Below are 57,671 nucleotides of genomic sequence, written 5' to 3'. Positions count from 1 at the left end.
TGCTGTTGTGGACCGCCTCCGCCCCGGGCAGGGCGTAGCTGGCGACCTCGTAGTGGGTCAGCCCTGCCGCGCGCGCGTGGGCCTCGGCGACCAGCAGCAGCTCCGCCTGCAGATCGTCGTCCGGGAGGATCCGCAGCCCGCGGCGAACCAGCTTCGGCCACGGCGTGTCGGGCTCGACGGTCAGCGCGTAGATCGACAGGTGCTCCGCGCCGGCTGCGAGCAGCTCGTCGATCTCCCGGCGCAGGATGTCTGCGCTGTGTCCCCGCCAGCCGAGGATCAGATCGGCGCTGACCCGCAGCCCCGCCGCCCGCGCGGCCGCGACACAGGAACGCCCGCTCCCGCCGCCGTGGCCGCGACCGAGCTCGCGCAGGCCGCCCTCGTCGAGGGTCTGGACGCCCAGGGAGACCCGGCCGACGCCGCGCGCCACCAGGCCGTCGAGCATCGCCGCGTCGACGTGCTCGGGGTTGAGCTCGACGGTGACCTCGGCCATGGCCGCGAGCGCGAGGCCCAGCGAGCCCTCGACCCAGTCGAAGAGCCGCGCGAGGCCCCCGAGCCCGATGGCGCTGGGCGTGCCGCCGCCGAAGTAGAGCGTGTCGAAGGGCCTGGCGAGCGCCGCCGACTCGCGCTGGCGCTCGGCCTCGAGGCCGAGAAACCAGCGCTCGACGCCGTCGACGATCACCCGCGGCGAGCCAATCTCGAAGTCGAAGTCGCAGTAGGGGCAGGCGCGCTCGCAAAAGGGCACGTGCACATAGAGGCCCGCCACCTCCGCCAGCGACGCCGCCGGCACCTAGAACATCTCGTCGATGGCCGGGAGCTCGGACCAGAGCTCGACCTCGCCGGCGGACACGTTGCCGAGCTTGGCCGCGACGCCGCGCCACCACCAGCTCGGCAGCTGGTCCATGTCGACGCCGTGGTGCTCGAGCAAGCTGGTCTGCTCCTCGATGCTCTCGATCATCGACTCGTGGAAGGGCTCGCCGCGGCCGCGCAGCTGGGCCCCCAGGCGCCGGGCCGAGCGCAGCGGCGTGCTCTGCTCGAGGCCGTCGACGCTCGCGCGCAGGGCCTTGCGGACGACGCCGAGGTCGGGGAACTCGTAGACGCGGCCGACCACGGGCACGGCCTCACCGCTGATCAGGGCCATGCGCGAAGACCAGGCCGAGATCAGGCGATCGTGGACCTCGAGCGATTGCCCGACGTCCTGCACGACCTCGCTGCGGATCAGCACGATGGCCTCGTTGGCGTTGGCGTACACGAAGGACACGTTGCCGGTGGTGATCAACCCCAGGCCAGCGCGCACCACCATGCGCGCGAGCTCGGGATCGAGGACCTCTTGTTCGGCAGCTCGCGCCGCGAGCAGACGCTCCATCGTTCGGGTGTCGGCGATCAGACGGACGACCAGCGAGAAGCCGTCCATCGGCACGTGATCACCAAACACCTGAAATGCCGAAAATGCGTTCCAGGACGTCTGCACCGCCATGCCCCTGGACAATACCGTCCGCCTCACTTGGCGGTCAAAATCGTGTAGCCGAAATAAACGATGGCCAAGAACAGGACGGTCAGCCCGATCCAGACCACCGGGTTTCCGCGCCTGGTCTGCTCCGAGACCACGCCCTGGCCAAAGGAGCCCGTGTTGACACCCTCGACGGCACCCGTCGACAGCGTCTGCCGTGAGCTCCCGACCGCGCGACTTCGCGCGCTGGTGCGGGATCCGGCCCGGAGGTTGTGCGTGTTTCGCGTGATCGGACGCGAGGAGCCCGACTTGCTCGTACGCTTTTGACCGCCGGTGCTCGGCCGGCTCTCGTGGCGACCCGAGTCCTCGCGCCGACCCACGCCCGACTCCTCGGGGCGGATGTCGGCGACGAGCTCCTCGAGGTTCCCGATGGTCATCGAGCGCCTGCGGACCTTGGCCTCGCCGCGGGAGCCGAGGTTGCGCGCCCAGTCGGGGGCCTCCTCTTCCTCCTCCTCGGGGGCCTCGCCGATGGTGTCGAAGGCGTCGAAGTCGAGGGCGTCGTCGACGAGGTCGTCGTAGAGGTCGTCGTAGTCGACCTCCGCCGGGGCGCCCTCGCCGAACATCTCGTTCATGAAGGCGCTGATCCGCCGGGCGTTGGCCGACCAGCCGACCTCTTGCATGAACGCGTCGAGCTCGCGGTACATGTGATCGCAGTTTTGATAGCGATCACCGGCGTCGACCTCGAGGGCGCGCATGATCACGGCCTCGAGGGCCGGGGGGAACTCGGGATCGACGAAGGTCGGCGCCGGCACGTCGCCGGACAAGATGCGCTCGCGGACGTCTTCGGGGCGGCCACGGAACAGGCGCCGGCCCAGGCACATCTCGTAGAGCACCACGCCGAGCGCGAAGATGTCGGCGCGGCGATCGAGCTCCTGGCCGTAGATCTGCTCCGGGGCCATGTACGAGAGCTTGCCAGCGAACTGGCTGGGGCCCTTGGACACGGCCGTGGCCCGGGTGGCCGCGATGCCGAAGTCGACGATCTTGGCCACGCCGTCGTAGCCGACGTGGATGTTTGTCGGGTTGATGTCGCGGTGGACGAGCCCGAGCAGCTCACCGGTGTCGTCGCGGCGATCGTGCGCGTAGTTCAGACCCTCGAGGGCCTGCATGATGATCCCGATGCTCAGGTCCATCGGGATCATGTTGCCGGTGCCCACGGCGCGGCGGAGCACGGCGACCAGCTCCTCGCCGATCAGCAGCTCCATGGCGATGAAGTACTCGCCATAGATCTCGCCGAGGTCGTAGGTGTGGACGACGTTGTTGTGGGTGAGCGTCGCCGCGACCCGAGCCTCGTCCAGGAACATCTGCACGATCTCCGGGCGCTCGACGAACTCCTCGCGGAGACGCTTGACGACCAGCTCTTTGGCGAAGCCTTCGATGCCCGTGTATTGGGCGCGGTAGACCTCGGCCATGCCGCCGGTCGCAATGTGCTCGACGAGCAAATACTTGTCGCCGAAGGGCGTTGGCTCGATGTTGCTCAAGACGCCGGAAGCTTAGACGATCCCGTCGACGGCCTACAAGGCCGACGTCGGCCCGCAGGCCTGGGCCCCGCGCGAGGATCCGCGAGCGGGGCAACCGCGCGAGGACCTGCACCCCACCCGCCGCCCACCAGCCGAGGCGTGCCCGCGGACGAGGTGAGCGGTCGCGCTTTGTCTGCCAGGAAACGCCGCGATGAAGGCCAGATTACAAATGCCCCGCCATAGCAATGGCCGCCTCGCGGAGACCTCGCCAAAGCGCCTCGCGCTGGCCGCGAGGCGCCGGCCGCTGGGCTGCACGGACACACAGGCCACAGGCCACGCCGCCATTGACGCCGACGCCGGAAAACCAAGCGATACCGGAAAACCAAGCGATATCGGCAGCAAAGCAGGTGAAGACGAGGACCCCTGACGAAGGTGATGAAGGGGATCGAAACGATGAAGCGGGCGAGGCTGGTGCTCGGCGTGGGCACGACTCACGCGAGCGCGCTGCGTCGACGCCGACAAGTGCGTCTTGGTGATCGCCCGCCGACGCCCGCCGACAACCGTGGCTCGATGACGAGGCCCTCGCTCTCTCGCCGCTCCCTCGCCGCGCCCTCACTCCTGGCCCGACGCCGAGGCGCCGACGCGAGAGCCTGGGCAACGACCGCGACGCCTGTTACATCACCTGGAGCCGCGGGCTGGATTGGGCATCGCGGCCGCGCCAAACCCCACATCGCATCCGAGCAGTGCACGCCCTACTACGACGAAGGCACCGCCTTGCCGAGGGACGAGAGCGTCGGAGTGTGCGCAATCCCGGATGGATCGGTGCGCCTCGTTCGCGCGCTGTGTTGTGCATTGCCTGGGCCCTCACCGCGCCCACAGCCTGCGAGGAACCCGCAAACCCGTTCGAGGACCAGCCTCGCGCTACTGACGCGCCCACGGAGCCCACGCCTTCGACGAGCGCCTCGGACCCTGGCGATCCCTTCACCGGCCCCCTGGCCGCGTGGCAGCCTGCGCCGTGGTCGACCTGGCCGCTCGAGGCGGTCGACATCGACCAGGTCTCGGGCTGGCGGATCAGCCCGATCAGCGGGCAGTACGAGCAGGTCAGCGGGCTGCACCTGCGCGTCGACGCGGACGCCTATGTGCTGGCGATCGCCGACGGCCGGGTGAGCGGGCAGACCGTCTCCGAGGACGGCGGGGTTTTCGTGACCGTCGACCACGACCAGGGCGTACGCAGCGAGCTCGGCCCGCTGCGCGAGGCCTCCGTCCACGCGCAGCTCCCGGTGACTCGCGGCGCGGTCTTGGGGCTCGCGGCTGGGCCCTCGCTGACCTTGCGCACCTTCGTCGACGGCGTGCAGGTCGATCCCCTCACGCTCCTGCGCCAGCCCCTGCGCCGCTGGCCTGCGATGCTCGAGCGCCTCCCGCCGCCCCCTGCCGAGCCCGACCCCAGCAGCTCCCCTGCTCTCCCCCAGGATCCCTAGAAGCTCGGCTAGTGTACACACACTAGTGTGCGCGGCAGAGGACTTGAAGGGCCCCAGGCTTGGAGCACCGGCCGCTGACTTCGTTGCTCGTCAGTCATTTGTGCCCGACCTCCTCCCTCCTCCCTCCTCCCTCCTCGCGCCTCGTCAGCAACCGGCGGTCCGGCGCCTGGGACCCTTCAAGTCCTCTGCCGCGCACACTAGCGCCAGCGGAGCATGCGGCTGATCGGCGTGCGCCCGCCGGCCCGACTGTAGCGAAGGCGAGCGCGGCGAAGATCCTGGAGCGCCGGCCAGGAGTTCGCTTCGAAGCGGCGCACGAAGGCGTCCTCGAGGGTCGGGCGCAGATCGATGGGGTAGTCGAGAGGCGGCCGCGCCATGCGTACGCCCCCCCCGGCGAGGTCGGGGATCAGCCGCATCTCCCACAGCGCCGCCGGCTCGTCCGGGTCGCGCCGCGGCCACGGGCCCACGCTGTCGAGCAGGCGCAAGACCACGCCCGAGAGCCGGTCGCGGATCCAGCTGGGCTCGCCGGGGTAGACCTCGAAGAGCCCGACCACCGAGGCCATCGCCGCCGCGAAGCGCGGGCGCTGATCGGGGTCGAGGGCCAAGCCGGGGATCTCCCCGCGCAGCGCCCTGCGACCCCAGGAGTCGCCCTCGAAGCGCGCGTCCGGGGCCTGGGCCTCGCACAGCGCCCAGTCCGTGCGCGCGACCCAGAGCAGTTCGAAGTCCGCGTCGTCGGGAGCCAGCGCGCCGACCTCGGCGGTGAAGCGCTCGAGCAGAGGATCGAGGCGCGCCTGCCCGCGCTCGCCGTCGAAGATCGCCGCGGCCAGGAGATCGAGGCCCTCGCCCGCAGGCAGCGTGAGCTCCGGGCCGAGGCGCGCGGGCACCCTCGCGGCCCGCCGTGGCCCCGGCCAGTCGAGCTCGTCGGGGGCCTCCTCGACGAAGCCCAAGCGCAGCGGCGGCCGGCCCTCGCCCCGGCTCACCGCTCGACCGTACGCTCGCCTGCTGCGCGCTCGCGGACCATGGCCACGAAGCGATCGAAGAGCGCGTCGGAGTCCTGCGGCCCAGGGCTGGCCTCGGGGTGATACTGGACCCCGAAGATCGGGCGGTCGCGCAGGCCGACGCCGGCGACGGTGCGATCGAAGAGGTTGAGGTGCGTGAGCTCGGCGCCGTCTCCGAGGCTCTCGACGTCGACCGCGAAGCCGTGGTTTTGGGCGGTGATCGCAATCGATCCGTCGCCCTCGTCGCGGACCGGGTGGTTGCCGCCGTGGTGGCCGAACTCGAGCTTGTAGGTCCGGCCGCCGAGGGCCAGGCAGAGCAGCTGGTGGCCCAGGCAGATGCCAAAGAGGGGCAGCTCGCTGCTGCGCGCGTCCCCAAGCAGCTCGCGCAGCTGCTCGATCACCGCCGAGACCGCCGCTGGATCCCCGGGGCCGTTGGACAAGAACACCCCGTGGGGCGCCTCGGCGAGGACCTCGGACACGGGGGTGGAGGCCGGCACGACCTTGGCCCGCACGCCGCGGTCACGGAGCTTGCGCAAGATGTTGCGCTTGATCCCGAAGTCGTAGGCGATCACCCGCAGCTCGGGGTCGACCGCCTCCGGGCCGGCGGCCGCGGCCGCGCGAGGGGCTCGCCAGCTCGGCTCGTCCCACTCGTAGGCCGCGTCGGCGGTCACCGTGTCGACGAGGTTGCGCCCGACCATCGATGGGGCCGAGACCGCGAGCTGACGCAGCGCCTCGATGTCTTCGGTCTCGCTGGAGATCGCCGCCATCTGGGCACCGTGGTCGCGCAGGTGCCGAGTGATCGCTCGGGTGTCGACCTCGGCCAGGCCGACCACGCCGCGGCGGGCCAGCCAGTCGCCGAGCGGCTCCTTGGCGCGGTAGTTGGAGACCACCGGCGACAGCGAGCGGACCACCAGGCCGACGGCCGCGGGCTGCTCGGACTCCTCGTCCTCGGGGTTGGCCCCGACGTTGCCGATCTCCACGGCCGTCAGGCAGACGATCTGCCCGCAGTACGAGGGATCGCTGACAATCTCCTGGTAGCCATAGAGCGAGGTGTTGAACACCAGCTCGCCCACGCAGGTCCCTCGAGCCCCAAAGCCCTGCCCGCGGAACACTCGCCCGTCAGCGAGCACCATCACTCCCGGCCCATGGTAGCGGTCGTCGCCCATCGGTGGCGGATGGTATATGAGCGCGCCGCCTCCCGATACCGGGGGCCGGCCACGCGGTGAGGGCTGCGCCTGCGCCGAGGCCCCGCGAGATCGCGCCTGCCGCGACTGCGCCCGCCCTGGCACCCCGCCCCTTCGGCGCGCGCATGGGCCGGGCGCCGGCGAGACGGCTCGCACCCGCGACTGTCGTCGCCCGCGCGACTGCTGTGGCGCGCGCCGGCTATACTCTTCGCCCATGGCCGAGGCCAGCGCTCCGCGACCCACCGCCGCCGTCTTGCTGATCGGCAACGAGCTGCTCTCGGGCAAGATCCGCGACGAGAACGGCTGGTATCTCAGCCGCGTCTGCCGCCGTCGCGGCCTGACCCTGCGCGAGATCGCGGTGGTCCCCGACGAGCTCGACACCATCGGCGAGGCGCTGCTGCGCCTGCTCACGAGCGTGCCCCTGGTGTTCACCTCCGGCGGCGTCGGCCCGACGCACGACGACGTGACCATGGCGGCCATCGCTCGCGCCACGGGGCGCCGGCTGATCCGCGACGGGCAGATGGAGGCGATCTTGCGCCAGCACTACAAAGGCGCCGCCGCCGAGGCGGCCCTGCGCATGGCGGAGATCCCCGAGGGCACCACCTTGCGCGCCCTCCCCGGCTGGCCGGTGATGCGCCTCGACCTCGCCGCGGGCGAGATCTTCGGCGCTCGCCCGCCCCAGCCCCACGACGCGCGCATCTACATCCTCCCGGGGATCCCCGCGCTCTTGCGGGCGAAGATCGAGACGCTCGAGGGCATCCCCGGCGAGCTCCCGCCAGCCCGCGACTGGGCCCTGGTCGAGCTCCACACCTCCCTCGACGAGAGCGCCCTCGCGGACCGCCTCGACGAGGTCGTGGCCGACTTCGCGGACGTCGAGATCGGCTCTTACCCCAGCTGGATCCCCGACGAGGGCGGGCGCTTGCGCGTGCGCGTGAAGATCACCTTCGAGGCCAGCGACGCCGCCCGAGCCCAGGCGGCCCGCGATGCCCTCGCTGACCAGCTCGACCCTGCCCGCCTGCTCCCGCCCCCCGCCCCCACGTCCTAGAGCGGCTTCGCCGACGAGAAGGGTGACTTAGCTCGCGGCTCGCGGGGGGCCGTCCGCGGTGATACCGTCGGCCCCATGCGTGCGGCCCCTCCTCTGGTTTTGGCGGCGACCTTGCTCTTGCCGCTGGTTGCTTGTGACAAAAAACCCAGCGACGACTTGCTCGCGCCGCCCGAGGGCTACGACCCCGTCGAGACCGAGGGGCTGACCCTCAACAAGGCGGGCATGAACGCCCTGCTGCCCACCGAGGGCGACGCCCGCGCGGCCCACCTCGAGGGGCTGAAGGCCGAGGGTGCATTCAAGGGCCAAGCCAAGTGCACCGGCGGATCCAGCACCGGCGACATGGAGGATTCGCAATACGGTGAGTACAAGCTCACCTGCGACGCCGGCACCGTGCTCTACGACATCGAGCTCAAGTACTACCTCTACACCACCAAAGCGCTCGGTCGCCCGCTCAAGGGCGGCGCCTACGTCGACTTCTCCGGTACCTTGGTCGACTTCGAGTTCATCGACGAGTCCAAGCCCCGCAAGATGACCGCCACCGTCTCGGTCGGCGAGTCCATCGAGCGGCTGACGAAGTGAGCGAAGGACAAGGCACGCAGCGCTTTTCTTCACGCGTTGCGATGCAGATCGTCTCAGCTGCGCTAGCCTCTGTCCGCCTGGGTCACCGAGCGACTCGCGTCGCGCGAACCTCGCCCAGGCGATTTTTCTCCACGCGACTTCGAGCCCTGCAACCTGTGGTGAACCCCGTCACGATCCCGCGCGAGCCATCGCCGCCCGATCCAGGCCTCACCCGACCGCGCAGGTCCACCTCGACCCCTCCCCCGTCGCTCCCTCCCACCTCGACCCTCTCGAATTCGATCTCGAAGGGCGCGAGCCGAGCCGCATCGGGCTCCTCCATAGGTCGCTGACTTGGGATTCGAAACCGTTGGCTCCCCTTGGCTGTGGGCAGGCTTCTTGGTCGGCGTGCTCTTGATGCTCGCCCTCGACCTCGGCGTCTTCCACCGCGACACCCACCGCGTGACCTCGCGCGAGGCCCTGATGTGGTCGGTGGTCTGGGTCTCGCTCTCGCTGTGTTTTTGCGGCTTCGTGTGGTGGCGCTTCGGCTCCGAGCCGGCGCTCGAGTGGCTCTCGGCCTACGTGATCGAGAAGTCGCTGAGCGTCGACAACATCTTCGTCTTCATCGTCATCTTCCGCTACATGAAGGTGCCGCGCGACCACCTGCATCGGGTGCTCTTCGCGGGCATCCTCGGCGCGCTGATCCTCCGCGCGCTGTTCATCCTCGTCGGCCTCGGGCTGATCGAGATGTTCACGTGGTCGCTCTATCTGTTCGGCGGCTTCCTGATCTACACGGGCATCAAGCTGCTCGTCGCCGGTGACGACGAGCCCGACGAGGAGGCCGGTGACTCTTGGGTCAAGCGCAAGGCCGAGCAGTGGCTGCGGGTCACCCGCGACTTCGAGGGCCCCCGCTTCTTCGTCAAGCAGCCAAAGCAAGGTGGGCAGGGCGGGCGGTGGTTCGTCACCACCTTGTTCGTCACCTTGCTGATGATCGAGACCGCCGACGTGATCTTCGCGCTCGACTCGATCCCGGCGATCTTCGGCATCTCCCGCGACCCCTTCGTGGTCTTCACCAGCAACGTGTGCGCGGTCCTCGGGCTGCGGGCGATGTTCTTCTTGCTCGAGAACGTCATCGACCGCTTCCACTACCTCCCCTACGGCCTGGGCCTGGTGCTGGCCTTCATCGGCGTGAAGATGGTCCTCGCCGAGGGCATCGGCGGCATCGGGCTGTATCGCGCGGGGGTGCCCCACGCAGCCTGGCTCGACCCCGTCGAGGTCCCGATCGGCTGGTCGCTGGGCTTCGTCGCGGCGATCTTGGTGATCTCGGTGCTGCTCAGCCTGCTGCGCCCGCCCAAGCCCGAGTCCCAGGGCTGAGACTCTGAGCGAGCCGCCTGCCCGCAGCGGGCTTTGCGGCCCCAGGGCGCCCGCCTGCCCGCGCCCGCCTGCCCGCGCCCGCCTGCGAAGTAGCCCCGCCGGCGGCGCCCGCGATATCCTCGCCAGCGTGGCAGACCTCGACCACTACCTGCGCTACCTCGCCCGCGCGGATGTCGAAGCCTTGGTGCTCCAGACCGGCAAGGTCGCCGCCTTGCAGCTGAGCAAGGGCAACCTCCACCCGCTGACCAAGGCCCCCCTCGCCGCCGGGCACATCGTCGCGCTCCTCGACAGCGTCGGCCAGCGCGAGCTGCTGCCCGCGGCGGACACCCCCGGCGAGCCCTCGCTGATCTCCGTGGCGGGGCTGAGCTACAGCTGCCGGGTGGCCCGGCGCGGCGATCAACTCCAGGTCCGCATCACCAGCGCGAGCGAGCAGGAGGCCGCCGCCGCCCGCCCACGCGCGAACTCTCGCCCCTCGCCCCAGGCCACGGCGCAGCCCCAGGCGCGGCCGAGCTCGGGGCCGACCCGCGCGCCGGCCACCTCCCCGACCCCAGCGGCCTCCCCCGCCGCGCCCGCGCCCGGCTCCATGCGCGAGCTGGAGCTCGAGACAGGCGGCGCCGCCCTCGAGATCGAGAGCATCGAGGTCGTCTCCTACGGCTCCACGGCATCCCCATCCCCATCCCCTTCTTCCTCCCTCTCGTCCTCCCCCTCGTCCAGCCCCGCGGGGGGTCGCGCCGGCGCCTCCGCTCAGTTCGGCAGCCGCCCGCCACGCTGCACCTGGACCAAGGGCACGCCCTCCTCGCGCATGCTCGCGATGCTCACCGAGGCCCGCGAGTCCGGATGTAGCGACCTCCACGTCGTCGGCGGGCAGCCGGCTCGCCTGCGCCGCCTCGGCCGGCTCGAGCCCGTGGGCAAGGACATCCCCCCCGGCGACATCGAAGCCATGCTCCTGCCCCTGCTCGAGCAGGCCGGCAAGCACACCCGCGAGCAATTCGAGACGCTGGGCTACGCCGACTTCGCCGTCGAGTTTGCGAGCACCGGGCGCATGCGCGTCAACTTCGCCAAGGGCCGCAGCGGGCTCAAGGGCTGCTTTCGCATGATCGTCTCCACGCCCCCGCGCCTCGCCGAGCTCGGCCTGCCGCGGGAGCTGGGCAAGGTCGGCGAATACCACCAGGGCCTGGCCGTGGTCTCGGGGCCCAGCGGCCAGGGCAAGACCACGACCATGGCGGCGCTCGTCGACCTGGTCAACCGCAACAAGCCGGCCCACGTGATCACCGTCGAGGACCCCATCGAGGTCGTCCACCCCATCGCCAAGGCGGTGATCAGCCAGCGCCAGGTCGGCCTGCACACGGCCAGCTTCCACTCGGCGCTCAAGGGCGCCCTGCGCGAGGACCCCGACGTGATCGTGATCGGCGAGCTGCGCGATCGCGAGACCGTCGAGATGGCGCTACAGGCCGCCGAGACCGGCCACCTCGTCATCGCCAGCATGAGCACGCCCTCGGGCGCCAAGACCATCGATCGCCTGATCGACATGTTCCCCCCCGACGACCAGGCCCAGGTCCGCTCGACCCTCGCCGGCGCCCTCAAGGTCGTCGTCTCCCAGCGCCTGGTCCCCGCCAAGGACGGCTCGCGCCTGGTCGCCGCCTCGGAGCTGATCACCGGCAACGTCCCGCTGTGGAGCTTGATCCGCGACAACAAGCTGTTCCAGCTGCCCAGCCTGCTCCAGCGCGGACGCAACTACGGGATGATCCGCGTCGAGGACTCGCTCAACGAGCTGCTCGAGCAGGGCGTGATCACCGAAGAAGACGCCAAGGCGGCGGCCGACGATCCGCGGGCGATCGGCGTCAAGCGGCCGGGCGCCGGCGCCGAAGGTCCAGGCGGTCCAGGCGGTCCAGGCGGACCCGGCGGGCCCGGTGGCGCCCAGCCCCCCGCAGGCGAGCGCGGCAAGGACCTCGGCAAGTCCGCCCTCGGAGCCGTGCGCGGCATGTTCGGCCGCAAGAAAGGAGACAGCTGATGCCCGCCCTCGATCGCTACTTCGAGCTGATGCTCTCGGAGAAGGCCTCGGACCTGCACCTGTCCGTGGGCTACCCGCCCATGCTCCGCCTCAAGGGCGACCTCGTCCCCCACGGCCAGCAGCCCATCGACGAGGCGCGCATGCGCAGCTTGCTCGACGAGCTCCTCGACGAGCCGACACGCGCGCGCTTTCACGAGGAGCGCGACCTCGACTTCGCCTACTCCCTGCCCGACGGCAAGGGCGGCGCCAAGGCGCGCTTTCGCTGCAACTACCTCTACAAGCACACCGGCCCCGGGGCGGTGTTCCGGACGATCCCCTCGAAGATCCTCACCGCCGAAGAGCTCGGGCTCCCGCCCCACGTGCTCGACCTCGCCAAGCGCCGGGCCGGCCTCGTGCTCGTCACCGGGCCGACGGGCAGCGGCAAGAGCACGACCTTGGCGGCGATGATCTCGTGGATCAACCACAACCGCGCCGGGCACATCCTGACCATCGAGGATCCGGTCGAGTTCGTGCACCAGCCGGTCAAGTGCCTGATCACGCACCGCGAGGTCGGCCACGACGTGCCCAGCTTCGCCGACGCGATCCGCTCGGCCGGGCGCGAGAACGCCGACGTGATCCTCGTCGGCGAGCTGCGTGGCCCCGAGACCATGCGCCTGGCTCTCCAGCTCGCCAGCTACGGCGTGCTGATCTTCGCCACGGTCCACACCAACTCGGCGGCGGCGACCATCGACCGCTTCATCAACGTGTTCCCGGCCGGGCAGCAGCCGGCGATCCGCGGCATGCTCGGCGAGTCGCTGGCGGGGATCATCGCCCAGCAGCTGCTCAAGCGCGCCGACGGCAGCGGGCGGGTCGCCGCTCACGAGGTGCTGATCGGCACCAACGCGGTCTCGACCTGCATCCGCGAGAACCGGACCTCGATGATCGACAGCCTGATCCAGGCGGGCAGCCGCGACGGCATGCAGGGCATGGACGCGACCTTGGACAAGCTCGTGCGCGCAGGCACGATCTCCGCGCAGGACGCCCTCGACAAGGCCCTCGACAAGAACAGCTTCGCCAAGCAGCCGCACATCGCCAGCCAGATCGACATGCCAGTCGAGTGAGCCCAACCCGCGTGTGCCCGGCGCGCACACGCGGACCGCGAGGTCCCGCCTTTCACTACCCACGCGACGCAGCTCACCTCGCGGCGGGTGTGCGCCCCACGCTCTCGCACCCCGCGCGCCACCTCGCAACGTCCAGGTCACGGCTCGGTCATCGAAGCTCACGCGCTTGTCTTCGTTGTGTCGAATCCCCGCCGACGCCTGTCTTCCAGGCGCCGGCGATGGTCGACTCGCGCCCGTGAAGGACGAGCGCATCCGCTTCGACACCCGCACCCCCTTCGAGCTCGAGCTGCGTCGCCGCGTCGACGCTCACCTGCGCGCGCGCGGCCTCGGCCGTGACGGCGGGGCCAAGATCCGACGCAAGACCGCTGTGCTCTTCGCATGGTGGGCCGCCGGCATGGCCATGGCGCTGATCGGCGCGACCCCGGCGTGGGTGCTCCTCGGCAGCATCAACGTCGGCCTGGCCGTGGGCGGCATGGGCATGAGCATTCAGCACGACGGCGGGCACCGGGCCTTCGCCAGCACCCGCCGCGGCAACTGGTGGGCGGCCGCGGTGCTCGACTTCCTCGGCGCCAGCTCCTACGTGTGGCGGGTCAAGCACGGCGTCGTCCACCACACCTTCCCCAACGTCGAAGGCGCCGACGACGACATCGAGCTCGGCGCGCTCGCGCGCATGTCCCCGGGACAGCCGCGCTACGCCTTCCACCGCCTGCAGTTCGTCTACCTCCCGCTGCTCTACGGCTTCATCACCTTCAAGTGGTTTTTGTGGGACGACTACCGCGACCTCCTGCGCGGCAAGGTCGGCGCGGCGAACATCGCCATGCCCCGCGGCGCCGAGCTGGCGCTGTTCATCGCCGGCAAGGTCGCGCACCTCGGCTGGGGGCTGGTCCTGCCCGTGATCGTGCTCGGCTGGGCCTGGGGCCTGGCCTTCTACGTGGTCGCCTTCTACCTCGCCGGCTTCGTGCTCGCGCTGGTCTTCCAGCTCGCGCACTGCGTCGAGGAGGCCGAGTTCATCTCGCTCGCGCCGAGCGAGCACATCGAGCGCGGCTTCGCCCAGCACCAGCTCGCGACCACCGTCGACTTCGCCCGCGAGAACCCCTGGCTGACCTGGTACGTCGGCGGCCTCAACTTCCAGGCCGTGCACCACCTCTTCCCGCGGATCTCCCACGTGCACTACCCGGAGCTCGCGGGAATCGTCGAGACCTGCTGCGCCGAGTACGGGGTCCGCTACCACGCCAGCCCCTCGCTGCGCGCCGCCGTGACCTCGCACCTACGCTGGCTGTGGCGCATGGGCCAGCCCGTGGCCGACGCCAGCCCCGGCCGCCTGGACACGCTGACGGCACCCTGAGCCGCCGGTAGCTCGCAGCGATGCCACTCGCCGCAGGCCGCGTAACAGCGCCCACAGCTGCGGCGCGGCCCGGGCCCTGGCCTTGCCTGGCTCCAGTGCCAGGCACAAAATCGCGCCATGCGAGCCACCAGCCTCCCCCTCGCCTGCGCCCTGCTGCTCACGCCCCTTGCCTGCAAGCCCAGCGCAGACGAGTCCGTGGCGCCCGAGACCGCCGAGGCCCCCGCGCCCGAAGCCGCCCCCGTGTCCCCCGAGGGCAATTGGCTCGGCAGCCTGGCCCTGCCCAACAACACCGGCCTCGACTGGATCTTGTCGGTCCAGCCGCCCGAGGACGCCCCCGAGGGTCCCGCGATCGCCCAGCTGTGGATCCCCCAGCAAGCGGTCACCGGCGTCTCTCTGGGCGAACCCGTGCCTGTTCCCGATCAGCCCGGCAGCTACACGGTCAGCTGGCCGCAGGTCAACGCGACCTGGACGCTGGTCCCCGGCGAGGGCCCGAGCTGCACCTTCACCCAAAACGGCCAGGCCCTCGACTGCGAGGTCGCGGCCATGAGCGACGAGGCCTTCACCGAGGCGACCGCCCTGCGCCGCCCGCAAAACCCCGAGGGCACCCCGCCCTACGTGGTCGAGGAGCTGCGCTTCGAAAACCCCGACGCCCCCGGGGTCACCCTCGCGGGGACCTTGACCATCCCCGAGGGCCCCGGCCCGCACCCCGCCGTGGTCCTGCTCTCCGGCTCGGGGCTGCAAGACCGCGACGAGACCATCTTCAGCCACAAGCCGTTTTGGATCCTCGCCGACCACCTGACCCGCAACGGCGTGGCCGTGCTCCGCTACGATGACCGCGGCTTTGGCGAGTCGACCGGAGACCCCAAGCTCGCGTCCATGGAAGACTTCGCCAGCGACGGCTGGGCCGCGGTCTCGACCCTGGCCGCGCGACCCGAGATCGATCCCAAGCGCATCGGCCTGATCGGCCACAGCGAAGGCGGCGTGACCGGGCCGCTGATCGCCGCCACGCACCCCAAGAAGATCGCGTTTTTGGTCCTCCTCGCCGGATCCGGCGTGCGCGGCGACGCGCTGCTCGAGGCGCAGGCCAAGCTGATCTTCGCGTCCCAGGGCATGCCCGCGGCCAAGATCGAGGAGCAAGTCGCCCAGTCCAGGGCCGTCCACGAGGTCATCCTCGCCACCGCCGGTGAGGACCAGGCCACCCTCGAAGCCAAGCTGCGCGAGCTCCTGCGCGAGCAGTTCTCGGCCTTGCCCGAAGGCGAGCGGCCCACCGACATCGACGCGGCCATCGACACGCAGCTCGAGGTCCTCGCCTCGCCCTGGTACGTCCACTTCATCCGCTGGGATCCGACCAAGAGCCTCGAGAAGATCAAGGTGCCCGTGCTCGCGCTCAACGGCGAGCTCGACCTTCAGGTCCCCCCTGATCAGAACATCCCCGCGATCGAGGCCGCGCTCGAGCACAATCGCAAGCTCGAGGTCGTCCGCTTCCCCGGCCTCAACCACCTGTTCCAGCCGGCCGAGACCGGCGCCATCTCCGAGTACGCGCAGATCGAGACGACCATCGCCCCCGAGGTGCTCGAGACCATCACCACCTGGCTGACCAAGGTCGCCAAGCTCGACAAGCCGTCCAAGGGCTAGGAACCCAGCAGACACACCAGCGACTCACCCGCGTGTGCGCCAGGCATGGTCGTTCTCTCGACGAGTTCGACACCGAGGGACACTTCTCGAGCGAGCAGCTCGTGCTGGCGTCTTGCTATGGCGCGTCAGTTGGTGATCGCCAGCTCCTCGGTGATGCTCCAGGCCAGCCCACTCGCAAGCTCGTCCGTCCCGTCCGCCTCCACGGCTCGAAGATGACACGCGCCTCCAGGCCCAGCCGCCTGCGGGGGCAAGCAGCGCTCAGCTGAGGCTCGAGATGGCCCGGCCGCGCTCGTCTTCCTCCTCGACGAGCGACCACCCCGGGACCGAAAAACAGTTCGGGCAGCGATCGAAGGCCGAGGCCCCCTCGACCACGTAGCCGCAGTCGCCGCAGGCGCCGAAGGGGACCTTGGCCATCTCGGCGCGGAGCCGGGCGTCGGCGAAGTCCGCCCTCGCCACGCCGCCTCCGGCCTCTAGAGCGGCGTCGAGGCGGGCCTGGTTGCCGAACAGCGCCCCGAGCCCCAGGCCCAGGCAGCCCAGGCCGAGGACCGAGACGCCGAGCATGATCGGCCACACCGCCCCGGGCCCCGCCGCGTGGGCGAACAGGAAGTAGCCCGTGGGGATGAGGATCAGGCCGAGGACGCAGGCGACCACGGCCCCTGCCTTCCCGCCCTCGCGGATGAGATCGATGAGACCGGAGACCAGCTCGCCCATGCCCGTTCGATCCCCTCCCTCAAACCTCAGCCCTCGCCGAAGGTGATCGTGTGCTCGACCTTGGCGAGCCCCCCCCGCCCCGGCTTGCCGAAGGACCACCCATCGATCGCCTCGACGAGACACGTCACAATCGCCTGATCGGGAAAGCTCTCGCCGCCCTTCGCCCCGACCTCGATCGCCTTGCCCTCGGCGTTGATCGTGAAGGTCAAGGTCAGCGAGGCGTCGAGCTTGCCCCCACGCTTGGTGCACCGGCGGGTGTCCCTGCCGTGCGCGCGCATGATCCGGCGGACGATGCTCGCGTCGACGGGCCCGATCGTCGTTGACTTGGCGCTCAGCTTGGGCCCGGAGCGACCCAGGCTGAGCCCCGCGAGCTGATCCTTGGGGAAGGCCTCGGCGGGCAGCACGATCGGAGCCTCGGGCCCCTTGGTCGCGAGGCGCAGCTCGTTGCCGATCTGCCAGGCCATCCCCACCGAGGTCGCCGAGATCTTGGTCGTGTAGCCGCCGAGGTCGACGGGCTGGATGGTCGCCGCGTCGACCAGCCACGCGCCCTCGCCCTCGACCTGCCAGTAGGCGTGCTCGCCGTCGCCGATGAGGATCGAGGGGCGCTCGGCCGGGGCCTCTTGCAGGGTCGTGCGCGCGCCGTCGCTCGTCTGCCGGACCAGCGTCTGCGTGGGCTTGTCGCCGAGCACGCCGACGTTGACCAGGATCGTGTCCCCGGCCCAGGCGACGTCGAGGATGTGCTCGGTCTTCTCGTCAGCGCCGAACTCGAACACAGCCTCGGCCTGTTTGAACTCGCCGCCGATCCGCACGACCTTGCCCCAGCCAACGACCGTCAGGAGCGCGTCGCCGCGCACGGCCAGCTGGCGGTTCGAACGCAGGTAGCCGCCGAGGGGGATGGCCGTGAACTCCCCGCCCGCGAGCGGTGCGTGGTAGATGACGGTCTGCTGGCCCTCCTTGTCGTAGGCGGTGAGTACCAGGCGATCCCCGACCACCGTGGGGCTGCGCTTCATGTCCAGGTCGAAGCGCTTCGTGGGCTCGCCTCCGCCCTTGGCCAGGACCTGGATGGTCTCGCTGTCCCCGTCCAAGAAGATCTCGTCGCCGCGCATGGCGAAGGGCTTCATCCACCCGCCGAGGGCGAGGGTCTCCGGCTCCCCGCCCGCGCGCGGGACCTTCAGCAACTTCTTGCCGGCGCCGAGCCAGTAGGCGTCGTCGTCGACGAGCAAGGGCAGGCGCCCCTCGGGCCCGGTCAAAAACTCGCGACCCTCGGGCACGATCATGGCCACGTGCGACTCGAAGACCGGCGGCTCGGGCTCGGGAGGCTCGGTGACTTCGGGCTCAGCGGCTTCGCTCGGGGCCTGATCCGCGGTGGGGGTCGCCGGAGCTGCGGCCTCGGGCTCGGCGTCGCAGCCAAGCAAGGCGATAGCGAACAAACAGATGACTCTGATCGGTGTGACGCTCATGGGGTCTTCATACCAGACGCAGCACCGAGCGGTGCACACGGCCCGCCCCCGAACAGCACAAGCTAGCCGCCAGCCGCGGAGCCTCACGCGACCGCGGCGAGCATCGGCTCGATGATCTCCCGCCACGCGTCGCGGCGAGCCACCGCCAGACTCGCGTCGTCGAGTCGACCGAGCCGCTCGACGGCATGAATTCCTTCAAGGCCGCCCTCGAGCGCCAGGTGATCTGCGTGCCCGGGGTGTTCTTCGACATCGACCCCGGCAACCGCCGCGACCACATCGCCTCGCGCCTCGCCGGCTTCGTGCGCCTGAGCTTCGGGCCCGAGCGTTCGCAGATCGAGCGCGGCCTCGAGCGCTTCGCCGAGATGCTCGCCTAGGCGCCAATCAATTTTCCCACAAGATGAGATTGGGCCGCGGAACCTCGTCGAGGAGCTGTGGCCGCCGGCCCAGAAGCTTCGCGTAGTCCCGCATCATCGACGAACTCCAGGCGCGCGGCTCGACGATGGCGATGACCTCGAGGGCGCCGTCGCTGCCAGCTTCATAGATCTGCCATACCTCCTCGCGGTCGCTGAAGGCGTCGAGCTGTGTGTCGACGAAAGTTTCGACCGCGTCGTCGTCGAGGCCGCCGAGGAGACGCAAGGCTCGAGATTTTCCTGTGAAGCGAGTGATCTCGCCCATCGTCATCTCGGTGCTCGGCAGCGCGATCGGCTGGCGGTGCGGCGTGCGCATGCGTGCCGTCGAGGACGCGCTCTTCATCGAAGTCGACATCGAGCGCAGCCCAGCTGGCAAGGCCGAGTCTTCACTGATCTGCCTGGGCCTCGACGGTGAGCCGCGGTGGGTCGAAGGAACACAGACCCAGGGGGGCATCGATCCTGCCCGGGCGGCCTCGGCCTTCCTCAGCCCGCGCGAGCTCGCCGCCAGCTACGCCCTCGATGCCCTGCCCTCGACGCCCTGGGAGCCGCGCTTGCCCGACTCCGAGCTGGTGAGCACGCTGCGTCGACGGCCGGCGGCGCGAATCCGCTGGCAACGCTCGGGGTCGTGGTGGTTGGCCCTCGTCGCGATTGGCCCCGATTCCCAGCCGTGGCAACGTCAGAGCCTGACGCAGATCGACGTCGATGGGCGTCGCGTGCACTACCTCGAGTTCGACGCGCCGATGATCGATGACCGCCCCCTGCTCCTGCGCACGCTCGCCGCGATGTCCGAAGGCCAGCTCTACGGCCTGTGGGAGGACGGGCGCTTCGATCGATTTGGGTCCACACGCGTGGACCTCGGTTACGCTGTGAGCGTGACCCCCGTCGAGTCCTTCGCCTCGGGAGCGCTGCTCGTGCATCGAAGCGCCAAGCGGCGACCCGAGGGCTACCCAGAGCGCCCGGCGGGTGTCGAGCTGTTCTTGCCTGTCGACGGGTGATCGGGTCTTCATCATCACGGCACGTCCACCCGCGGTCGAAGGCTCAGCAAGCTCACCTGAGAGCGACGACCACTGAAGAAGGCGAGCTGCCCCGCACCGGGTCGCTCGCCTTCGTCAATTGCGCTCGCTCGTCTCCGCTCGGGCTCACTGCGGCATGACGCGCAGGGTGAACGCGCCCTCGAAGGGCACCAACCCGCCCTCGCCCTCCGTGCAGGTGTTCATGCCCGCGCCCTCGTTCCACGCGATCTCGTACTCGGGGCCCCAGTTCTTGAACGCCCGCGCCGTGTTGCTGTGGGCTCCCTCGTAGGGGAACACGGTCAGCTTGGGGTTGAAGTACCAGTTGGGGCTCGAGGGGTAGACGACGATGCCGTAGCCGTCGCCGAGCTCCGTGTTGCAGGTATAGGATCCGCCGGTGTCGGCGTCCTGGCTCGAGATGAACAGCACGTCGCCGTTGGACAGGCTGATCATCTGGTTGTGTGAGCCCTCGTTGTACTCGTTGCCGTTGCTGTTGGTCGAGGTGATCGCCTCCTGGCTCCACTCGCCGACCTTGGTCCCCTCGGCCTCGTAGATCACCGTGCCCTCGCTGTCGCGGAGCTTGACCACGATCAGATCGCCGACGGCCATCACGCACTCGTCGAACCAGTCGTTGCCCTCGAGGTTCTCCTCGGCGTCGTTGGCCACGCGGAAGCAGTACTCGGCCAGGCAGTCCGCGTCGCAGCCGTCGTCGCTGACGTTGTTGCCGTCGTCGCAGGTCTCGCCGGCCGCGGTGTAGACGTAGCCGTCGCCACAAAAGGCGTCGTGGCAGGAGCCGGGGCAGGCGTCGTCATCCTCGTGGTTGCCGTCGTCGCAGGTCTCCGTGCCCTCCCACAAGATCCCGTCGCCGCAGGTCGCGGCCACGCAGCCCTCCAGGCAGGCGTCGTCCTCATCCTCGTTGGCGTCGTCGCACTCCTCGTGACCAGCCCACACGTGGCCGTCGCCGCAGTAGGCGTAGCTGCACGAGGGGCAGCCGTCCTCGTCGCTTTGGTTGCCGTCGTCGCACTGCTCGTTGTTGTCGATCACCCCGTCGCCGCAGGTCCCGGGCACACACTCGTTGCTACAGTCGTCGGTGTTGATCGAGTTGCCGTCGTCGCACAGCTCGACGCCCTCGTTGAGGATCCCGTCGCCACAGACGTTGGCCGTGCAGTCGTTGAGGCAGCCGTCGTTCTCGTCTTGGTTGCCGTCGTCGCACTCCTCGTAGTCCGCGTTGGCGTAGCCGTCGCCACAGGCCGCGATCTGGCACGCGGGGGTGCACTGGGCCTCGGGGGCGTTGCCCTCACCGAGGTCACACTGCTCCCCGGCCTCGACCTCCCCGTTGCCACACTCGCCCTCGGGCAGATCTTCGGTCTCCGTGGCCTCGTCGGCGTTCGAGCCGTCGAGGCCGGCGCTGAAGTTCTCGTCGTCGTCGCCCGAGCAGGACGCCGCCAGCGTCAACATCAAGAGCGCCGCCAGCGATGCTGGCCGGGTCGGCCTGGGAGGCAGGTTCAAGTCATTCATGTTTTGAACCTAGCAGCCCGCGCACGGACAGACCACGCGGCTAATCGGCACAGCGCGACCTGTCACCCTGACCCCACAACGCGAGTGTGCGATGCACACTATCGCCGCGGCGATAGGTCGAGCTTCACACCAGGCGTGCTGGGATCTCGCTCGCTCGGCTGTGGCGGCTCGTCCGGCGTGCCCTCGGGCGCGCTCGGATCGGCTTTGGGCGCGTCTTTTTGGGGGTCCGCCTCGGATCCGTCGGGCCCGAGCGCGCCGGGCTTGATCGCGCCGGGCTTGATCGCGCCGGGCTTGGCTCCGCCGCCGGCCCCAGGGTCCTTCGCAGGCCCCTCTGGCCGCGGGCCCGATGGGCCCGGTGGCTCCGCCGGCCCCCTCGGACCCATGTCCACCGGGCCAGACGCGCCGGGATCTTCAAAGCCGTCGGGCTCGAGCTCGTCGACGCCGTCACCCAGCAGCTCGGCCTTCTTGCGCTCGCGCTCGGCCTGCTCCTCGAGCTCGATCAGCTCGAGCCAGCGCTCGTCGTCGAAGCTCACCGCGCCGTCTTCGGCGACCACGAACTCGACGTCCATGGCCGCGGGGCGGATGAAGGCGTCGGGCTCGGAGTGGATCTTGACGGCCCGAAAAGCCTGCGCCAGGCAGGTGCTGATCTCCGGGTCCAAGCTGCCGCGCTCGACCCGGTTGACGACCGTGTCGCCGTCGCGGTCGAAGAGGTTCAGCGCGCTGATCTCGTAGGCGCCCGGGCTCACCCGCCCGCGCAGGCAAGGCAGGCCACGGCGCGCGGCCTGAGCCTGCTCGCGGCGCAGGGCCTTGGCGAAGCGCTCGGTCCCGGCCTCGCGGAAGAAGCCCAGGCTGACCCAATAATAGACGTCGACGAAGTAGGCGAAGCTGTCGCGGCTCTCGGGGAAGCGCTGCTTGCCGAGCATCTCGAGCAGGCAGTTCTCCATCTCTTCGTCGTCGAAGCCCGAGTCGAGCACCTCGGTCGCGAGTACGCCGCCGTCGACGGACACCCGCGCGCGCAGCTTGATCTGGCCCTCGGGCACGCCCACCCAGGCCTGCTCGCCCTCGACCTCCCCCGGAGACATGGTCTGGATCGCCCGCTCGACGAAGCAGACCGCGGCGGGCCTGCGCATCTCCTGGGCGATCTCACCGAAGCGCACGCGCTCGATGCTCGTCAGGCCCTTGGCCGAGGGCTCGAGCAGCACGCCCTCGGAGGACATGTGCACGGCGTCGCGCAGGTACTCCTCGGCCTGGGCTTGCGTGACCTTTCCTTCCTTGGCGACGCGCTCTCGGTTGCAGGCGCTCGCGCCCACCAGCGTGGTCATGACCACGGCCACCGCGGCCAGCGAGAACGCGCGCGACCTGGAGCGAAGACGAGGCAGCGAGCGCGCCCCGGCCGACGCGCGTGCGCGTCGAGCAAAACGGCGACCTCGCCTCGATTGCGTGGGCATCACTCGAGTCATCGTCTGCGAGTCGGTTTTCTAACACCGGGCCTCGGCAGCGCAAACCCGTGCATGCTTGCACCAGCGCCCCCGGAGCTGGGATAGTCGCCGCGCTCGATGGCCGACCTGCAAAAGACCCCTCTCCACGCCGCCCACGTCGCCGCCGGCGCGAAGCTCGTAGACTTCGCGGGTTGGCACATGCCGGTGCAGTATCAGGGCATCCTCGCCGAGCACCGGGCCGTGCGCGAGGGCGCGGGGCTCTTCGACGTCTCGCACATGGGCGAGATCGACTTTCAGGGCCCCGGGGCGCTGGCCGTGGTCCAGGGCCTGGTCAGCAACGACGTCAGCAAGCTCGTCGACGGCCAGGCGCTCTACACCGTGACCTGCCTGCCCAGCGGCGGCATCGTCGACGACTGCATCGTCTACCGCCGGGCCGCCGACGACCTCCGCATCGTCGTCAACGCCTCGAACATCGCCAAGGACGCGGCCCACTTCCGCGAGTACGCCGACTTCGCCGGCGGCGTCGATGCGCGCGGGGCCTGCGAGATCGTCGACCGCTCCCCCGAGACCGCGCTGATCGCCGTGCAGGGCCCCCAGGCCCGGGCGCTGTGCGCCAAGCTCGGCGGCGAGAACCTGCTCGAGCTGGGCAACTTTCACTTCGGCCCCGGCGAGCTCGCCGGCGTGCCCGTGGTCGCCGCGCGCACCGGCTACACCGGCGAGGACGGCTACGAGCTCTTCGTCGACGCCAAGGACGGTGGCGCCAGCGCCAGCGCGCTGTGGAACGCCCTGATCGAAGCCGGCGCTGCGCCCTGCGGCCTCGGAGCCCGGGACACGCTGCGCCTCGAGGCCCGCCTGAGCCTCTACGGCAACGACATCGACGAGACCACCACGCCCTACGAGGCCGGGCTCGGCTGGGTCGTCAAGCCCAAGGCCAGCGACTTCATCGGCCGCGAGGCCCTGCTCGCCCAAAAGCGCGAGGGCGTCGATCGCAAGCTCGTCGGCTTCGTGGTCGAGGGCAAGGGCACCGCCCGCGGCGGCTGGAGCGTCGCCTCCGGCGAGGGCCCCGACGCCCCCGTCCTCGACGAGACCCGCTACCGAGTCACCAGCGGCGCCCCGGCCCCGACCGTGGGCGGCTCGATCGGCCTGGCCTACGTGCCCGCGACCATGAGCGAGCCCGGCACCACGCTGTGGCTGCGCAGCCGCCACAAGACCATCACCGCCAAGATCGTCAAAGGGCCGTTTTACAAGCGCCCGCAATAGCTCCACCAGACAAGCCCAAGACAGACTCACGATGAGCGACCTCCCCGAGAACTACCGCTTCACCAACGACCACGAGTGGGCCCGCCGCAAGAACGACGGCAACATCCTCGTCGGTATCACTGCCCACGCCGTCGAGCAGCTCGGCGACATCACCGCGGTCGGGCTCCCCGAGGTCGGCGACGCCCTCGAGGCCGGCGATCGCTTCGGCGACATCGACTCGGTCAAGGCCGTCTCCGACCTCTACGCGCCCATCGCCGGCAAAGTCGTCGCCGTCAACGGCGAGCTCGACGACGCCCCCGAGGCGATCAACGAGGACCCCTACCAGGCCGGCTGGATGATCGAGCTCCTGCCCGACGACCCCGCCGCCTTCGAGGCCCTGCTCGACGCCGCGGCCTACCGCAAGCTGCTCGCCGAGGCCTGAGTGACCACGCCCAAGCTCGACCCCGCGCTCGCCCGCTACCGCGAGGACTACCCGATCCTCGCGGACAGCGTGTACATGAACAGCAACAGCATGGGCGCCATGCACCGCGACAGCCACGCGGCCATGGCCGCCTACTTCGAGCTGTGGGCGCGCGAGGGGGTCGAGGCCTGGGACCACTGGCCAGCCTTCATCGACGAGACCGCCGACACCGTCGCGCGCTTCTTCAACGGCGGCGTGGGCAACACCAGCTTGGGCGAGAACGTGGCCACCTTTCAGGCCCGCATCGCCAGCGCCCTCGACTACGGCGAGCGGCCCAAGGTGGTGATCGAGTCGCTGATGTTCCCCAACGTGATCTACGTGTGGGAGCGCTACCGTCGCCTGGGCGTCGAGCTCGAGCTGGTGCCCAGCGACGACGGCGTGAACATCACGACCGAGCGCATGCTCGCCGCCATCGACGAGCGCACCGCCCTGGTCTCGATCTCCCACGCCGTCTACGTGTCCGGCGCCCTGCTCGACGTCGCGGCGATCTGCGCCCGCGCCCACGAGGTCGGGGCGCTGGTCATGTGCGACGTCTACCAGACCGCCGGCGTGCTCCCCATCGACGTCCAGGCCTGGGACCTCGACCTGCTGGTCGGCGGCAGCCACAAGTGGCTGTGCGGCGGCCCGGGGACCTGCTTTTTGTGGGTCAGGCCCGAGCTGCGCGAGCGCCTGGCCCCGATGAACACCGGGTGGATGGCCCACGCGGATCCCTTCGCCATGTCCCCCGCGCCGATCCGCTACGCCGAGGGCCCCTGGGGGATGATCGCCGGCACCCCCTCGGTGCCCGCCTACTACGTGGCGCGCAAGGCCTACGAGAACCTGCTCGAGGTCGGCGTCGAGCGCATCCGGGCCCACAACCTCGCGCTCTCGCGGATCGTCATCGATCGCGCCCAGGCGGCCGGGCTCGAGGTGCACTCCCCCCTGAACGACGACGCGCGCACCGGCTTCGTGGCCGTCGACTTCCCCGGCAGCCGAGCGGTCAGCCAGCAGCTGATCCAAGCGCGCTTCAAGCACGATTGGCGCCCCGACTGCGGCCTGCGCATCGGGCCGCACTTTTACAGCACCGAAGACGAGGTCCAGCGCATGATGGACCGGGTCATCGAGCTCGCCCGCGCCCAGGGCTGAGCCACAGCCACGCGCTGGGCCGACGCTCGCCCTCCCCAACGCTCGCCCACCCGAGGGATCGGCTCGTGCGGGTCGTCCCCAGGCTGGGTGAGCTCGGACGAGGCACCGGCGAGGCCCGCGCTGGCGCCTGCGAGCGCCTCCACGCCCGGCTCGCGGCAATCATTCACGGCGGTGCTACGTTCTACTCGCCGTGGCCAGCTACGAAGACATCAAGCGACGCGTCCAGGCCCGGGACCCGGAGCACGCCGCCAAGCGCACCCGCGCCTTCTTGCTCGGCAGCGTCGTCCTGACCCTGGCGCTCTACTTCCTGCCCTACCTGTGGCAGCCGGGCTTTTACCTCGGGCTCCCGCTGATCTGGCTGTCCACCTTGGTCCACGAGCTCGGCCACGGCTTCACGGCCGCCCTGCTCGGGGCCGAGTTCGACAAATTCGTGATGTACCCCGACGCCTCCGGAGCCGCGACCTGGTCCGCGGGCGCGAGCTTCGGGCCGCTGCGCCGGGCCCTGGTCGCCGCCGGCGGCCTCGTCGGACCAGCGATCGTCGCCGCCCTCGGCTTCGCCCTCGCGCGCAAGCCCAAGCCCGCCCAGGTCACCTTGCTCGTCGGCCTCTTCGCCCTCGCCGCCATCGCCGTGATCGTCGTCCGCAACGGCTTTGGCTGGGCCTTCGTCGCCGGCCTCGGCCTGATCATCGGCCTCCTCGCCACCCGCGAGCGCCCCGAGGTCGCCCAGGTCGGCCTCGTCTTCTTGTCGACGCAGCTGGCCATGAGCGTGTTCTCCCGCGGGGACTACCTGTTCATGGAGTACGCCGACACCGCCCAGGGTCAGATGCCCTCCGACGTCAGCCAGATGGCCGACGCCCTGTTTGGGCCCTACTGGCTATGGGGCGGGCTGTGCGGGCTGTTCTCCGTGCTCGTCCTCGGCCTCGGCCTGCTGATCTTCTTCCGCGGCTTCGAGGGCTTGAGGCGCCTCGCCCACGGCTCCGGTCACGACTCCGCGGGCTGAGGCCGGCCTCTCGCTCGCCTCACATCCCCCCGGCCTTCGCCGCGACCACCAGCGACTCGACCCGCTGGCGGACCGCCGCGGGCAGGCGGGTGTCGCCCAGATCCAGGAAGCCACGCACGATCAGGTCGCGGGCGGCGTCCTCATCGAGCCCCGAGGCCATCAGGTAGGTGAGCTTGTCTCGGCTGATCATCCCGACCGAGGCCTCGTGCGACAAGCTGGTGCCCTCCACCCGCGCGAGCAGCTCGGGCACCGAGAGGATCTCGCCCGCATCCCCGAGCTTGAGCCCGTCACAGCCCAAGAACCCGCTGGTGTCCGCCGCCTCTCCCACCAGGCGCGCCCTGGTGTGGATCGTGCCCCCAGCGGACACCATCCGGGTGATCTGCTCCGAGCGCGCGCCGGCGCCTACGAGCCGCGTCTCGGACTCGGAGACGCGCCGCGACCCCTCCGGGGCGAACAGGACGCTGCGATCGATCTCGCTCGCGCCGGCCTCGAGCGCCGAGCGGCTCACGCTGGTGTGCGTCCCGACCTGGGCGACCGCGACCGAGGTCGCGGTGCAGCGCGCCCCGGCCTCGAGGCGGCTGTAGCCGTAGCTGAAGATCTCCATGCTCGGGCCCCAGTGCTCGACGGTGATCGACGAATAGGCCGCGCCCGGGCGCAGATAGGTCTCGGAGATCGAGATATGCCGGCCCGCGTGGACCGAGCGCGGCACGGCCGTGCCCGAGATCAGCTCCACGTCGGCGCCCTCGTCGATCAGCGTGATGTCGTGGGTGAACTGCCGCGCCTGAGGCTTCTCGAACAAGGTGAAATTCTGCACCGGCAGCCGGAGCTTGGCGCCGGGCCTGACCCACAAGAAGTGGCCGATGGGGTCATCCATCTGCTCCGCGGCCTCGCGGATGTGCTCGTTCTCCTCGGGGCTCACCAGCCCAAACATCAAGTCCTGGACGAAGTCGAACTTCTGGAGCGCCTCGGCCAGGGGCATCAAGACGACCTCGGGGTGGTTGGAGTGCGCGACCTTCAAGGCCTGGTCGGCCAGCACCGAGGTAGCGGCCCGCTGGCCTTCGTCTTCGAAGCCCACCTCTCGGAGGAGCGCGATCTCATCTTCAGTCAACATGTCGATTCCTTTGGTTGGGTGTACCCGTGACGCTGAATGTGGCGGAAGGCGGCCACCGGATCCCCGCTGTGGACGATCCGGCCATCGACGAGGATGTGCCCACGAGTCGCGCGCACGTGCTCGAGGATCAGGCCAGTGTGGGTGATGATCAGCCCCGCGCGCGCCCCCTCGGGGTCGCGGACGAGGCGATCGATGGCGCGACCGAGGGCGTGAATGTGCTCGAGGTCGACGCCGCTGTCGGGCTCGTCGAAGAGCGCGACCTTGGGCGCCTGCAACGCGAGCTTGAGCACCTCCCAGCGCTTGAGCTCGCCCCCCGAGAAGCCCACGGCCAGGGAGCGCGCCTCGAAGGTGCCGAGGTCCAGGGCCTCCGCCGCCTGGTGCAGGCGCTCGGCGCCCCCCAGCGCCCGAGCGAAGTCCGCGATCCGGACGCCCGCGATCGCCGGAGGGCGCTGAAAGGCCAGCCCCAGGCCCAGCCGGGCCCGGGCGTCGGGCGGCAGCTCGACGATCGAGCGCCCGCCCATGCGAATGTCGCCGGAGGTGACCTCGAAGGGCGGCAGGCCCATCACCGCCGCGAGCAGGCTCGACTTGCCGGAGCCGTTGGGCCCGAGCAGCACGTGCAGCTCCTTGGGCGCGATGGTCAGCGACACCCCCCGGAGCACTGGGGTCCTGGCGACGGCGACGTGCAGGTCGATGATCTCCAGCGTGGCCGGAGCTGTGGATGTGGTCATGCTTGGTTCCCTCGGGTATTTGTGCCAATCGATATTGCTGCTGGCCGTCGAGTGACATCACGACATTTCAGCCTGCACGGCCCGCTCAGATATGATGCAAAAATCTGGCGCTGCCGCGCGAACACGTGGGTGAAAGCGAGAGGCCAATCTGCAAGAGTCGCGGTGTCATCAAATTCCTTTCTTCCGTGGTGTTCCTCATCCGAAAGACGGCACCTGGGGACATATATGACGTTCAGCCGTCGTTCTCTCGAAATGAAACTATGATGACCGTTAAATAAAAATAACAACATTCCTCCTTCATACCCGCGTCCCTCATGATCAGTGTAGAAAGCCCCCAACTCGACCGCAATCGGCCTTTATCACCGGTCGAGTGAGGAAGGCCGCAATTTCCCCCATCGCTCTCCACGCGGGAGCATGGCCCCACATCCCGCGCTCATTTTTTGCCCAATGCCCTCAGGCCGGCGGCCCGAGGTAGAGCGCATCCACATCGGCATCGGCATCGGCATCGGCATCGGCATCGTGCTCGGGGTTGGCCGCCCACAGCCCTCGACTCGGCCCACGCGAAGTCGAGCTCGATCCCGACGCCGACTCGCTGCCGTCTTCGTCGCTCGTTCCATCACTCGCCCCTTCGTCACCGCCACCCGTGGTGCAAGCGAGCAGAGACAACCAAGTGCAAACGACGGCGCCATGGCGAAGACCACGGTCGCCGACGTGGCCCTCGCGCTCGAGCAAGAATGCGTGCGCCACCGAGGCGCAGCCTGCCCCGGGTGCTACTTACAGGGCCCGGCGTACTGGTACTTTTTCCACGGGCAGTTGCCATAGACGGCCTCGAAGGTCCGCCCGTCACAGCCGCAGTACTCGCGCACGCCCTTCTTGCAGGACAGCGTCGCGTCGCACTCCCAAACGGCGTCGCAGCCCTCGGCGCCGATGCAGGTCTCGCCCTCCAGGCAGGCGCCCTTCTCGAGGGGATCACAGGTGAGATCCTCTCGATCGGCGACGGGCGCGGAGCCGCCGGCAGCACCACCGCCGCCGCCACCACCCGCGCCGCTGCCACCCACGGCGGGCTCCTCGGCCTCGGGCGCCTTTTCGGCCTCCTCCTTGGTCGCCTCCGCCTCCTTGGTCGCGTCGGCGTCCGCGGCCTTCTCGGCCTCGGCGAGCTTGGCCTCGCGGGCCGCGTCTGTCTCGGCCTGGTCCTCTTCTTCGGACTTCTTGCAGCCGACGGCGGCGAACAGGGACAGGCAGAGCGAGGCGGTGAGCAAAGAGCGGGAGCGAAGCCGGAGCATGGCCCCGGGAGTCTACCCCGAAGGTGCCGCGCTCAGAAGGGGCGGGCGTCGTGGAGCTGGACCAGCGCCTGGCTATCACCAAACTTCATATCACCAGGACGCCCCATGCCCCCCATTGAGAATTGGACTTCGTCTCGAGCAACGAAGCTGGGATCGTCGATGCGGGTATGTACGAACACGGGGATCGGCAGCGGCCCGAGGTGCTGCGCCATGAGCGGCTTGACCTCCGCCCAGTCGAGCCCGCCGTTTCCACAGCCCAGCTGCGGAAAGGACACGCTGCGGATCCCCTGCGCCTCGTACTCGGCGACGAACTTGCGCAGCCCCGCCTCGATCCACTCCAGCTTGGAGGGCGACCTCCAGTGCTGCTTGGTCGGGAAATTAAGCACCCACTCGTTGGGCGTCCGAAACAGGTATAGCTTGCCGACCTCGAGATCGCCCGAGTCACAAAAACTGCGGTAGCGCTCGAACATCACGGGATAGCGACGCTTGAACTCCCGCGCGAGCCCCTTGCCCATGACCCCCACGGTGTTGACCGTGTTGACGAGGGTCTGAGCAGGCGACTCGAAGATGTCGTGGCAGACGTAGTGAAGCATGGCTTCCGGTGGCGCTCCTCACCCATGGTGACCCCTGAACAGGGGCCCTGGCAACCGAGCACCTCGCGCCCCGCCGAGATCCGGGCCACCTGGCGACATCGCCGCCTCAGTGCCGGCAGTAGGCCTCCGCCCCCAGCAGCTCGACCGCGTCCACCGCCCCGCCAGCGCTCAGCTCGAGCGCCCCATCGGGCCGCCCTTCACCGTCGATCTCCCACCACAGCGCGCTCGCCTCCCGGGGATGATTGCCGAGCTCGGCCATGGTCGCCGCGTCGAAGAGCCGCCCGTTGATCACCGTGTACGCGACCTGCTCCGACACGCGGATGTCCGCCAGCGGATCCCCGGCGATGATCGCAATGTCGGCCAGCTTCCCGACCTCGAGGGAGCCGAGCGCCGCGTCGAGGCCGATGTAGTGCGCCCCGTCGATGGTCCCCGCGCGCAGGGCCTGGTGCGGGCTCATCCCGCCTTGGACCAGCATCCACAGCTCCCAGTGCGCGGCCAGGCCCTCGCGCTGGCCGTGCGCCCCCAAGTTGACGCGCACGCCGGCCGCGCGCAGCTCGTTGGCCACGCTCGCTGCCCGGACGTGGTTCCAGTCGCCCTCGCCCACGTGCATGGGTCGGCGCGCCCGTGGATCCACGAACTCCCGGGGCACGTAGCGAAGCAGGCGCTCGTTCGCCCACACATCGGTGTGCTGATACCAGTAGTTCTCGCCCCACACGCCGCCGTAGGCCACGCCCAGCGTGGGCGTGTAGCCCACCTCGGTGTGCCCCCACAGCTGGCGGACGTCGTCGTAGATCGCGGCGACCGGGATCGCATGCTCGACCCCCGTGTGCCCGTCGACGACCATGGTCATGTTGTGCTCGAAGAGCGAGCCGCCCTCGGGCACGACCATCATCTCGAGCTCGCGGGCGGCCTGGAGCACCTTTTGGCGCTGGTCGCGACGCGGCTGGTTGTAGCTCTTGACCGAGATCGCGCCGATCGCCTTCATCCGCCGCATGTGCATGCGGGCGTCGTCGAGGGTCTCGATCTTCGCGCGGAAGGAGCCCTCCGCCCCGTAGAGGATCGTGCCCGTCGAGAAGATCCGCGGGCCCACGGTCTCGCCGGCGGCGACGAGCTCCGACGAGGAGAAGATGCTCAGGCTGTCGTTGCTGGGGTCGTGGACCGTGGTCACGCCAAAGCCCAGCTCGGCGTAGTGCAGCCAGTTTTGCTCGGGCTGCATGCCCCGGCGGGCCTGGGCCCCGTGGGCGTGGACGTCGACCAGGCCGGGGATCAGCGTGTGACCCGAGACGTCGACGCGGGTGGCGTCCGCGGGCACGGTGACCTGGTCCTCCGGGCCGACGGCGACGATGCGATCCTGGTCGATGATCAGCGTGCCGCGCTCGATGATCTCGTCGCCCTTCATGGTCACGATCTTGCCGCCGACCAGGGCCAGCTTGCCCGTGGGGCGATCGCGGTCCACGGAGAAGCCGACGTTGACGGCGGTGATCTTCGGCTCGGGCTTGGGCTTGTTCTCGGGCGCCTCTTCGCCAGCGTCAGCCGAGTCAGCCGAGTCAGCCGGTTCGCTGGGCTCGCCCAGGAATTCGAATACGTCCTCGAGACTGCGGGTGTGCAGCTCCGGGCCCAGCACCCAGCGCAGCGACGCGCCGTCGGCCGACCAGTTCACGAACCACCCCGCGTCCTCGCTGACCGCAGCCATGGGCAGGCCGCCGCCCTCGGGGCCGACCTCGATCACCCCTCCGGTCTTGGGGAAGGCGGCCACGTGCACGCGGAAGCCCTCGATGTAGGCCAGCCAGCGGCCGTCGGGCGAGACCACGAATTGCTCGGCGCGCGCGCTCTTGGCGTGCTCCCGGCGCTCGCGGCCGTCGAGGCCGACGCTGGCGAGGATCCGCGCGTCGTCCTGGCCGCCGTCCATGAAGAACAGGCGATCCGAGCCGGCGCCAAAGTGGGGCTGCTCGCCCTCGCGGCTGATCCGAACCTCGGCCTGCGTCTGCTCGTCACCAGAAGACGCGCGCGAGCGTCCGCGCTTGCGGGTCGGCTGCGCCGCGAAGGGCACGGCGAAGATGCCCCGGTCGTCGGACCAGCGCGGCGAGAACAGGCCGCCGCCGCTGACCCGGCGATAGACCACGTGGGCGCCGTCCGGTGAGATCACCGGCTCGACGTAGTGCCCCGGCCGCGGGCTGACCACCCTGCCCTGCTCGCCGCCGGCGATCGGCAGCACGCGCACGGACCCGAGCTCGGCGTCGTCCCAGCTCACGTAGGTGACGAAGCGCCCGTCCCGAGACACGCTCGGGTAGTACTCGAGGTGCTCGTCTTGGCTGGTCAGGCGCCGGACCGCGCCGCTTTGCATGTCGCGGACGTAGAGCTTGCCGAGGGCCTGGTAGATCAGCTTGCTGCCGTCGGGGGTCAGCTGCGGCCAGCGCAGGACCTTGACGTCGATCTGCTCGGGGGCGACGTCGACGGCGTAGCGCAGGGCCTCGCCCACGCGCCGGCTGGCCTGGACATGAAAGGGGATCTCCGCGGCCTCGCCACCTTCGGCGGACACGCGGTGGAGCTTGCCGCCGGCCCAAAACACGATCCCCTGGTTGTCGGGGGTCCAGGCCATCTGCGGATAGACGCCGTGGATCGCCCAGGTCTCCTGCATGTCGCGGTCGAGGCCGTCGTAGACCGGCCACTCGCGCCCGCTGTCGAGGTCGCGCACGAAGAGCACCGACTTCAGCCGGACGCGGCGCACATAGGCCAGGCGCGCGCCGTCGGGCGAGGGCGTCGGGCGGACCGCCCCGCCGGCGCCCCCCACGAAGGACTCGAGCCGCCCGTCCTCGAGATCCAGGCGGCGGATCACGTAGATCTGGCCGTTGGGATCCTTGTTGTAGTCAAAGGTCCCGCCCGGGGTCATGTCCTCGGAGAAGTAGAGGTAGCGCCCGTCCGGCGAGAACACCGGCTCGCCCGCGTCCTTTTGCTCGGTGCGCTTTTTGGTCAGCTGCACGCCCTTGCCACCCGCGCGGTGGTAGAGCCACATCTCGCCGGCGCCGATGCTGCGCCGCGAGGTGAAGTGCTTGCGCGCGACGATGTACTCGCCGTCGGGGCTCCAGGCCGGCGCGCTGAGCAGGCGAAAGCCCTCCTTGCTCACCTGCCGCGGCTCGCCGGAGCCGTCGGCGGCGACCACCCAGATGTTGTCGCCGCCGCCCCGATCGCTGGTGTAGGCCACCCACTGGCCGTCGGGTGAGAAGCGCGGCTGCATGTCCCAGGCCATGCCCTGCGTCAGCGCCCGCGCCTCCCCGCCCGCGATCGGCAGCAGATAGAGATCCCCCAGGAGGTCGAAGACGATCTGGCTGCCGTCGGGGGAGAGGTCGAGGTTCATCCACGTCCCCGTGGTCGTGTCGATGGCGATCTCCTGGCTGGAACCCGGAGGCTCGTCCACGTTCCAGGCGCACTTGGCCGTGTCTCCAGAACCCTCGGCCTGCGCCGACCCCGGACAGCGCGCGGGTGGCTCCATGCCCGGCAAACCCGCGGTCGCGCTCGGCGGATCCATCACCTCTGTCTGCGGCGTCGATGATGTGGGCGCACAGGCGACAATCACAGACATGCTGGCGAGGCCGAGCACCCTGGAGGTTCGGGTCCATAGCAAGCTCATGGCGGGGCACTCTCGCATACAATTTCGGCAGAAGATTGTGGCGTACGTCGCGCCCCTCGTGTTTGATTTAGAAGGCGACCACAGGGTCAGAATCGCCCCGCTGAAGCTCACGAATGGCAACTGTATTTTTGTCTAGACATGCGCGACATCGAGCGCCAAGAACGTTCAATACCACCCATAAATAGTGTTTTTTGCTCGAATTCACTCGTTGGGAGATCTCCCGAGACAAAAATTCCCGACGAGACCGCGCGTTGCCGAAATTCCTGATCTGGGTGCAACAAATTTTCTTGCGCTCAATCCGGTAATCAGGCTTAACTCTTTGCACGAACTGATCTTTGGACCCACCCGGGGTTTTGACCCGCCCCAACCGCTCGCTGGGCCCCAAAAATCGCCAAGTTCCCTAGACCCGATCGAGGCTCGAGATGACCGCCAAGCGCCGCACCAATGCCCTCGCCGCCCTGCTCCTCGTCCCGACCCTGGGCATGTCTTCGGGCTGTGCGCTCCTCGACGCGCTCACGGAGACCAGCGCCGTCGTCGACGTTTTTGCGACGAGCCACGGCGAGCCCGATGACGAGGGCAACCTGCCCTCTCGCAACGGCCACCAGGTCATCTTCGTCAATGACATGGGCTGGGAGATCTTCATCGACGACGCGGTGATCACCACCGAGGGCGTCACCTTGCGCAGCTGCGACGGCGAGGACTTCGAGGTCGAGTTCTACTGGGGCGCGCTCGCCGAGACCTTCGACGAGAACCCCGACTACGACGTCACCGGCCTCGGCGGCGTCCGGGCGACCACTGGCCAATACTGCGACGCGCTCGTCGACTATGGCCCCTCGGCCGAGGGCATGGACAATCCCGCCGCCGAGGGCAGCACCGTGTTCCTCTCGGGCTCCGCGGTGAAGGGCGACATGCACATCGACTTCGAGTGGCGGACCGATCTGGCGCTCACCGTCGACGTCGATGTCAGCAAGATCCAAAACGGCCGCCCCTTCGACATCCAAGATGGCGCGTCGTCTGCGAAGAAGCTGACCATCGCCAAGAGCTACACCGGCTTCTTCGCGGGCATCGACTTCGAGGACGAGCTCAGCCAGGCCGACGTCGACTCGCTGCTGATCGACACCCTCCAGCAGACCACGCTGGCCTACGCGGGGACCATCGCGCCTCAGTGACCCTGCCCCAACCGGTGGCCGACCGGTGGCCGACCGGTGGGTGGAGGCATCTCCACCCCGAGGCGCTTCGGAGGGCTTCGCGCCAGCGGCGCGAGGCCCTCCGTGATCGCGCCGAGCACCGGCCGCGTGGCTGGAGGGATCTCTGGAACGCTGACTCACGCCACAAAGGTGCCGCCACAGTGCAAGTCCCCGCGCGACCGGGCTTGCGCCCCGAGCCTCGCGGCCCTTACCCTCCGCGCCGTGTCCAAAGACGACCACATCGAATTCGACGGCGTCGTCACCGAAGTCCTCACCGGCGGAATGTTTCGCGTGAAGATTGACGATGATCACCTGGTCATCGCTCACCTCGCCGGGAAGATGCGGAAATTCCGGATCAAGGTCGTTCTCGGCGACCGGGTGAAGGTCGCCGTCTCCCCTTACGACCCCAACCGCGGCCGAATCATCTACCGCGTGCGTTGACAAGCGACGGGCTGGCGCGAGGACACTCGCGCCGGCCGTACAATATGCCCATGGCCGAGCCGACCTCCGACCTCGAGCTTTTCGAAGCTTGGCGCCAGGGCGATCAACGGGCCGGCCGTGAGCTCTTTGCTCGCCACTTCGACGCCATCTATCGCTTCTTCCGCTCCAAGATCGACGACGAGTCGGCCGAGGAGCTGACCCAGCAGACCTTCATGGGCTGCGTCAAAGGTCGCGAGCGCTACCGCGGTGACGCCAGCTTTCGCACCTATCTCTACACAATCGCGCGCAACCGGCTGTACACCCACATCCGCGATCGCAACCGCCGAGACGCGGTGATCGAGGTTGGCCAGCAGTCCGTCGCCGATCTCGACCTCGGCTCGCCCACGCAGCAGATCGCGGTCAAGCGCGAGCACCAGCTCTTGCTTCGAGCCATGCGCCGGCTCTCCCTCGACATGCAGATCGCCCTCGAGCTGCACTACTGGGAGGGGCTGAGCGTGCGCGAGATCGCCGAGGTCATCGAGACCCCCGAGGGCACGATCAAGCGCCGACTCCAGCGCGCCCGCGCCCGCCTCGACGAGCTGATCACCGAGCTCACCGAAGACATCGAGCTGCGTCGCAGCACCACCGCCAACTTCGATCAGTGGGCTGGCGAACTGCGAGCCAGGCTCGCTCAAAAGGGCTGAGCATGCGCCGCGCTGGCCCCGAGGTCTTCGAGCCATGAGCGGGACACAGCACGTCAGCGAGCAGGTCCGCGGCCTCGTCGGCCAGGTCCTCGCCGATCGCTACGCGCTCGAAGATCTGCTCGGCGCCGGCGGCATGGGGGCGGTGTTTCGCGCCGAAGATCGCGGGCGCGGGCGCGAGGTCGCGGTCAAGGTCCTGCACCCCGACATCGGCAGCGACCCCTCGATCGCCAAGCGCTTCGATCGCGAGGCGATCAGCGCCGCGCGCCTCGATCACCCCAACATCGTCCGCGTCGAAGACCACGGCAGCACCGACGAGGGCATCAAGTATCTGGTCATGGAGCTGCTCGTCGGCGAGGAGCTCCACGCGCGCCTGAGCCCCGGGCGCCCGTGGCCGGTGGACGAGGCGCTGCGCGTGCTCGAGCAGATCCTCTCGGCCCTCGAGCACGCCCACGCCGCGGGCATCGTCCACCGCGACCTCAAGCCCGAGAACGTGTTCTTGACCAAGGACGCCGACGCCCCCGGGGGCGAGCGGGCCAAGCTCGTCGACTTCGGCATCGCCAAGCTGCTCGACGCCGACGGGGCCGTGGAGGTCCTGACCCGCGCGGGCATGGTGTTTGGGACGCCGCGCTTCATGAGCCCCGAGCAGGCGGCCGGCGGCAAGATCGACGAGCGCAGCGACCTCTACGCCGTCGGGCTGATCGCCCACAACATGCTGACCGGGGAGGTCCCCTACGACGGCGAGGACGTGGCCACGATCTTGCGCAAGCAGATCATGGCCCCGACCCCTCCCCTGCCGACCTCGGTCCCGGCGCCGGTCGTCACCTTCATCGAGTCGCTGCTCGAGAAGTCGCGCCACGATCGCCCCGCCTCGGCCAGCGCCGCCCTGGCCACGGTCCGCGCCCTGCGTGAGGCCGCGGCCGTCGAGCGACCCCAGACCGCCCCGACCAGCCTCGAGGACGCCCCCACGGGCCCGCAGCAGCTCGAGGACGAGCGCGCCCTGCTGCCCAGCGACCCCCCGGCGATGGTCGGGCACCTCGTCGCCGGGCGCTATCAGCTCGACGCCCTACTCGGCCTCGGGGGCATGGGCGCGGTGTTTCGGGCCCGCGATCTCGGGGGACCCGCGGGCACCCTGGTCGCCGTCAAGATCCTCCACGCGGCCTACGGGGACGACGAGGAGATCAGCGCCCGCTTCCAGCGCGAGGCCGAGACCGCCGCCCGCCTCGAGCACCCCGGCATCGTCCCCGTCCTCGCCCACGGTCAGACCCCCGGCAAGTCCGGCGCGGCGCAGTACCTGGTCATGCCCCTGCTCGAAGGCCAGGAGCTGCGCGCGCTGACCGGGCGACCCATGGACCCCGCCCGCGCCCGCGCCCTGATGCTCCAGGTGTTCGCGGCCCTCGAGTACGCCCACGCGCGCGGGGTCGTCCACCGCGACCTCAAGCCCGAGAACGTGTTCGTGCTCCCCGGCTCGCGCACGGATCCCCAGGCCGACGAGCACGTGTTCCTCGTCGACCTCGGCCTCGCCAAGATCAGCGAGGCCGGGCCGAGCTCGCGGGTGCTCACCCAGCTCGGCCAGGTGTTTGGGACCCCGGCCTACATGAGCCCCGAGCAGGCCCGGGGCGAGGCCGTCGACGGGCGCACGGACCTCTACGCCGCGGGCATCATCTTCTACGAGCTGCTCGCAGGGCACCCGCCCTTCGTCGGCGATCCGGTGATCCTGCTGCACGCGCAGATCCAGACCCAGCCGATGGCGCTGCCCAAGTCGGTGCCCCCGGCGCTGCGCGAGTTCGTGGACGCGCTGCTGGTCAAAGATCGCGAGCGGCGGATGCCCGACGCCGCCACGGCCTGGCGCGCGCTCGAGCAGGCTGACCTCGAGCGCCGAGATCCCCTGCCCACGGGCACCATCCCCGCGCTGGTGCCCGCCTCCGCGAGCGCCCCGATCGTCATCGATCCCAGCGCGCCGACCGGGCCGCAGCCCAACCTCGGAACCCAGGCCACCGGCCCCAGCCCCGCGCTGCCGCCCCCGCAGCCGCGCGCGAGCCAGCGCCAGCTCGCCCTCGCCGCGGCCGCGGCCCTCGTCCTGATCACCATCGGCGCCCTCGCCTTCGCGTGGTCCGGCGACGACCCGGAGTCGCGCACGAGCGGAGAGGACCTCGTCGGCCTGCGCATCGCCGAGGACCCCGACTCGCCCATCCCCAAGCCCGACGAGTCCGTCTACCTCGAGATCGATCGCACCTTGCTGGCCAAGGAGCGCGAGCGGGCCCTCGAGCTGATCCGCGTCGCCCGTGATCGCTTCCCCGCCGACGCCGGCCTGCTGTGGCGCGAGGGTCGGGCGCTCTCCGGTGGCCGCGACAAGGGCGATCGCATCGAGGCCCTGCTGCGCTACGCCGAGGCCCTCGAGGCCGATCCCAGCCTCAGCGAGGAGACCGAGTTCGAGGCCGAGCTGCTCGGCCTGCTGCGCGACCCCAAGCTGCGCGAGACCGCCGTCGACCTCGCCGTGCGCGAGCTCGGCGCCAGCGGCCACAGCTTCTTGCTCGAGGTCATCAACGACACCGAGGCCCCGCCCGACTACGACGCCCGCCAGCGCATCTTGGGGGTCCTGCGCGGCGACCCGAGCACCTGGGCGCGGGTCGACCTCCCCCGCCAGCGCGCCCTCGATCTCGACCAGGCCCACGCGGCCAAGCAGCCGTGCACCGCCTTCTCGAGCGCCCTCGCCGAGGCCGTGGCCAACCCCGATCCGGCGATCTTCCCCACGCTCTACGCCCGCGGCCTCGAGGTCCCCGAGGCGCCGGGCGCCGGAGAGAGCGCCGAGCAGTGCAGCGGCCTCGACGACGCGCTCGCGGCCGCTCGCAAGCAGCTGGCCAAGGCTCACCCCGAGGCCGCCGCGCTCCAGCGCGCCGGCGGGCGCAAGAAGAAGAGCAACAAGAAGAAGTTCCGCTTCCCCGGCTTTTGAGCCGCGCGCCCGCGCTCAAAAGTCGACGAGGACCTGGGCGTAGGCGAAGTGGCGCTGGGCCTCGCCCGTCAGGTGGCGACCGCCCGAGAGGTAGGAGATCAGCATCCACCCGAGGTCGAAGCGCAGCCATCCCCAGCGCACCCGGCCCTGGAGCTCGAGCTCGTCGGCGGCCCAGGGGTCGTCGTTGTCCGGGTCGACCCCGACGAGCTTCCCGCCGGTGTCCAGCCAGCGCCCGCCGGGCTCGGGCAGCGCGAAGAGGTGGTTGATCAAGTTGAGGTCGAGGGTCACGCCGCCGAGCTTGCTGCGCCCTTGCAGGCCCAAGGCCGCGTCCACCACGTTGAGCGCACGAAAGCGATCGGCGTTGCCAAACCACCGGTGGCGGGCCATCCACGGCGAGTCGAAGTCGTGGCTGGCACCCTCGGCGCAGGGCGTGAGCCCCGAGACCTCCGTGGTCGTGCACTGCGTCCCGCTCGCGTAGTCGAGGCGCGCGAGGCCGCCGAGGTGGACGCCCTCCCAGCTCGGGCCGCCGCCCAGCCCGCGAGGATCGAGGTACTCGACCTGCAGGTGGGTCAGGCCGGCGAGGTGTCGACGCCGGACCCACTCGTCCTCCAGCGTGTCGATGGTCCCCGTCTGCAGGTAGCCCTCGAGGGTGTAGCGCAGCCCCGCCAGCGGCTCGCCGTGGGCGACCAGGCCCGGGGTGTAGAGGTTGCGGGCCTCGGCGTCATCGCGGCTGTGGCGGCCCCACACGGACAGCTCGACGTCCAGGGCCTCGCCGGCGAGGGGGCGGTGGGCCGCGGCTCGCCAGTCGACGTCGATCTCTCCGCGCAGGTGATCCACCAGCGGCTCGCTGGCCGAGAGCAGCGGCCGGGCCAGGGAGCCCGCGAACACATCGACGCCGCCGCCGCCCTCGAAGTCCGCGCGCAGGCGCAGCGCGTCCCACGAGCGCATGCCCGGGCCCCAGGGCGCGTTGCCGAAGATATGGCTGGTCCCGATCACGAACTCCTGGCGGCCGGCCTGGACCGTCAGCGCGCCGCGAGGGAGCGCCGCCTCGTACTCGACGAAGAGCTGGTGAAAGCCGCTGCGCGCGCTGCCGATGGGATCCGCGATCGTCCGCGCGTCCTGGAACTCCGCCCGCGCCCGCAGGCGACCCACGCGAAGCTCGAGGCGTGGGCGCAGGCGCACCGGCAAGGACAGCTTGGTCGCCGCTTCACCGTCCACGCTGCGCGTGTGGGTGAGCTGGCCACGGGTCATGATCATCAGCCCCGGGCGAAGCTCGACCCGCGGGCGCTCCAACTCGAGAACGGGCGGCTCGGGCTCGACGCTCCGCTCGTTTTGAATGCGCGTTGGCTTGGCCATCGCGTCGCCTTCAGGCGCGACCGCGAGACTCGACGCGAGCTCGGGCGCGTCGCCCTCGGGAGCCGCCTCGGGCTCGCTAGCCGCCCCACCCTCGCTAGCCGCCCCGTCCCCGCTAGCCGCCCCGTCCCCGCTAGCCGCCCCGTCCTCGGGGCTCGCCGCCGTGGCCTCCCCAGCGGGGGCGACACACAAGACGAGGGCGAGCCAGGGAGACAGCGCTGACATCGCCGTCGAGCATCGCAAACCGAGGCCTCCCACGCACGCCCCCACAGCGCTCAGCTCCGACTCACGCGCGCCACGTCCCGCGCAGATACGCGCGATCCGGCGTGCGCAAGGCGTCGGTCACCGCCACGCCGATGGGCTGCACGCCCAAGAAGAAGCCCAGAGCCCCCGCCGCGCCGAGGATCGAGACCCAGTCGAAGCGCGGCGGCCACAAGATCGCCGTCGAGCAGGCAGCGGCCAGCAGGATCTCGATGACGATGAAGGCCACGGCCAGCGCGCGCTTGCGACGGATCCACGCCCGCGGATCGATCGCGGAGACCAGCAGGGGCGCCCCCGCCTCGCCGACCAGGCGCCACTGCGTGTCCCCGCCCCGCTCGAGGCGACCCGCGATCCACACCGGCGCGTCCGTGCCCACGCTGACGCCGACCTGGCGCGGCCAGCCCCGCCCGCGCTTGGCCGCGGGGATCACCGCCGCGACCTGCTCCGGGCCCTCGGGCGCGGCCGCCCGCGCGCGCGCGTCACTGGCCGGCCACACGCTCGCCGCGTCCTCGCTCGCGGCGGCGATCTCGACGCGCGCGCCCGCGTGCTCCACCTGGCCACCAAAGATCTCGCTGCGGTGCGCCGCGTCGCTGAAGTGCACGCGGCCGTCGCCCTTGCTGCGCCCGATCTGCTCGACCTCGTTGCGCGCCAGGGCGCCCTCGGGGCCACGCCCCTGCGCCTGGGCGAGGATCATCCCCCTCGCCCCCTCGCGCAACTCCAGCGGGCGCAAGCGCCGAGCCAGGGCGCGGAGGTCACGAAGATCGAGGACCGCCGCCCCGGCGATCAGCAGGGTGTGGATCCAAAAAAAGCCCAGCGCGATGGCGCCGACGAGCTCCCGCCCAGCGAATCCGTCCACGGGATCCTAGGAGCCCGTGGTGGAACCCAGCGCGGCTCCTGGCGCCGGGATTTTCGTCGAGGGCGCGAAGCCAAAACGCAGATGTACCGGGCGTACTGCAAGTTTTGGCGACAAAGTCTTCGGCGAAAAGGGCAAGCGAGGTGTCGTGTTGGGTTTCACCACGGGCTCCTAGGCGGCCGACTCGGCCAGAGCGCAGGCGTCGGCCTCGGCCCGGCGACGCTCACGGGGCGCGAGCGCCCTCCCAGCGGTATCGGCATCGGCGTTGGCATCGGCGTTGGCATCGGTGTCGGTCACCGCGGCCGGCTCGCGGTCGTGGAGCTCGAGGTCGCCCGGCCGACGCCAGTTGGACAGGTAGGTGCGCAGCAAGTAGGCGACCATGCTCGGCTCGTCGAGGCGGGGATCCATGCGCGGGACCACCTCCCGAGCGTGGGCCGCGTCGAGCTCCGACCAGTGCAAGCCAGCGCGGTTGTGGTGGATGGTGTGGTAGCCGTTGTTGCACATGATCCAGTTGAAGCCGCGGCCGACGAAGTTGCGCGAGTGGTTCCACTCGGAGCCCACGTCGGCGCGGTCGTGCTGGATCAAGTTGACGCGCAGGATCCCGCGCGCGCCGTAGAGCTGGGGCACGACCACGAAGAGCAGCGCCGTCCAGAAGTCGACGGCCAGGAGCAGCCCCGTCAGCCCGAAGGCGAAGGCCGACTCGAGCCGATACTGACGCACGAAGCTCGGGTGGCGGCTCCACGCCGCCCAGCGCTTGACCCCGGCGAAGGTCCGCGGCCCGGCGACGTTGGGGAAGTGCAGCAAGTTGAGCAGGTTCCAGCGGAAGCGGACGTGCTTGGGCGAGGCCCAGTCGAGGTCCCCGTCGTCGTCGAAGTGGTGATGGACCAGGTTGTGCGAGGGGATGTTGGCCGAGGCCGGGTAGAGCGCGCCAAAGCTGAGCACCGCCCGCCAGATCAGGTTGAGGCGCTTGCTCTCGAAGATCCCCTGGTGGAGGTGGTTGTGGATGACCACCGTGTTGAGGAAGCTGAAGTAGCAAGCCGCGGCGAACACCAGCAGGTTGCGGGCCGCGGGCAGGAACATCATCGACCCGAGCAGGCCCCAGTAGACGCCGACGATGCCGACCTGCCGCCACTCCTCCCGACGCCGGACGAGGCGGCGCGGGCGAGCGAGCGCCTCGGGCCGACCTGCTGCGACGCTGCCGCCGGTGCTCATGGCTCCTGAGTATCACCGCTTGGTCCGATACAAAACGTGAACGCGCTCACGGGACCTCGTGCTGCGCGCCGCCTGACCCTGCCTGACCCTGGAGACACGCGCGCCGGCGCAGCCCCTGCGGTCGACGCTGCCCGCGGCGCTGTGCTAATTCGGCAAGCGCGCCCAAGGGCGCAGGAGCTGATCGTGTCCGCACTCGCCGCTGCCCTGACCGTCCAACCATCGGTTCGCTTTCGCCGGCGACGCGCCTTCTATGTGCTCTACGACGGCACCTACCTCGTCGGTCTCTCGATCGTCTTGGCGCTGATGCTCGCCGCGGGCTTCCAGGGCCTCGTGCCCCGCGAGTTCCACTGGTGGTACTGGCTCGTCCTGCCCCTGGCCGTGCACGCGCAGATCCTGTGCAGCGTGTTCATCCACAACTGCTCGCACAACAACTTCCCGCGGCCGATCAACCGGCTGATCGGCGAGCTGTGCGGGCTCGTGGTCCTGACCCGCTACGCCAGCTGGGAGATCATCCACTGCCGGCACCACAAGTACAGCGACGACGCGGACATGGACCCCCACCCCGTGACCGCCGACGCCCGCGGCTACTGGCCCTTCCTCAAGAAGATGGTCGTCAACGTCGAGGTCCAGCTCCAGCGCCAGTTCTTCGAGCTGCACGGCGGCGACACCCCCGAGAACCGGCGCTTCGAAAAGCGCCGGGCCTACACGAGCTACGCCACCAACTTGGTGCTGATCGCTTTTTGGTACGTGCTGCTCGGGCCCATGGGCTTCTTCTTCTTCTTCGTCCCGGCCTCGATCATCGGCTTCTTCCACCTCGTCCACTTCAACTGGTCGACGCACAACGCCGCCCACCCCGAGCAGGGCTTCTACCCCGTCAACCTCGACCACGGCTACTTCTGGATCGGCAACCGGCTGTGGTACGGCATCTACTACCACGGCTACCACCACAAGCAGGCCAACCTGTTCAACCCGAGGCACTACGAGGCGCATCAAAAGGCCAAGGCCGAGCGCCTCGCCGCGCGCCAGGCCAAGCGGGAGGCCGAGCAGGACGACCTCGCCGATCCGTCCGCAGCGGCCTGATCACGCCTGATCAGGCCTGATCACGCCTGCTCCCTCTGGGAGGCGCCCCTCCCCGAGCTCGATGAGAACCACCTGAGCGCTCGCTCGGCCCCGCGCCGGCGAGCGCTCTGCGTCTGTGGATTTTTCCCCCCAACGTCGTCAGGTGCGGGAAAGATTCACAGACGCTCAGCTCGTTCCGAGCCGCTCGCGCGGCGCACCGAGCAGCGCGCCGAGCGTGTCGGCCATCCGCTGCGAGGGGAAGGGCTTCTCGAGCACGCGCAGGATCCCCGCCTCGCGCAGCTCCTCGGAGGACAGCGCCGTGCCGCCGCCGGTCATCAGCACCGCGACCAGCTCGGGGCGCTCGGCTCGCAGATCCTTGGCGAGCTCGATCCCAGACTGCCCCGGCATGTCGAGGTCGAGGACCAGGGCGTCGATCTCGGCGCCGTGCACCGAGAGCTCGGCCCGGGCGCCGATGCCCTCGAAGGCCGTGAACACCCGAAACCCGCGCAGGTCGAGGGCCGCCGCCAGCGACTCGGCGACGAGCTCGTCGTCGTCGACGATCAGCACCCCCCGACCCGCTCCGAGGCCGCGGCCAGCGGCCGCGAGCACCCGCGACTCGACCCTGATGACCCGCGGCTCGGGGGCGGCCAGGGGCAGCCACACGGCGAAGGTCGAGCCCTCGCCGAGCTTGCTGCGCACGCGCACGAGGCCGCCGTGGCGCTCGACGATCCCGTGGACCACGGCCAGCCCGAGGCCGCCGCCGTGCTCTGGAGACTTGGTGCTGAAGAAGGGATCGAAGACGTGCTCGAGCGCGGACTCGGGGATGCCCATGCCGTCGTCGCGAACCTCGAGCACCGCCCAGCCCTCGCGCCGCGCCTCCAGGCTGTCGAGCTCGTCCGCGTCCGCCCGCCGGAGCGTGACCCAGATGTTCCCCTGCCCGCGGCTGAGGGCGTGCGCGGCGTTGGTCACCAAGTTGGACAGGACCTGCTGGAGCTGCGCGGGGACGACCGCGACCGAGAGGCCCCGCGCCAGGCTCAGGTGCAGCGCCGTGCGCTTGGACAAGCTGCGCGCGAGCATGTCGAGGATCTCGACGCAGAGCTCATCGAGCGCGCGGACCTCGACCGGGGACTCCCGCGGCCGCGAGAACATCAGGATCTGTTTGACGAAGCGACCCGCGCGCTGAGCCGAGGCCGCGATCCCGCGGACGATCGTCAGCGCGTCCGTGTCCGTGATCATCTCCTCGAGCAGCTCCGCGCTGAACCCGATGCCGGCGAGCACGTTGTTGAAGTCGTGGGCGATCCCCCCGGCCATGCGACCGAGGGCGGCCAGGCGCAGCGCGCGACGCTGCTCGGCCTCGCGGGCCCTGTCCGCGCTCAGATCACGGTTGAAGATCAGCAGCTCGTCGCCCACGCGCACGACTCGATGGCGATAGCAGCCGGGCGCGACGAAGCCCTCGGGGATCTCGTACTCCTGCTCGAAGGTCTCGCCCGTCTCCATCACGCGCTTGTACTGCTCGCTGAAGCCGCCGATGCGGTTGAAGGGCAAGAGCGCGTCGAGGCGCCCGCCGAGCAGCTGCGCCCGCGGCATCCTCAGCTCGCGCTCACCGGCGAGGTTGACCTCGACGAACTCGAAGTCCTCGATCTTCCCCTCGGCGTCTCGGCACGGCCGCAGCCAGTAGATCGCGTCCGTGGTCGCGTCCAAGGTCGCGCGCAGCCTGCCCTCGCTGACGCCCTTCGTCAGCGGCAGCGATCCACCCTTGCGCTGCCCGCCCGAGAGTATTCGCGGCGATCGGCTCGCCCGCGTCATGCTCGCGTCGCGCAGCGGTCCAGACCCAATTCCAGACGAGCTCATCGCCCGCCCTCGCCCTCTTCGCGCAGGACCTCGCGCAAGGTCTTGCCCAGGGTCCGGGTGTCGAAGGGCTTGCGCAGCGCCGCGTCGAAGCCGTGGCCCGCGATGTCGGTGATCGCCTCCGCGTCGGCGTAGCCGCTGGTCACGATCACCCGCGCCCTGGGGTCGATGGCGCGCAGGGCCTCGCAGGCCCCGATCGCGCCCATGGCCCCGGGCACGGTGAGGTCGAGGATCACCGCGCAGTAGGGCGCGTCGCTGTCCATCGCCCGGCGATACTCGGCCACGGCCGCGTCCCCCTCGTCGACGGTCGTGACCTCGTAACCGAGGATATCGAGGGCCAAGGCCACGGCGCCGCGCGTGGCCTCCTGGTCGTCCATCACCAGGATCCTGCCCACCCCCGCCTCCACGCCCCCGCGCTCGCGTCGATCCCGGGGCCGCTCGTCGGTCGGCCGCAAGAGGATCTGAAAGCAGCTGCCCTCGCCGAGCGTCGAGGACACCGCGATCCGCCCGCCGTGGCGCTCGACGATCGAGCGCACGATCGCCAGACCGAGGCCCTGGCCCTTGGCCTTGGTCGTGTAGTGAAGCTCGAAGATGTTGTCGAGGACCTCCGCCGCCATGCCCTCGCCGTGGTCGCGGATCGAGATCTCGATCCACGGGCCGGCCGCGTCGGCGTCGGCGTCGGCGTCGGCGTCATCGAGCGTGCGCACGCCGATCCCCAGTTGCCCCGCCCCCTTCGTGGCCTGCACGGCGTTGATCACCAGGTTGTGGATCACCTGGGCGATCTGCGTCTCGTCGACCTTGGCGTAGACCGGCCTGTCCGGCACGCGAAAGCTGGCCTTGAGCTGCGATCCCGCGAGCGCCAGCTCGGCGTTGGCGACGACCAGCTGTGCAATGTCCAGGACCTCGCACAGCGAGCTCCCGCCCCGGGCGAATGTCATCAGCTGAGAGACCAAGGGCGCGAGCGCGCGCGCGTTTTGACTGGCCATCGCCGCGAAGCGATAGGTCCGGCTGTGGACATCGACGCTGTCGCAGAGCACCTCTGTCGCGACCACGATGCCCTGGATGTGATTGTTGAAGTCGTGGGCGATCCCCGCCGCCAGGGTCCCCAGCGCCTCGAAATTCGCCAGCCTGCGCGACTGCTCCATCCAGTGCATGCGCTCGCTGATGTCGGTCATCGCTCCGAGCGCGCGCACCGGTCGACCCTCGCAGTCGCGGATGATGAAGGCGTTGTCGCGAATGATCGCGTAGCCGCCGTCTCGGCGGCGGAAGCGGTACTCGCAACTATAGTTATCCGCGCCCGACTCGCGCGCGCGCGTGAACACCGAGAACAGCTGCGCGCGATCGTCCTCGTGGACGCGCTCGATCCACCACTCGATGCTCGGGATGACCTCGTCGCTCCTATAACCAAAGGCCGACTCGAAGCGAATGTTGCGCTCGACGGAGTCATCGGAAAAGTCCCAATTCCACAGCATGTCGCTCGTCGCCAGCGAGAACAGCCGCCATTGGCTCTCCTTTTGGCGCAGCGCAGCCACGGACGCCTCGAGTTCGGCGACTCGTGCTCGAAGCACTTCCACCTCGTCCATGTTGCGACTCTAGCAGCGTGGGCGACGAGGACGACCAGCCCACGGTATGGCCCGCGCTTTTTGCTGGCGGTGTCGCCAACTGTCAGTCGCGCTCGCGCGCGGCGAGTCTTCATTCGCCATACCCGCGACCCTCCCGCGTTTTCTCTTCGCGTCAGGCCACCACGGGCTCCTAGGAGCCACGGGCTCCTAGTGTGCGCGGCAGAGGACTTGAAGGGTCCCAGGCGCCGGACCGCCGGTTGCTGACGAGGCGCGAGGAGGGAGTTTGTCGGGCACAAATGACTGACGAGCAACGAAGTCAGCGGCCGGTGCTCCAAGCCTGGGGCCCGTCAAGTCCTCTGCCGCGCACACTAGTCCTCCGTGACGCTCGCCGTCGCCTCGAAGTCCTCTGGAAAAAAGCAGTAGATGTCCTCCAGCTGCTCCCCGAGCTGCCCGCGCAGGGCCTTGGTCGCGCGCTTGCTTCGGTCGGTGCCGGGGTAGCTGAACACGAGCTGCTTTTTGCCGCGAAACACACCGACGCCGAGCTCCCCTCCGTCGAGCTCGATGCCCGCGAGGGCCCCGCGCACGGCCGCGAGCGCCTCGTCGTGCTCGCCCTCGGGGGAGCCCGCGAGCACGGCGGTGTACCACTTGCACTCGCCCTCGGCCGAGACGGGGTCGCGGTAGGCCAGAGAGTCGAGCCACATGCGCTCGAGGCTCGGCATGGTCACGACCTCGCGCGGGGCCTTGCTGTGGTAGACGCCGCGGTCTCCAGCCAGCCATACGTCGTCTGGACCCCGCGCGATGATCTGGCGGATCTGAGCCCCCGCAGGCAACGCAACGGTCACCCACGGCTCGCCCGCCAATCGGCTCCACACCCCGCCCCCGGGCTCCATCCCGTCGCCGCTGATGGGTGCGCCACATGCAGCCCACTGGCGGCCACCCGGCCCGAGCGCGAAGCTAGCGAGGCCGACCTCCCCGCAAGCGGGCGCCTGGTCCTGACCCCAGGTCTCGCCGTCGTAAGCCGCGAGCACGGCCGGTGCAGCGCTCGACCAGGCCCAGCCGTGGCGCGCGTCCACGAGCTCGACACGATCGTAGCGCGCGTCCTCACCGGGCAGCGTCTGGTCCGTGATCGCGTCGCCCTCGAGCGTGTACTTCAGCGCCTTCGCCCCCCCGACGAGAGCGACGATCGTGCCATCGGGCAGCGCATCGAAGTCGACGATGCTCTGCTTGCTGAGCCCCGCCGGTGCCTTGCCCTCACCGCGCAGCACGACGAGCTTGCGGGCCTTGGCGACCAGGGGCGCGGCCGCGTCGTAGAGCTCGTCGTAGGTCTCCTCGTCGGCATCGGGCAAGTACACCGAGTAGCTGCGCAGGCCGAGGAGCTGCCCGTCGACCCAGGGCGCCGCCCGGGCGATGTGGTAGGCGAGCTTGCCCGAGAGCGTCTCGATGAACTGCCAACGATCGTCGCGCCAGCGGTGCTGCTCGAAGGGATCCATGGACAGGCGAAAGCCGCTGCCCCAGCTCGTGGTCATGAACAACCCGTCGGGCCAGCGCCCGCCGAGATAGGCCACGCGCCAGCCGAAGTAGCCGTAGAGCTGGTTCTCTGACATCTCCTCGGTCAGGGGATGAACCCCGCCCATGGCCGCGGGCGTCGGCGCTGGCAGCTCGCCTTCATCGGTGACCCGCAGGACCAGCGGACCGCCCGCGACGAACACGGAGCCGTCGACGCTCGCGAAGATCCGCAGCGCGGGGATCTCGTAGGGCTCGCTCGGGTTGTCGGGGCTCAGCTTCGCGACCAGGCGAAAGCTGGGGACCGGCTTGGGACCGACCTCGACCGGCGCATCTGGCTTGGCTGCTTCGGCCTCGCCCGCGGGCGCCGACTCAGCCTCCGGCCTATCGGCCTCGACCGGCTGCGCCGCGTCCGAGCGCGCCTCGGCGGCCTCTGCACCCTTCGCGGCCTCCGCGACCTTGGCCTGCCCACGATCCTCAACCCCGTCCCCCGCGGCTCGACAAGCCACGAGCCCGAGACCGCAGATCACCAAACGAGACATCCCGCGTCCCATGGCGCAATCCTACCCTACGCGCTGGCACGACGCTGGCCTCCCGCGTATCGGCTCGGGTGACAGAAATTGATACGGTCTGTCACGTGAGCCGAGCAGCCCTGGAGCAGCCCCACCCATGACCCCCCTCTCTCGCGGTCGGCCCATGCCCGGCGCGCGCCTGCGAGAGGAGCGGACCTTGGGTCGCGCCGGGCTGCTCGCTGCCTTCTCCCCCCTGCTCGTCCCGGCCCTGCTCCGGCTCGCCCACGACACCCCCGCGTGGCTCCCCGAGCTCCCCGAGCTCGCCCTGCTGGCGGCGACCATGACCATCGCGGCGCTCGCCTGCCTCGGCGCCCTGACCCTGGCGCGCTGGCCCGGCCTCGGGCGCGCGCTGGTCATCATCGCCGGCCTGAGCTTCGCCGGCGTGGCGGCCTTCGCCCTGCTCGATCACCCCGCCAAGGCCATGGCGGTGATGCTCGCCACGCTCCTGTCCACGACGTGGTTCTACCTGGCCCCGGAGGCCGGCGAGGCCGGGCACACCCACCCCAACTCGCGCATCGATCGCGCCCGCATGGGCGCCTGGGGCAACCTCTTCGTGGTCCTCGCCACCGTCGGCTTCCAGCTCCACGGCGGCGCCGTGCTGATCGCCGCCCTGGCCAGCGTGGCGATCAGCCTCGGCCTGGCCGCCCGCGCGATCGCCAAGCTCCCGCCCGGGGAGCTGCGCGCGCTGGGCTGGCGCGACGCCGTGGCGGGCGGCCTGACCGTGGTCTGCGTGGCCGCGGCCGCCCTCGCCCACCGACACACCGGCCTGGCCTGCCTGGCCCTGATGCCCACGGCCGGCGGGCTGCTCTTCGCCCTGCGCCCGCGTGTCCACCGTGACCCCCTGCGCGGCCCGGGCTGGCGCGAGCTGCTGATCGAACAGCCCGCGCGGCTGATCGTCGGGACCTTCCTGCTCGCCGGCATCGTCGGCGGCGTGCTCCTGACCCTCCCGCCCTGCTCGAGCGCCGCGCCCCTGCCCCTGCTCGACACGATCTTCACCGCCTTCTCGGCGGTCTGCGTCACCGGCCTGGCGGTGCTCGACACCGGGGCCGACTTCTCGCTGCTCGGTCAGGGCGTGATCCTCACGCTGATCCAGCTCGGCGGCCTGGGCATCATGACCTTCTCGGCCGCGGCCATGGTCCTGCTCGGCCAACGCCTGAGCCTCGAGGAGGAGGGCGTGGCCCTCGAGCTGATCGACGGCCACCGCGTCGGCGGCCTCGAGCTCGCCTTGCGCCGCATGCTCCGGGTGACCTTCATCAGCGAGGGCGTCGGCGCCCTGCTGCTCAGCTTGCGCTTCGCCCTGGCCCACGCCGACCCCTGGCCGCTGGCGATCTGGCGCGGGGTGTTCACCGCGATCTCGGCCTACTGCAACGCCGGCTTCGCCCTCCAGTCGGACAGCCTGATCCCCTACCAGCAAGACGCGATCGTCTTGCACGTGGTCGCCGCGCTGATCATCTTGGGCGGCCTCGGCCCGGCGGTGATCGTGGCCCTTCCCCAGCTCCTGCGTCGACGCCAGCGCCGGCGCATGGACCTCCACGCCCGCGTGGTCCTGGTCACCAGCGCCGCCTTGCTCCTCGCCCCCGCCGTGCTGATCGCCGCCCTCGAGTGGCACCAGAGCCTCGCCGCCCTGCCGATCCTCGACCGCGTCCACAACGCCTGGTTCCAGTCCGTGACCACTCGGACCGCGGGCTTCAACTCCGTCGACTTCGCGGCCATGAGCCCGGCCACGCTGACCCTGGTCGAGGCGCTGATGTTCATCGGCGGCAGCCCGGGCTCGACCGCCGGCGGGATCAAGACCTCCACGGTCTTCGTGCTGGTGATCGCCGTGGTCGCCGTCAGCCGCTCGCGGACCACGGTCAGCTGGGGCGGGTGGACGATCCCCCAGGCCACGGTCTACCGGGCGGCGGCCGTGGTCACCCTGGCCGCGCTCAGCGGGGTGCTGGCGCTCTTCGCCATCCAGCTGACCCAGCCCATGAACCTCCAGACCGCGCTCTTCGAGGTGTTCTCGGCCCTCGGCACCGTGGGCCTGAGCATCGGCGGGACCGCGATGCTCGACAACGTCGGCAAGCTGATCATCATCGCCTGCATGTTCATGGGCCGGATCGCGCCCCTGACCTTGTTCCTGATCTTCAGCCGACCACGCGACAGCGCGCTGTGGGAGCTCCCCGAGCAAGAGATCAACGTCGGCTAGTCAGCCGCCAAGCGAGCAGCCATGAGCCACGAACAAGCCCTGATCATCGGCCTCGGCCAATTCGGCACCGCCCTCGCCCGCGCCCTCACCGAGCGCGGCGTCGAGGTCCTCGCCGTCGACCACGACAAGGCGCGGGTCCAGGCCATCGCGCCCCACGTCGTCGAGGCCGCCTGCTTCGACGCGACCAGCGAGGAGGCCCTGGTCCGCGCCGGGCCGCAGCGCCGCGACCTTTGCGTGTGCGCGATCGGAGACGACTCGCGCGAGTCCTCGATCATCGTCACGGCGCTGCTGCGCCAGCTCGGCGCGACCCGGGTCGTCGCGCGGGCGACCGACGAGCTGACCGAGCGGATCTTGAGCATGGTCGGCGCCCACGAGATCGTTCACCCCGAGCGCGACTTCGGCGAGCGCCTGGCCACGCGGCTGCGCTTCTCGGGCGTGGTCGACGAACTGCCCCTGGGCCCCGACCTGCTGATCACCGAGCTGCGCCCGCCCGCGGCGATGATCGGCCGGAGCCTGGCCGAGCTCGCCCTCGACGAGCGCTTCGAGGTCCAGGTCGTCGCCGTGCGCCACGCCCAGGAGGGCGTGAACCTGCGGCCCTCGCCCACGCGACCGCTGGCCGGGGACGACATCCTCGTCGTGGTCTCGAGCCCCTCGGCCGTCCACGAGCTGTGCGAGAGGTTCTGAGCCGATGCGCATTCGAGACGAGATCCGCCTGGCCCTCGGCGCGCTCCTGGCCATCCAGGTCCTGACCATGATCGCCGCCGTGGCCCTGCTCGCCCGCGTGACCCCGGCCGTCGACCGCATCCTCGAGGAGAACGACAAGTCGATCCAGGCCGTCGAGGAGATGCTCTTGGTCCTCGCCGAGGGCCATGTCGGGCATGACGGACAGGACGAGCAGGACGATCGCGAGCATCGCCGCGCGCGCTTCGACGAGGCTCTGGCCATCGCCCAGGGCAACATCACCGAGCCCAGCGAGGAGCCCGTGCTCGCGGCCATCGACGAGCTCGCGCCCGCGGCCTTCGCCGACGATCACAGCGCCGCCGTGGCGTTGCGCGAGCAGCTGCGCAGCCTCGTCGAGATCAACCGCGCGTCCATGCACCGCGCCAACGCCCGGGCCAAGCGCCTGGGCAGCGCCGGCGCCTGGTCCATGGTCCTGCTCGGGCTGCTCGACGTCGCCGCCTCCCTGGCGCTGATGCGACGCACGCGGATCAAGCTGATCCGCCCGCTCTACGAGCTCGGCGCGGTGCTCCAGGCCTGCCGCGAGGGCGACCCCCACCCGCGCTTCTCCCCCGGCGACGCCTCGTGGGAGTACCGGGAGGTCGCGGCGGTGGTCAACGACCTGCTGTCCGAGCACTTCGAGGCCGTCGAGCGCGACTGGGAGCGCGTGGCCAAGCTCGATCGCCTGGCGCTGCTGCGCATCCTCGACGCCATGCCCGGGGCCCGCTTCGTCTGCGACCGCGACGGCGGCGTGATCGCGGCCAACACCGAGGGCCTGCGCCGCCTCGCCGCCGACGGCGGACCCGAGCTGCGCGCGAGCTTGCGCGCGGCCTGCAAGCACGCGCGGGCGAGCTTGCGCGCGGCCGCGGGCAAGAGGCGCGAGGGTCGCGAGCAGGACGAAGCCGCGGCCAAGGGCGCACCCGAGGCCACCCTCAACGACGCGGCCGCCCTCAACGACGCGGCCGCCCCCAACGACGCGGCCGCCCTCAACGACGCGGCCGCCCCCAACGACGCGGTCGCGGGCGTCGACGTCCAGGCCCTCGATGCTGGCGGCTCCGTCTACGCGCTGGCCGTCAGCTGAGCGCGCGACTCGCGGCTCGGCGCCGCGCCCCTCACTGGGGATCGGGCAGCGTCGACTCGCACTCGGTCAGCGGCCCCGCGAGGCTGCTCCAGCCCGCCTGGGCGTCGCCCTCCGGCTGCGGACCGGTGACCAGCACCGGCGAGAGCGCGAGGTCGATGGGATCGGCCTCGAACAGCCGCGCCGCGCTGTCGAGCAGGTAAAGCCGCGCAGTATTGTCGGAGAAGAGCGGGCCGCCGAGGGCGTGGACGCCCCAGGTCCCGCCCTGGCCGATCGCCACGCCGGTCCCGGTGTTGTAGTCGAAGTCGTAGACCGTGCCCGAGTCGATCGCGAAGCCCTGACCGTCGGTGATCTCGCCCATGGCGTCGATGCCCGGGCCCATGTCGTCGATGTCGGCGACGCTGGCGTTCTCGAGGTCCGTGATCACCTCGTAGCCGAGGTCGCCGGCGAGGTAGTCGCCCGTGAAGCGCAGCAGTCGGTTGCCCGTGGCGCTGCCCACGTCCACGCCCGTGTCCATCAGATAGACCAGGCCCTGGCAGTCGGTATAGAGCGCCTCGATGCGCAGGGCGTCCGGGACCACGCCGAGGATCTCGACCTCGATCTCGCTGGCCGTCGTGGGCGGCTCGGCCACGTGATAGATCTGGGTCTCTCCGGCGCTCTCGCGCGAGCCCAGCAGCGAGCCGTCCTCGAGCATCGTGATCCCGTTTTGGCCGTCGATCAGCGGGGTCGTGATCGTGCTCGTGACCAGCTGGACCACGCTGCCGTCGTCGGGGTCGATCTCGATGTAGTGGAGCTTGTTCTCCACGGAGTACCAGAGGTTGGGGTTGACCCACAGCGGATCGGGCTGTTCGCCCGTCTCTCCCTCGCCGGTCTCGCCCTGCGTGTCCGTGTCTCCCTGCGTGTCCGTGTCCTCGCCGGAGCCCGACTCCTCCGTGTCCGAGCTCGAGTCGTCCGTGTCCTCGCCAGAGCCGCTCTCCGTCCCCGCGCTCTCCGTCCCCGCGCTCTCCGTCCCCGCGCTCTCCGTCCCCGCGCTCTCGTCGGGGTCGGTCTCGCTCTCACCGACCTCGTCGTTGGTCTCGCCCTCGCTCCCCTCACTGTCTGCGCCGCCATCGTCGGTGCAAGCGAAGAGCGAGAGCGCCAGGATCATCGTCGTCGAACGAGTGCGTCGGACCATGCTCCACAGTGACATGAATCGCGCCGCGATGGCGAACGACTCGACGCCTCACACCGACGTCACGAGGCGCCAGGCGCGAGCGTCCCCGTCAACGACGCAGGCGCCGGACCAGCGCCGCGGCCAGCTTGGCGCTCTCCAGCACGCTGACAGGGATGAAGCCCGCGGCCAGGGCCAGGCCCAGATCCGTCCACGCGAGCTCCCCGAGCGCGAAGAGCTCGCGCGTCACCCCGAGCTGGTACAGCCCGATCTGCATCGCCAGCGAGACCACGATCACCCCCACCAGCCAGGGGTTGCGCAGGGCCCCGACCTGCCAGAGCAGGTGCCTGGGGCTGCGAAACGCGAACGCGCGCAGGAGTTCACCGCAGACCACGGTGGAGAAGGCCAGGCTGCGCGCGTCGAGCAGCGAGCGGCCCTCGACCTCCAGCGCCCACCAGTAAATGCCGAAGCCGACCACCGTCTGGAGCAGCGCGGTCGCGATGATCACCGACCACGCCTGGCGGTTGAGCAGCGGCTCGGCCGGATCCCGCGGCGGCCGGCGCAGCACGTCCTCGTCCGGGGGATCGATGACCAGGGCCAGGCCCGGGAAGGGCTCGGTCATCAAGTTGATCCACAGCAGGTGCAGCGGGAGCAGCGGAAAGGGCATGCCCACGGCCGCGGCGACCAGCATGATCATCAGCTCGGAGAAATTGCCCGAGAGCAGATAGACCACGGTCTTTTGGATGTTGTCGTAGATGACCCGGCCCTCGCGGATCGCCGTGACTACGCTCGACAGGTCGTCGTCGACCAGGACCATGTCCGAGGCTTCGCGGGTGACCTCGGTCGCCGTCTCGCCCATGGCGAGGCCGACGTCGGCCTCGCGGATCGCCGGGGCGTCGTTGACCCCGTCGCCGGTCATCGCCACGATCTCGCCGGCCGCGCGCAGCTCGGCGACAATCTTGGTCTTCTCTTCCGCCGTAGTCCGCGCGCGCACGAGATCGGCGCTCAAGCCGAGCTCGCGGGCGATGGCGTGGGCCGTCACCGGGTGGTCGCCGGTGATCATCATGGTCCGCACGCCCGCCCCTCGAGCCTCGGCGATGGCTTTCTTCGCGGCCTCGCGGGGCGGATCCGCCAGGCCGATCAGCCCGAGGAGCTCGAGGGCCTCCTCGCTGACATCGCGGCCGCGGGCGACGGCCAGGACGCGCAGGCCTCGGCTCGCCATGTCCTCGGCGGCGGCGAGCATGGCCGCGGCCTCGACGGCCGACTCCGGGTCGGCCCGCTCGACGATGGCCTCGACGGCGCCCTTGATCCACAGCCAGTCCTCCGGGGAGTCGCCCTGCTCGACCACCTCGACCGCCTCGCCCACCTCGCCCACCTCGCCCTGGACCTGCTCCGGCAGGCCGCCGCCACGCAGCACCGACATCCGCCGGCGCTCGGTCGAAAAGGGCAGGTCGTCCAGGCGCGGGTGCCCGGCCTCGATCTCGGCGCGCTCGATGCCCCGCTCGCGAGCCGCCAGGAGGATCGCCAGCTCCGTGGTGTCGCCCTCGCCCTCGCCCTCGCTCGCGTCTCCCCCTCGCCCGCGCGCGGCCAGCTCGGCGTCGCAGCAGGCCGCCGCCGCCCACAGCAGCGCGCCCTCGTCGGGCCCCCACAGCTCGCGCACGCGCATCACCCCGGTGGTCAGCGTCCCGGTCTTGTCGGTGCAGATCACCGTGACCGAGCCCAGGGTCTCGACGGCGGCGAGGCGGCGCACCAGCACCCGCCGGGCCGCCATGCGCTGCATCCCCAGGGCCAGGGCGATGGTGATGATCGCCGGCATGCCCTCGGGGACCGCGGCGACGATCATCGACACCGCCGACAAGAACAGCTCGCTCCAGCTCATCCCGCGGATCCAGCCGAGGATCACGACCACGGCCACGAGCCCGGCGCAGATCACCAAGAGCGTGCGCCCGACCTTGTCGAGGCGGCGCTGCAGCGGCGTGCTGTCGTCGCCCTTGTCGCTGGACAAGAGCGCGGCGATCCGCCCGATCTCCGTGTCCATGCCCGTTGCAAAGACCTCGGCCACGCCGGCGCCCCCGGCCACGGCCGTGCCCATGAACACCTGATCGTGACGCTCGGCCAGCGGCGCGTCCGCGGGGCTGGGCTCGGGCCGCTTGCTCACCGGCAGGCTCTCGCCGGTGAGCGCGGCCTCGTTGCAAGCCAGGGCCTTGGACTCGCGGACCCGGGCGTCGGCGGCGACCACGTCCCCAGGCGAGAGGATCAGGAGATCGCCCACGACGATCTCCGCGGCGGGGACCGTGATCATCGCGCCGCTGCGCCGGACCACCGCCCGCGGCGCGGTCATCGAGCGCAGCGCGGCCATCGCCCGCTCCGCCTTGCGCTCCTGGACGAAGCCGATGACCGCGTTGATGCTGACGATCACCGCGATCGCCACCGCGTCGGGGATGTCCCCCATCAGCCCCGAGATCACCGCGGCCGCGACCAGGATCAGCACCAGCGGGTCCTCGAACTGGCGCAGCATCAGTCGCCACGGGGGCGTCTTCGGGTGCGCAGCCAGCTCGTTGGGTCCGCCCTCGCGCAGGCGCCGAGCGGCCTCTTCACGGTCGAGGCCACGGTCGAGGGGCGTCATGGCCCGGGAAGTTAGCAAGACCGCGCCGAAGCACCAGGCATCTGGTAATTGCTACGCCTCCATGCGTTCGGAGCTCATCGCCGCGCTGCGCCGCGACCCGGATGATCAGCACAGCTGGGCCGTGCTCGCCGATCTCCTCGGCGCCGAAGGCGACTCGCGCGGGCAGCTGATCGCCCTCGAGCAGCGCCTGGCCAGCGTCCAGCGCCCGCTCGAGCGTCAGATCCTCGAGCATCAGATCGCCGAGCTCTTCGACCGCGAGCGGCCCAGCTGGCTCGGCCCGCTCGCGGCCAAGGTCGAGGTCGGCGCGTGGCAGCACGGCTTCGCCATCGCGGCCACGGTCCACCGCCAAGTCGCGCGGACGATCGCCGCGCTGCTGGCCTCGCCGACGGGGAGCTTGCTGCGCGCGCTCACGCTCAGCGAGGTCTCCGACTGCGAGGCCGTCGCCTCGGCGATCGCCGAGCACCCGCTGATCACCCTCGCGCTCACGGACCCCAAGTCCAGCCACTTCGCCCCCCTCGCCGCGCTCACGCCCCTGCGCGAGCTGAGCCTGGCGCGGGCGAAGGTCGAGGATCTCGAGGCCCTCGCGGCCCTCCCCGAGCTCGAGCGCCTCGCCCTCCCCAGCCTGCGCAGCCCGCTCTCTGGCCTGGCCGCGCCGGGCTTCTCGAGCCTCCGCGAGCTCGACCTCGGCTTCCACGGCGACCCCCAGATCGCCGGCCCGGCGACCCTCGATCCCCTGGGCGCCGGCGCCCTCACCCAGCTCCGCAGCCTCGATCTCGGCCACGCCGGCTGGGTCGACTTCGCGCCCCTGGCCAACCTGACCGAGCTCGAGGCGCTGGTCTTGTGCAGCACCGACGCCTTCGACCTGCGACCCCTCGCCGAGCTCGGGGAGCTGCGCAGCCTCGACCTGCGCGGGTCCACGGCGGTCGCCGACCTCGCGCCCCTGGCCAACCTGACCAAGCTCGAGCGCCTGCGCCTGGGCTACACCCGCGTGCGCGACCTCGGGCCG

At 70.3% G+C, this 57,671-nt stretch carries 49 protein-coding genes (2 of these 49 only partly in view); 25 read left to right on the top strand and 24 right to left on the bottom strand.

The window, feature by feature from the left end:
• The 3 genes in view from G6O69_RS25300 to G6O69_RS25290 are tightly spaced (at most 23 nt apart) and all read right to left on the bottom strand, a layout consistent with a single transcriptional unit that may run on beyond the window.
• Positions 1–787, bottom strand: the 5' portion of a protein-coding gene (locus G6O69_RS25300; RefSeq protein WP_172306073.1) for a coproporphyrinogen-III oxidase family protein. It extends 398 nt beyond the left edge of the window; the window shows 787 of its 1,185 coding nt (coding positions 1–787); it begins with the start codon at positions 785–787; its stop codon lies off the left edge, out of view.
• Positions 788–1,474, bottom strand: a complete 687-nt coding sequence (locus G6O69_RS25295; protein ID WP_176397083.1) for a hypothetical protein — start codon at positions 1,472–1,474, stop codon at positions 788–790.
• 23 nt (positions 1,475–1,497) lie between these two features.
• Positions 1,498–2,985 carry a serine/threonine-protein kinase gene (locus tag G6O69_RS25290; RefSeq protein ID WP_172306071.1) on the bottom strand — a complete coding sequence of 496 codons (1,488 nt, stop codon included), beginning with the start codon at positions 2,983–2,985 and terminating at the stop codon, positions 1,498–1,500.
• Positions 2,986–3,193: 208 nt separating this feature from the next.
• Here G6O69_RS25290 and G6O69_RS25285 point away from each other — a divergent pair, with 208 nt between their 5' ends.
• Positions 3,194–3,391, top strand: a complete 198-nt coding sequence (locus tag G6O69_RS25285) for a hypothetical protein (protein ID WP_176397082.1) — start codon at positions 3,194–3,196, stop codon at positions 3,389–3,391.
• 418 nt (positions 3,392–3,809) lie between these two features.
• Complete coding sequence (locus tag G6O69_RS25280; RefSeq protein WP_172306070.1) at positions 3,810–4,442, top strand: peptidoglycan DD-metalloendopeptidase family protein; 633 nt, start codon at positions 3,810–3,812, stop codon at positions 4,440–4,442.
• Between the two features lie 197 nt (positions 4,443–4,639).
• On the opposite strand, the gene G6O69_RS25275 is transcribed toward G6O69_RS25280, so the two are convergent.
• Both G6O69_RS25275 and carA read right to left on the bottom strand, forming a co-directional pair.
• Positions 4,640–5,419: a hypothetical protein gene (locus G6O69_RS25275; protein ID WP_172306069.1), complete on the bottom strand. Its 780-nt coding sequence runs from the start codon at positions 5,417–5,419 to the stop codon at positions 4,640–4,642.
• A complete protein-coding gene (carA, locus tag G6O69_RS25270) occupies positions 5,416–6,603 on the bottom strand; it encodes a glutamine-hydrolyzing carbamoyl-phosphate synthase small subunit (RefSeq protein WP_172306068.1) in 1,188 nt (395 codons plus the stop codon). Before carA ends, G6O69_RS25275 begins: the two co-directional genes overlap by 4 nt.
• Before the next feature lie 232 nt (positions 6,604–6,835).
• Here carA and G6O69_RS25265 point away from each other — a divergent pair, with 232 nt between their 5' ends.
• The 8 genes from G6O69_RS25265 (at position 6,836) to G6O69_RS25230 (ending at position 15,952) form a co-directional block, all read left to right on the top strand.
• The gene (locus G6O69_RS25265) at positions 6,836–7,666 is read left to right on the top strand and encodes a molybdopterin-binding protein (protein WP_172306067.1); all 831 of its coding nucleotides are present in this window, start codon (positions 6,836–6,838) and stop codon (positions 7,664–7,666) included.
• A gap of 75 nt (positions 7,667–7,741) precedes the next feature.
• Positions 7,742–8,245 carry a hypothetical protein gene (locus G6O69_RS25260; RefSeq protein ID WP_172306066.1) on the top strand — a complete coding sequence of 168 codons (504 nt, stop codon included), beginning with the start codon at positions 7,742–7,744 and terminating at the stop codon, positions 8,243–8,245.
• 330 nt (positions 8,246–8,575) lie between these two features.
• The gene (locus G6O69_RS25255; protein WP_172306065.1) at positions 8,576–9,595 is read left to right on the top strand and encodes a TerC family protein; all 1,020 of its coding nucleotides are present in this window, start codon (positions 8,576–8,578) and stop codon (positions 9,593–9,595) included.
• 127 nt (positions 9,596–9,722) lie between these two features.
• A complete protein-coding gene (locus tag G6O69_RS42345; RefSeq protein ID WP_172306064.1) occupies positions 9,723–11,606 on the top strand; it encodes a PilT/PilU family type 4a pilus ATPase in 1,884 nt (627 codons plus the stop codon).
• Entirely contained in the window at positions 11,606–12,706 is a 1,101-nt protein-coding gene (locus tag G6O69_RS25245) for a PilT/PilU family type 4a pilus ATPase (protein WP_172306063.1), read from the top strand. Before G6O69_RS42345 ends, G6O69_RS25245 begins: the two co-directional genes overlap by 1 nt.
• Before the next feature lie 235 nt (positions 12,707–12,941).
• Positions 12,942–14,051: an acyl-CoA desaturase gene (locus G6O69_RS25240; RefSeq protein ID WP_172306062.1), complete on the top strand. Its 1,110-nt coding sequence runs from the start codon at positions 12,942–12,944 to the stop codon at positions 14,049–14,051.
• A 117-nt stretch (positions 14,052–14,168) separates the two neighbouring features.
• Positions 14,169–15,686, top strand: a complete 1,518-nt coding sequence (locus tag G6O69_RS25235; RefSeq protein ID WP_172306061.1) for an alpha/beta hydrolase — start codon at positions 14,169–14,171, stop codon at positions 15,684–15,686.
• A 32-nt stretch (positions 15,687–15,718) separates the two neighbouring features.
• Positions 15,719–15,952 (top strand): hypothetical protein, encoded by a 234-nt coding sequence (locus G6O69_RS25230; RefSeq protein ID WP_176397081.1) that lies wholly within the window; start codon positions 15,719–15,721, stop codon positions 15,950–15,952.
• Here the strand turns inward: G6O69_RS25230 and G6O69_RS25225 are convergent.
• Together G6O69_RS25225 and G6O69_RS25220 are read right to left on the bottom strand one after the other, a co-directional pair.
• The gene (locus G6O69_RS25225) at positions 15,945–16,397 is read right to left on the bottom strand and encodes a hypothetical protein (RefSeq protein ID WP_172306060.1); all 453 of its coding nucleotides are present in this window, start codon (positions 16,395–16,397) and stop codon (positions 15,945–15,947) included. The genes G6O69_RS25230 and G6O69_RS25225 overlap by 8 nt on opposite strands.
• A gap of 26 nt (positions 16,398–16,423) precedes the next feature.
• On the bottom strand, positions 16,424–17,857 hold the full coding sequence (locus G6O69_RS25220; protein ID WP_172306059.1) for a hypothetical protein: 1,434 nt from the start codon (positions 17,855–17,857) through the stop codon (positions 16,424–16,426).
• A 185-nt stretch (positions 17,858–18,042) separates the two neighbouring features.
• Between G6O69_RS25220 and G6O69_RS25215 the strand changes: the two genes are divergently transcribed.
• A complete protein-coding gene (locus tag G6O69_RS25215; RefSeq protein WP_275943091.1) occupies positions 18,043–18,231 on the top strand; it encodes a hypothetical protein in 189 nt (62 codons plus the stop codon).
• A 7-nt stretch (positions 18,232–18,238) separates the two neighbouring features.
• Here the strand turns inward: G6O69_RS25215 and G6O69_RS25210 are convergent, their stop codons facing one another.
• A complete protein-coding gene (locus G6O69_RS25210; protein ID WP_176397080.1) occupies positions 18,239–18,493 on the bottom strand; it encodes a hypothetical protein in 255 nt (84 codons plus the stop codon).
• 16 nt (positions 18,494–18,509) lie between these two features.
• Between G6O69_RS25210 and G6O69_RS25205 the strand changes: the two genes are divergently transcribed.
• On the top strand, positions 18,510–19,262 hold the full coding sequence (locus G6O69_RS25205) for a hypothetical protein (RefSeq protein ID WP_176397079.1): 753 nt from the start codon (positions 18,510–18,512) through the stop codon (positions 19,260–19,262).
• Positions 19,263–19,406: 144 nt separating this feature from the next.
• Here G6O69_RS25205 and G6O69_RS25200 read toward each other — a convergent pair whose 3' ends face one another.
• Complete coding sequence (locus G6O69_RS25200; protein ID WP_172306056.1) at positions 19,407–20,795, bottom strand: DUF4215 domain-containing protein; 1,389 nt, start codon at positions 20,793–20,795, stop codon at positions 19,407–19,409.
• Positions 20,796–20,893: 98 nt separating this feature from the next.
• Positions 20,894–22,117, bottom strand: a complete 1,224-nt coding sequence (locus G6O69_RS25195) for a hypothetical protein (protein ID WP_172306055.1) — start codon at positions 22,115–22,117, stop codon at positions 20,894–20,896.
• Between the two features lie 234 nt (positions 22,118–22,351).
• Here G6O69_RS25195 and gcvT point away from each other — a divergent pair, with 234 nt between their 5' ends.
• From gcvT to G6O69_RS25175, 4 genes are all read left to right on the top strand, one after another.
• A complete protein-coding gene (gcvT, locus tag G6O69_RS25190) occupies positions 22,352–23,494 on the top strand; it encodes a glycine cleavage system aminomethyltransferase GcvT (protein WP_172306054.1) in 1,143 nt (380 codons plus the stop codon).
• A 31-nt stretch (positions 23,495–23,525) separates the two neighbouring features.
• Positions 23,526–23,915, top strand: coding sequence for a glycine cleavage system protein GcvH (gcvH, locus tag G6O69_RS25185; RefSeq protein ID WP_172306053.1), 390 nt, complete (start codon positions 23,526–23,528; stop codon positions 23,913–23,915).
• Complete coding sequence (locus G6O69_RS25180; RefSeq protein ID WP_172306052.1) at positions 23,916–25,079, top strand: aminotransferase class V-fold PLP-dependent enzyme; 1,164 nt, start codon at positions 23,916–23,918, stop codon at positions 25,077–25,079. It abuts the gene before it with no gap.
• Positions 25,080–25,269: 190 nt separating this feature from the next.
• Positions 25,270–26,079: a M50 family metallopeptidase gene (locus G6O69_RS25175; protein WP_172306051.1), complete on the top strand. Its 810-nt coding sequence runs from the start codon at positions 25,270–25,272 to the stop codon at positions 26,077–26,079.
• 19 nt (positions 26,080–26,098) lie between these two features.
• Here the strand turns inward: G6O69_RS25175 and G6O69_RS25170 are convergent, their stop codons facing one another.
• The 6 genes from G6O69_RS25170 to G6O69_RS25145 form a co-directional block, all read right to left on the bottom strand.
• Positions 26,099–27,190 (bottom strand): SufD family Fe-S cluster assembly protein, encoded by a 1,092-nt coding sequence (locus G6O69_RS25170; protein ID WP_172306050.1) that lies wholly within the window; start codon positions 27,188–27,190, stop codon positions 26,099–26,101.
• Positions 27,184–27,918, bottom strand: a complete 735-nt coding sequence (locus G6O69_RS25165; protein WP_172306049.1) for an ABC transporter ATP-binding protein — start codon at positions 27,916–27,918, stop codon at positions 27,184–27,186. Before G6O69_RS25165 ends, G6O69_RS25170 begins: the two co-directional genes overlap by 7 nt.
• A gap of 453 nt (positions 27,919–28,371) precedes the next feature.
• Positions 28,372–28,665, bottom strand: coding sequence for a hypothetical protein (locus G6O69_RS25160; protein WP_176397078.1), 294 nt, complete (start codon positions 28,663–28,665; stop codon positions 28,372–28,374).
• Positions 28,666–28,688: 23 nt separating this feature from the next.
• Positions 28,689–29,201, bottom strand: a complete 513-nt coding sequence (locus G6O69_RS25155) for a hypothetical protein (protein ID WP_172306048.1) — start codon at positions 29,199–29,201, stop codon at positions 28,689–28,691.
• A gap of 32 nt (positions 29,202–29,233) precedes the next feature.
• Positions 29,234–29,794 carry a macro domain-containing protein gene (locus tag G6O69_RS25150; RefSeq protein ID WP_172306047.1) on the bottom strand — a complete coding sequence of 187 codons (561 nt, stop codon included), beginning with the start codon at positions 29,792–29,794 and terminating at the stop codon, positions 29,234–29,236.
• A gap of 106 nt (positions 29,795–29,900) precedes the next feature.
• Positions 29,901–33,422 carry an amidohydrolase family protein gene (locus G6O69_RS25145; RefSeq protein ID WP_255215872.1) on the bottom strand — a complete coding sequence of 1,174 codons (3,522 nt, stop codon included), beginning with the start codon at positions 33,420–33,422 and terminating at the stop codon, positions 29,901–29,903.
• Between the two features lie 422 nt (positions 33,423–33,844).
• Between G6O69_RS25145 and G6O69_RS25140 the strand changes: the two genes are divergently transcribed.
• The 4 genes from G6O69_RS25140 (at position 33,845) to G6O69_RS25125 (ending at position 38,683) form a co-directional block, all read left to right on the top strand.
• Complete coding sequence (locus tag G6O69_RS25140; protein WP_172306046.1) at positions 33,845–34,591, top strand: hypothetical protein; 747 nt, start codon at positions 33,845–33,847, stop codon at positions 34,589–34,591.
• A gap of 240 nt (positions 34,592–34,831) precedes the next feature.
• Positions 34,832–35,050: a translation initiation factor IF-1 gene (gene infA / locus G6O69_RS25135; RefSeq protein ID WP_172306045.1), complete on the top strand. Its 219-nt coding sequence runs from the start codon at positions 34,832–34,834 to the stop codon at positions 35,048–35,050.
• 50 nt (positions 35,051–35,100) lie between these two features.
• Positions 35,101–35,733 carry an RNA polymerase sigma factor gene (locus G6O69_RS25130; RefSeq protein WP_255215871.1) on the top strand — a complete coding sequence of 211 codons (633 nt, stop codon included), beginning with the start codon at positions 35,101–35,103 and terminating at the stop codon, positions 35,731–35,733.
• A 34-nt stretch (positions 35,734–35,767) separates the two neighbouring features.
• Positions 35,768–38,683: a serine/threonine-protein kinase gene (locus tag G6O69_RS25125; protein WP_172306043.1), complete on the top strand. Its 2,916-nt coding sequence runs from the start codon at positions 35,768–35,770 to the stop codon at positions 38,681–38,683.
• Positions 38,684–38,698: 15 nt separating this feature from the next.
• Here G6O69_RS25125 and G6O69_RS25120 read toward each other — a convergent pair whose 3' ends face one another.
• From G6O69_RS25120 to G6O69_RS25110, 3 genes are all read right to left on the bottom strand, one after another.
• Positions 38,699–40,261, bottom strand: coding sequence for an alginate export family protein (locus tag G6O69_RS25120; protein WP_172306042.1), 1,563 nt, complete (start codon positions 40,259–40,261; stop codon positions 38,699–38,701).
• 61 nt (positions 40,262–40,322) lie between these two features.
• The gene (locus tag G6O69_RS25115; protein WP_172306041.1) at positions 40,323–41,153 is read right to left on the bottom strand and encodes a hypothetical protein; all 831 of its coding nucleotides are present in this window, start codon (positions 41,151–41,153) and stop codon (positions 40,323–40,325) included.
• A gap of 168 nt (positions 41,154–41,321) precedes the next feature.
• A complete protein-coding gene (locus G6O69_RS25110) occupies positions 41,322–42,362 on the bottom strand; it encodes a fatty acid desaturase (protein WP_172306040.1) in 1,041 nt (346 codons plus the stop codon).
• Between the two features lie 183 nt (positions 42,363–42,545).
• Between G6O69_RS25110 and G6O69_RS25105 the strand changes: the two genes are divergently transcribed.
• Entirely contained in the window at positions 42,546–43,442 is an 897-nt protein-coding gene (locus G6O69_RS25105) for a fatty acid desaturase (RefSeq protein ID WP_346017080.1), read from the top strand.
• 165 nt (positions 43,443–43,607) lie between these two features.
• On the opposite strand, the gene G6O69_RS25100 is transcribed toward G6O69_RS25105, so the two are convergent.
• The 3 genes from G6O69_RS25100 to G6O69_RS25090 all read right to left on the bottom strand — a co-directional run bounded on the left by G6O69_RS25100 (position 43,608) and on the right by G6O69_RS25090 (position 48,888).
• Entirely contained in the window at positions 43,608–45,272 is a 1,665-nt protein-coding gene (locus tag G6O69_RS25100; RefSeq protein ID WP_176397077.1) for an ATP-binding protein, read from the bottom strand.
• Complete coding sequence (locus G6O69_RS25095; protein ID WP_172306038.1) at positions 45,269–46,852, bottom strand: PAS domain-containing sensor histidine kinase; 1,584 nt, start codon at positions 46,850–46,852, stop codon at positions 45,269–45,271. Before G6O69_RS25095 ends, G6O69_RS25100 begins: the two co-directional genes overlap by 4 nt.
• Before the next feature lie 347 nt (positions 46,853–47,199).
• The gene (locus tag G6O69_RS25090) at positions 47,200–48,888 is read right to left on the bottom strand and encodes a hypothetical protein (protein WP_172306037.1); all 1,689 of its coding nucleotides are present in this window, start codon (positions 48,886–48,888) and stop codon (positions 47,200–47,202) included.
• A gap of 115 nt (positions 48,889–49,003) precedes the next feature.
• On the opposite strand from G6O69_RS25090, the gene G6O69_RS25085 reads away from it, so the two are divergent.
• Genes G6O69_RS25085 through G6O69_RS25075 form a run of 3 tightly spaced genes read left to right on the top strand, consistent with a single transcriptional unit; the run spans position 49,004 to position 52,892 of the window.
• Positions 49,004–51,094: a potassium transporter TrkG gene (locus G6O69_RS25085; protein WP_172306036.1), complete on the top strand. Its 2,091-nt coding sequence runs from the start codon at positions 49,004–49,006 to the stop codon at positions 51,092–51,094.
• Positions 51,095–51,115: 21 nt separating this feature from the next.
• Positions 51,116–51,778, top strand: coding sequence for a TrkA family potassium uptake protein (locus G6O69_RS25080; protein WP_172306035.1), 663 nt, complete (start codon positions 51,116–51,118; stop codon positions 51,776–51,778).
• A 4-nt stretch (positions 51,779–51,782) separates the two neighbouring features.
• Positions 51,783–52,892: a hypothetical protein gene (locus G6O69_RS25075; protein ID WP_172306034.1), complete on the top strand. Its 1,110-nt coding sequence runs from the start codon at positions 51,783–51,785 to the stop codon at positions 52,890–52,892.
• A gap of 31 nt (positions 52,893–52,923) precedes the next feature.
• Here the strand turns inward: G6O69_RS25075 and G6O69_RS25070 are convergent, their stop codons facing one another.
• Together G6O69_RS25070 and G6O69_RS25065 are read right to left on the bottom strand one after the other, a co-directional pair.
• Positions 52,924–54,078: a hypothetical protein gene (locus G6O69_RS25070; RefSeq protein ID WP_172306033.1), complete on the bottom strand. Its 1,155-nt coding sequence runs from the start codon at positions 54,076–54,078 to the stop codon at positions 52,924–52,926.
• Between the two features lie 73 nt (positions 54,079–54,151).
• A complete protein-coding gene (locus tag G6O69_RS25065) occupies positions 54,152–56,665 on the bottom strand; it encodes a cation-translocating P-type ATPase (RefSeq protein WP_172306032.1) in 2,514 nt (837 codons plus the stop codon).
• Between G6O69_RS25065 and G6O69_RS25060 the strand changes: the two genes are divergently transcribed.
• On the top strand, positions 56,664–57,671 hold the 5' portion of the coding sequence (locus tag G6O69_RS25060; RefSeq protein WP_176397076.1) for a leucine-rich repeat domain-containing protein. 249 nt of this gene lie beyond the right edge of the window; only the first 1,008 of its 1,257 coding nucleotides appear in the window; it begins with the start codon at positions 56,664–56,666; its stop codon lies beyond the right edge, outside the window. The two genes, G6O69_RS25065 and G6O69_RS25060, sit on opposite strands and share 2 nt — an antisense overlap.

The sequence above is a fragment of the Pseudenhygromyxa sp. WMMC2535 genome, from assembly GCF_011083025.2.
The sequence above is the reverse complement of the archived record's forward strand: the minus strand, read 5'-3'. Positions and strand labels throughout refer to the sequence as shown.

Bases quoted from the DNA above. Each gene is read 5' to 3' on its own strand.
- G6O69_RS25295 (WP_176397083.1), bottom strand. From the start codon at position 1,474: ATGGCGGTGCAGACGTCCTGGAACGCATTTTCGGCATTTCAGGTGTTT.
- G6O69_RS25285 (WP_176397082.1), top strand. From the start codon at position 3,194: ATGCCCCGCCATAGCAATGGCCGCCTCGCGGAGACCTCGCCAAAGCGC.
- carA (WP_172306068.1), bottom strand. From the start codon at position 6,603: ATGGGCGACGACCGCTACCATGGGCCGGGAGTGATGGTGCTCGCTGAC.
- G6O69_RS25265 (WP_172306067.1), top strand. From the start codon at position 6,836: ATGGCCGAGGCCAGCGCTCCGCGACCCACCGCCGCCGTCTTGCTGATC.
- G6O69_RS25260 (WP_172306066.1), top strand. From the start codon at position 7,742: ATGCGTGCGGCCCCTCCTCTGGTTTTGGCGGCGACCTTGCTCTTGCCG.
- G6O69_RS25245 (WP_172306063.1), top strand. From the start codon at position 11,606: ATGCCCGCCCTCGATCGCTACTTCGAGCTGATGCTCTCGGAGAAGGCC.
- G6O69_RS25235 (WP_172306061.1), top strand. From the start codon at position 14,169: ATGCGAGCCACCAGCCTCCCCCTCGCCTGCGCCCTGCTGCTCACGCCC.
- G6O69_RS25225 (WP_172306060.1), bottom strand. From the start codon at position 16,397: ATGGGCGAGCTGGTCTCCGGTCTCATCGATCTCATCCGCGAGGGCGGG.
- G6O69_RS25220 (WP_172306059.1), bottom strand. From the start codon at position 17,857: ATGAGCGTCACACCGATCAGAGTCATCTGTTTGTTCGCTATCGCCTTG.
- G6O69_RS25215 (WP_275943091.1), top strand. From the start codon at position 18,043: ATGAATTCCTTCAAGGCCGCCCTCGAGCGCCAGGTGATCTGCGTGCCC.
- G6O69_RS25200 (WP_172306056.1), bottom strand. From the start codon at position 20,795: ATGAATGACTTGAACCTGCCTCCCAGGCCGACCCGGCCAGCATCGCTG.
- G6O69_RS25195 (WP_172306055.1), bottom strand. From the start codon at position 22,117: ATGACCACGCTGGTGGGCGCGAGCGCCTGCAACCGAGAGCGCGTCGCC.
- gcvT (WP_172306054.1), top strand. From the start codon at position 22,352: ATGGCCGACCTGCAAAAGACCCCTCTCCACGCCGCCCACGTCGCCGCC.
- gcvH (WP_172306053.1), top strand. From the start codon at position 23,526: ATGAGCGACCTCCCCGAGAACTACCGCTTCACCAACGACCACGAGTGG.
- G6O69_RS25170 (WP_172306050.1), bottom strand. From the start codon at position 27,190: ATGTTGACTGAAGATGAGATCGCGCTCCTCCGAGAGGTGGGCTTCGAA.
- G6O69_RS25165 (WP_172306049.1), bottom strand. From the start codon at position 27,918: ATGACCACATCCACAGCTCCGGCCACGCTGGAGATCATCGACCTGCAC.
- G6O69_RS25155 (WP_172306048.1), bottom strand. From the start codon at position 29,201: ATGCTCCGGCTTCGCTCCCGCTCTTTGCTCACCGCCTCGCTCTGCCTG.
- G6O69_RS25150 (WP_172306047.1), bottom strand. From the start codon at position 29,794: ATGCTTCACTACGTCTGCCACGACATCTTCGAGTCGCCTGCTCAGACC.
- G6O69_RS25145 (WP_255215872.1), bottom strand. From the start codon at position 33,422: ATGAGCTTGCTATGGACCCGAACCTCCAGGGTGCTCGGCCTCGCCAGC.
- G6O69_RS25140 (WP_172306046.1), top strand. From the start codon at position 33,845: ATGACCGCCAAGCGCCGCACCAATGCCCTCGCCGCCCTGCTCCTCGTC.
- G6O69_RS25130 (WP_255215871.1), top strand. From the start codon at position 35,101: ATGGCCGAGCCGACCTCCGACCTCGAGCTTTTCGAAGCTTGGCGCCAG.
- G6O69_RS25125 (WP_172306043.1), top strand. From the start codon at position 35,768: ATGAGCGGGACACAGCACGTCAGCGAGCAGGTCCGCGGCCTCGTCGGC.
- G6O69_RS25120 (WP_172306042.1), bottom strand. From the start codon at position 40,261: ATGTCAGCGCTGTCTCCCTGGCTCGCCCTCGTCTTGTGTGTCGCCCCC.
- G6O69_RS25110 (WP_172306040.1), bottom strand. From the start codon at position 42,362: ATGAGCACCGGCGGCAGCGTCGCAGCAGGTCGGCCCGAGGCGCTCGCT.
- G6O69_RS25100 (WP_176397077.1), bottom strand. From the start codon at position 45,272: ATGAGCTCGTCTGGAATTGGGTCTGGACCGCTGCGCGACGCGAGCATG.
- G6O69_RS25095 (WP_172306038.1), bottom strand. From the start codon at position 46,852: ATGGACGAGGTGGAAGTGCTTCGAGCACGAGTCGCCGAACTCGAGGCG.
- G6O69_RS25090 (WP_172306037.1), bottom strand. From the start codon at position 48,888: ATGGGACGCGGGATGTCTCGTTTGGTGATCTGCGGTCTCGGGCTCGTG.
- G6O69_RS25085 (WP_172306036.1), top strand. From the start codon at position 49,004: ATGACCCCCCTCTCTCGCGGTCGGCCCATGCCCGGCGCGCGCCTGCGA.
- G6O69_RS25080 (WP_172306035.1), top strand. From the start codon at position 51,116: ATGAGCCACGAACAAGCCCTGATCATCGGCCTCGGCCAATTCGGCACC.
- G6O69_RS25075 (WP_172306034.1), top strand. From the start codon at position 51,783: ATGCGCATTCGAGACGAGATCCGCCTGGCCCTCGGCGCGCTCCTGGCC.
- G6O69_RS25070 (WP_172306033.1), bottom strand. From the start codon at position 54,078: ATGTCACTGTGGAGCATGGTCCGACGCACTCGTTCGACGACGATGATC.
- G6O69_RS25065 (WP_172306032.1), bottom strand. From the start codon at position 56,665: ATGACGCCCCTCGACCGTGGCCTCGACCGTGAAGAGGCCGCTCGGCGC.